The 57,671-nt window shown below is 32.8% G+C and carries 54 protein-coding genes (2 of these 54 cut by a window edge); 27 read left to right on the top strand and 27 right to left on the bottom strand.

Annotated features, from left to right (window positions below; all coding sequences use genetic code 11):
- Positions 1-532: the 5' end (the start) of a DUF3810 domain-containing protein gene (locus RM519_RS02055; protein WP_311591839.1), read on the bottom strand. The gene continues 542 nt to the left of window position 1, outside the view; 532 of the gene's 1,074 nt are visible here — the first part of the coding sequence; it begins with the start codon at positions 530-532; the stop codon falls past the left edge of the window.
- A gap of 140 nt (positions 533-672) precedes the next feature.
- Between RM519_RS02055 and dnaB the strand changes: the two genes are divergently transcribed.
- From dnaB to bshA, 4 genes are all read left to right on the top strand, one after another.
- Entirely contained in the window at positions 673-2,178 is a 1,506-nt protein-coding gene (gene dnaB, locus RM519_RS02050) for a replicative DNA helicase (RefSeq protein ID WP_311591838.1), read from the top strand.
- Positions 2,179-2,358: 180 nt separating this feature from the next.
- Positions 2,359-3,543, top strand: coding sequence for an asparagine synthetase B (locus RM519_RS02045; RefSeq protein WP_311592549.1), 1,185 nt, complete (start codon positions 2,359-2,361; stop codon positions 3,541-3,543).
- A gap of 98 nt (positions 3,544-3,641) precedes the next feature.
- Positions 3,642-4,487 carry a transketolase gene (locus RM519_RS02040; RefSeq protein ID WP_311591837.1) on the top strand — a complete coding sequence of 282 codons (846 nt, stop codon included), beginning with the start codon at positions 3,642-3,644 and terminating at the stop codon, positions 4,485-4,487.
- Positions 4,488-4,605: 118 nt separating this feature from the next.
- Positions 4,606-5,733: an N-acetyl-alpha-D-glucosaminyl L-malate synthase BshA gene (gene bshA, locus RM519_RS02035; RefSeq protein ID WP_311591836.1), complete on the top strand. Its 1,128-nt coding sequence runs from the start codon at positions 4,606-4,608 to the stop codon at positions 5,731-5,733.
- A gap of 1 nt (position 5,734) precedes the next feature.
- On the opposite strand, the gene aroB is transcribed toward bshA, so the two are convergent.
- Entirely contained in the window at positions 5,735-6,802 is a 1,068-nt protein-coding gene (gene aroB / locus RM519_RS02030) for a 3-dehydroquinate synthase (protein ID WP_311591834.1), read from the bottom strand.
- 71 nt (positions 6,803-6,873) lie between these two features.
- On the opposite strand from aroB, the gene RM519_RS02025 reads away from it, so the two are divergent.
- From RM519_RS02025 to RM519_RS02005, 5 genes are all read left to right on the top strand, one after another.
- Complete coding sequence (locus tag RM519_RS02025; protein WP_311591833.1) at positions 6,874-8,037, top strand: proline dehydrogenase family protein; 1,164 nt, start codon at positions 6,874-6,876, stop codon at positions 8,035-8,037.
- A gap of 1 nt (position 8,038) precedes the next feature.
- Complete coding sequence (locus RM519_RS02020; protein ID WP_311591832.1) at positions 8,039-8,581, top strand: DUF1697 domain-containing protein; 543 nt, start codon at positions 8,039-8,041, stop codon at positions 8,579-8,581.
- A gap of 68 nt (positions 8,582-8,649) precedes the next feature.
- The gene (typA, locus tag RM519_RS02015; RefSeq protein WP_311591831.1) at positions 8,650-10,419 is read left to right on the top strand and encodes a translational GTPase TypA; all 1,770 of its coding nucleotides are present in this window, start codon (positions 8,650-8,652) and stop codon (positions 10,417-10,419) included.
- Positions 10,420-11,048: 629 nt separating this feature from the next.
- Positions 11,049-11,501 (top strand): MarR family winged helix-turn-helix transcriptional regulator, encoded by a 453-nt coding sequence (locus RM519_RS02010; protein WP_311591830.1) that lies wholly within the window; start codon positions 11,049-11,051, stop codon positions 11,499-11,501.
- 700 nt (positions 11,502-12,201) lie between these two features.
- Positions 12,202-12,705, top strand: a complete 504-nt coding sequence (locus RM519_RS02005) for a CAP domain-containing protein (protein ID WP_311591829.1) — start codon at positions 12,202-12,204, stop codon at positions 12,703-12,705.
- Positions 12,706-13,468: 763 nt separating this feature from the next.
- Here the strand turns inward: RM519_RS02005 and RM519_RS02000 are convergent.
- Positions 13,469-14,158, bottom strand: a complete 690-nt coding sequence (locus RM519_RS02000) for a DUF2461 domain-containing protein (protein WP_311591828.1) — start codon at positions 14,156-14,158, stop codon at positions 13,469-13,471.
- A 216-nt stretch (positions 14,159-14,374) separates the two neighbouring features.
- Here RM519_RS02000 and gndA point away from each other — a divergent pair, with 216 nt between their 5' ends.
- The 6 genes from gndA (at position 14,375) to RM519_RS01970 (ending at position 21,596) form a co-directional block, all read left to right on the top strand.
- Positions 14,375-16,264 (top strand): NADP-dependent phosphogluconate dehydrogenase, encoded by a 1,890-nt coding sequence (gndA, locus tag RM519_RS01995; protein ID WP_311591827.1) that lies wholly within the window; start codon positions 14,375-14,377, stop codon positions 16,262-16,264.
- 256 nt (positions 16,265-16,520) lie between these two features.
- Positions 16,521-17,915, top strand: a complete 1,395-nt coding sequence (leuC, locus tag RM519_RS01990) for a 3-isopropylmalate dehydratase large subunit (RefSeq protein ID WP_311591826.1) — start codon at positions 16,521-16,523, stop codon at positions 17,913-17,915.
- Between the two features lie 31 nt (positions 17,916-17,946).
- The gene (gene leuD / locus RM519_RS01985; RefSeq protein WP_311591825.1) at positions 17,947-18,543 is read left to right on the top strand and encodes a 3-isopropylmalate dehydratase small subunit; all 597 of its coding nucleotides are present in this window, start codon (positions 17,947-17,949) and stop codon (positions 18,541-18,543) included.
- A gap of 9 nt (positions 18,544-18,552) precedes the next feature.
- The gene (locus RM519_RS01980) at positions 18,553-20,070 is read left to right on the top strand and encodes an alpha-isopropylmalate synthase regulatory domain-containing protein (protein ID WP_311591824.1); all 1,518 of its coding nucleotides are present in this window, start codon (positions 18,553-18,555) and stop codon (positions 20,068-20,070) included.
- A 13-nt stretch (positions 20,071-20,083) separates the two neighbouring features.
- The gene (gene leuB, locus RM519_RS01975) at positions 20,084-21,139 is read left to right on the top strand and encodes a 3-isopropylmalate dehydrogenase (RefSeq protein WP_311591823.1); all 1,056 of its coding nucleotides are present in this window, start codon (positions 20,084-20,086) and stop codon (positions 21,137-21,139) included.
- 133 nt (positions 21,140-21,272) lie between these two features.
- Positions 21,273-21,596, top strand: coding sequence for a Dabb family protein (locus tag RM519_RS01970; RefSeq protein ID WP_311591822.1), 324 nt, complete (start codon positions 21,273-21,275; stop codon positions 21,594-21,596).
- A gap of 64 nt (positions 21,597-21,660) precedes the next feature.
- Here RM519_RS01970 and RM519_RS01965 read toward each other — a convergent pair whose 3' ends face one another.
- The 3 genes from RM519_RS01965 to RM519_RS01955 all read right to left on the bottom strand — a co-directional run bounded on the left by RM519_RS01965 (position 21,661) and on the right by RM519_RS01955 (position 26,519).
- A complete protein-coding gene (locus RM519_RS01965; RefSeq protein ID WP_349254806.1) occupies positions 21,661-22,860 on the bottom strand; it encodes a multidrug effflux MFS transporter in 1,200 nt (399 codons plus the stop codon).
- A 426-nt stretch (positions 22,861-23,286) separates the two neighbouring features.
- The gene (locus tag RM519_RS01960) at positions 23,287-25,782 is read right to left on the bottom strand and encodes an ABC transporter permease (protein ID WP_311592547.1); all 2,496 of its coding nucleotides are present in this window, start codon (positions 25,780-25,782) and stop codon (positions 23,287-23,289) included.
- 47 nt (positions 25,783-25,829) lie between these two features.
- Positions 25,830-26,519, bottom strand: a complete 690-nt coding sequence (locus RM519_RS01955) for an ABC transporter ATP-binding protein (RefSeq protein ID WP_311591821.1) — start codon at positions 26,517-26,519, stop codon at positions 25,830-25,832.
- A 37-nt stretch (positions 26,520-26,556) separates the two neighbouring features.
- Here RM519_RS01955 and RM519_RS01950 point away from each other — a divergent pair, with 37 nt between their 5' ends.
- The 6 genes from RM519_RS01950 to RM519_RS01925 all read left to right on the top strand — a co-directional run bounded on the left by RM519_RS01950 (position 26,557) and on the right by RM519_RS01925 (position 31,595).
- Positions 26,557-27,279: an arylesterase gene (locus tag RM519_RS01950; RefSeq protein WP_311591820.1), complete on the top strand. Its 723-nt coding sequence runs from the start codon at positions 26,557-26,559 to the stop codon at positions 27,277-27,279.
- Between the two features lie 240 nt (positions 27,280-27,519).
- Positions 27,520-28,614, top strand: coding sequence for a helix-turn-helix domain-containing protein (locus RM519_RS01945; RefSeq protein ID WP_311591819.1), 1,095 nt, complete (start codon positions 27,520-27,522; stop codon positions 28,612-28,614).
- A gap of 127 nt (positions 28,615-28,741) precedes the next feature.
- Positions 28,742-29,521: an SDR family NAD(P)-dependent oxidoreductase gene (locus tag RM519_RS01940; protein ID WP_311591818.1), complete on the top strand. Its 780-nt coding sequence runs from the start codon at positions 28,742-28,744 to the stop codon at positions 29,519-29,521.
- 1 nt (position 29,522) lies between these two features.
- The gene (locus tag RM519_RS01935; protein WP_311591817.1) at positions 29,523-30,497 is read left to right on the top strand and encodes an NAD-dependent epimerase/dehydratase family protein; all 975 of its coding nucleotides are present in this window, start codon (positions 29,523-29,525) and stop codon (positions 30,495-30,497) included.
- Positions 30,494-31,159, top strand: coding sequence for an SRPBCC family protein (locus tag RM519_RS01930; RefSeq protein WP_311591816.1), 666 nt, complete (start codon positions 30,494-30,496; stop codon positions 31,157-31,159). The genes RM519_RS01935 and RM519_RS01930 overlap by 4 nt, the downstream gene beginning before the upstream one ends.
- Position 31,160: 1 nt before the next feature.
- Complete coding sequence (locus RM519_RS01925; RefSeq protein WP_311591815.1) at positions 31,161-31,595, top strand: DUF2062 domain-containing protein; 435 nt, start codon at positions 31,161-31,163, stop codon at positions 31,593-31,595.
- A 17-nt stretch (positions 31,596-31,612) separates the two neighbouring features.
- Here the strand turns inward: RM519_RS01925 and RM519_RS01920 are convergent, their stop codons facing one another.
- From RM519_RS01920 to RM519_RS01905, 4 genes are all read right to left on the bottom strand, one after another.
- Complete coding sequence (locus RM519_RS01920; RefSeq protein ID WP_311591814.1) at positions 31,613-31,915, bottom strand: hypothetical protein; 303 nt, start codon at positions 31,913-31,915, stop codon at positions 31,613-31,615.
- Between the two features lie 65 nt (positions 31,916-31,980).
- Entirely contained in the window at positions 31,981-33,444 is a 1,464-nt protein-coding gene (locus tag RM519_RS01915; RefSeq protein WP_311591813.1) for an MltF family protein, read from the bottom strand.
- A gap of 64 nt (positions 33,445-33,508) precedes the next feature.
- A complete protein-coding gene (locus tag RM519_RS01910; RefSeq protein WP_311591812.1) occupies positions 33,509-34,510 on the bottom strand; it encodes a metal-dependent hydrolase in 1,002 nt (333 codons plus the stop codon).
- Positions 34,511-34,543: 33 nt separating this feature from the next.
- Entirely contained in the window at positions 34,544-36,424 is a 1,881-nt protein-coding gene (locus RM519_RS01905) for a CocE/NonD family hydrolase (RefSeq protein WP_311591811.1), read from the bottom strand.
- 107 nt (positions 36,425-36,531) lie between these two features.
- Between RM519_RS01905 and RM519_RS01900 the strand changes: the two genes are divergently transcribed.
- Positions 36,532-36,831, top strand: a complete 300-nt coding sequence (locus tag RM519_RS01900) for a hypothetical protein (protein WP_311591810.1) — start codon at positions 36,532-36,534, stop codon at positions 36,829-36,831.
- A gap of 53 nt (positions 36,832-36,884) precedes the next feature.
- On the opposite strand, the gene RM519_RS01895 is transcribed toward RM519_RS01900, so the two are convergent.
- The 5 genes from RM519_RS01895 to RM519_RS01875 form a co-directional block, all read right to left on the bottom strand.
- On the bottom strand, positions 36,885-37,931 hold the full coding sequence (locus RM519_RS01895; RefSeq protein WP_311591809.1) for an ArsO family NAD(P)H-dependent flavin-containing monooxygenase: 1,047 nt from the start codon (positions 37,929-37,931) through the stop codon (positions 36,885-36,887).
- Positions 37,932-38,009: 78 nt separating this feature from the next.
- On the bottom strand, positions 38,010-39,320 hold the full coding sequence (locus RM519_RS01890) for a DEAD/DEAH box helicase (RefSeq protein ID WP_311591808.1): 1,311 nt from the start codon (positions 39,318-39,320) through the stop codon (positions 38,010-38,012).
- Between the two features lie 135 nt (positions 39,321-39,455).
- Complete coding sequence (locus RM519_RS01885; RefSeq protein WP_311591807.1) at positions 39,456-40,406, bottom strand: tRNA dihydrouridine synthase; 951 nt, start codon at positions 40,404-40,406, stop codon at positions 39,456-39,458.
- A 23-nt stretch (positions 40,407-40,429) separates the two neighbouring features.
- On the bottom strand, positions 40,430-40,876 hold the full coding sequence (locus RM519_RS01880) for a KTSC domain-containing protein (RefSeq protein WP_311591806.1): 447 nt from the start codon (positions 40,874-40,876) through the stop codon (positions 40,430-40,432).
- Positions 40,877-40,978: 102 nt separating this feature from the next.
- On the bottom strand, positions 40,979-42,988 hold the full coding sequence (locus RM519_RS01875) for a M13 family metallopeptidase (RefSeq protein ID WP_311591805.1): 2,010 nt from the start codon (positions 42,986-42,988) through the stop codon (positions 40,979-40,981).
- A gap of 78 nt (positions 42,989-43,066) precedes the next feature.
- On the opposite strand from RM519_RS01875, the gene RM519_RS01870 reads away from it, so the two are divergent.
- Positions 43,067-43,882 (top strand): DUF1853 family protein, encoded by an 816-nt coding sequence (locus RM519_RS01870; protein WP_311591803.1) that lies wholly within the window; start codon positions 43,067-43,069, stop codon positions 43,880-43,882.
- Positions 43,883-43,888: 6 nt separating this feature from the next.
- Here the strand turns inward: RM519_RS01870 and RM519_RS01865 are convergent, their stop codons facing one another.
- From RM519_RS01865 to RM519_RS01830, 8 genes are all read right to left on the bottom strand, one after another.
- Positions 43,889-45,349: an AAA family ATPase gene (locus RM519_RS01865; RefSeq protein WP_311591802.1), complete on the bottom strand. Its 1,461-nt coding sequence runs from the start codon at positions 45,347-45,349 to the stop codon at positions 43,889-43,891.
- A 3-nt stretch (positions 45,350-45,352) separates the two neighbouring features.
- Positions 45,353-46,468, bottom strand: coding sequence for a vWA domain-containing protein (locus tag RM519_RS01860; RefSeq protein ID WP_311591800.1), 1,116 nt, complete (start codon positions 46,466-46,468; stop codon positions 45,353-45,355).
- Positions 46,469-46,494: 26 nt separating this feature from the next.
- Positions 46,495-46,659, bottom strand: a complete 165-nt coding sequence (locus tag RM519_RS01855) for a Lacal_2735 family protein (protein WP_311591799.1) — start codon at positions 46,657-46,659, stop codon at positions 46,495-46,497.
- Between the two features lie 10 nt (positions 46,660-46,669).
- Entirely contained in the window at positions 46,670-47,308 is a 639-nt protein-coding gene (locus tag RM519_RS01850) for a flavin reductase family protein (protein ID WP_311591798.1), read from the bottom strand.
- A gap of 14 nt (positions 47,309-47,322) precedes the next feature.
- Positions 47,323-47,799, bottom strand: a complete 477-nt coding sequence (locus RM519_RS01845) for a glutathione peroxidase (protein WP_311592546.1) — start codon at positions 47,797-47,799, stop codon at positions 47,323-47,325.
- Between the two features lie 95 nt (positions 47,800-47,894).
- Positions 47,895-48,365, bottom strand: coding sequence for a TspO/MBR family protein (locus RM519_RS01840; RefSeq protein WP_311591797.1), 471 nt, complete (start codon positions 48,363-48,365; stop codon positions 47,895-47,897).
- Entirely contained in the window at positions 48,362-49,798 is a 1,437-nt protein-coding gene (locus RM519_RS01835) for an SDR family oxidoreductase (RefSeq protein ID WP_311591796.1), read from the bottom strand. Before RM519_RS01835 ends, RM519_RS01840 begins: the two co-directional genes overlap by 4 nt.
- A complete protein-coding gene (locus tag RM519_RS01830; protein WP_311591795.1) occupies positions 49,799-50,344 on the bottom strand; it encodes a CIA30 family protein in 546 nt (181 codons plus the stop codon). It lies immediately after the preceding gene.
- A 110-nt stretch (positions 50,345-50,454) separates the two neighbouring features.
- On the opposite strand from RM519_RS01830, the gene RM519_RS01825 reads away from it, so the two are divergent.
- Positions 50,455-51,354: an EamA family transporter gene (locus RM519_RS01825; RefSeq protein WP_311592545.1), complete on the top strand. Its 900-nt coding sequence runs from the start codon at positions 50,455-50,457 to the stop codon at positions 51,352-51,354.
- Between the two features lies 1 nt (position 51,355).
- Here the strand turns inward: RM519_RS01825 and RM519_RS01820 are convergent, their stop codons facing one another.
- From RM519_RS01820 to RM519_RS01810, 3 genes are read right to left on the bottom strand one after another with little or no spacing between them, the layout of a single operon-like run.
- Entirely contained in the window at positions 51,356-51,649 is a 294-nt protein-coding gene (locus RM519_RS01820) for a putative quinol monooxygenase (protein ID WP_311591794.1), read from the bottom strand.
- Positions 51,650-52,792 carry a DmpA family aminopeptidase gene (locus RM519_RS01815; RefSeq protein ID WP_311591793.1) on the bottom strand — a complete coding sequence of 381 codons (1,143 nt, stop codon included), beginning with the start codon at positions 52,790-52,792 and terminating at the stop codon, positions 51,650-51,652.
- A 9-nt stretch (positions 52,793-52,801) separates the two neighbouring features.
- Positions 52,802-53,641 (bottom strand): aminotransferase class IV, encoded by an 840-nt coding sequence (locus RM519_RS01810; protein ID WP_311591792.1) that lies wholly within the window; start codon positions 53,639-53,641, stop codon positions 52,802-52,804.
- A 262-nt stretch (positions 53,642-53,903) separates the two neighbouring features.
- On the opposite strand from RM519_RS01810, the gene RM519_RS01805 reads away from it, so the two are divergent.
- The 3 genes from RM519_RS01805 (at position 53,904) to RM519_RS01795 (ending at position 56,698) form a co-directional block, all read left to right on the top strand.
- Complete coding sequence (locus tag RM519_RS01805) at positions 53,904-54,269, top strand: DUF8788 domain-containing protein (RefSeq protein ID WP_311591791.1); 366 nt, start codon at positions 53,904-53,906, stop codon at positions 54,267-54,269.
- Positions 54,270-54,278: 9 nt separating this feature from the next.
- Positions 54,279-56,114: an adenylate/guanylate cyclase domain-containing protein gene (locus RM519_RS01800; protein ID WP_311591790.1), complete on the top strand. Its 1,836-nt coding sequence runs from the start codon at positions 54,279-54,281 to the stop codon at positions 56,112-56,114.
- An 80-nt stretch (positions 56,115-56,194) separates the two neighbouring features.
- The gene (locus RM519_RS01795) at positions 56,195-56,698 is read left to right on the top strand and encodes a Pycsar system effector family protein (RefSeq protein ID WP_311591789.1); all 504 of its coding nucleotides are present in this window, start codon (positions 56,195-56,197) and stop codon (positions 56,696-56,698) included.
- Positions 56,699-56,713: 15 nt separating this feature from the next.
- Here RM519_RS01795 and RM519_RS01790 read toward each other — a convergent pair whose 3' ends face one another.
- Positions 56,714-57,671, bottom strand: partial view of an alpha/beta hydrolase-fold protein gene (locus RM519_RS01790; RefSeq protein ID WP_311591788.1) — the 3' portion only. It continues 254 nt past the right edge of the window; the window shows 958 of its 1,212 coding nt (coding positions 255-1,212); its start codon lies off the right edge, out of view; its stop codon occupies positions 56,714-56,716.

Genomic DNA, 57,671 nt, shown 5'->3' with positions numbered 1-57,671 from the left:
CATAGATATCCATTTTAGTGTAACCGTTATGAGTCATTTTATATAATTCTTTCTTTGAATATGGTATGGTCACTTTTACGCTGTCATTAGAAGTGATTTCTAATTGCAAATCATTGACTTTTAAAGCCAGTTTTGTCGTAAACGCAATTAATTCCTCAGTTGAATATTTTGTTGATTTTAATTGGAGGCTTTCGGAAATTGGAGGTCTTAAATAGTTGAATCCCCAAAAAAGATGAAATGCAAAATAAAAGTGCGATAATATACCTAGTATCTTAAGAAGTCTAACTCTTCTTATTTTAAACGAGACAAATAAAAATTGTACAACTTTATATGTTAAAACCAAATAAAAGAGGTCTCCAAAAGAAAAAGGCAACCCTCCTAAAAGGAACCTAAAAGATTCTGATATATAAAGGTAAATTCCATTTGAATAAAATCGTTCTACAAAAATTGGTTTTGAACTCAAATATTGAACTAGCACCCACTGAACAGGAAGAAATAACACCCAAAACCAATAATATCTTCTGTTTTTCATCGTTTCAAAAATAAGAAATATATCAGTTTGTTCTTTACTAATAAGTTGTTAACAAATATGTTAGTTATGAACAAATTCTGTGTACAAATAAAACTGGTTTTAAACCTCTAAATAAGCACATAAAAATTACATTTGTTGCTATGGAAAATATCAAGCCCTTACGCTCAAATTCTTTTAAAAAATCAAATGTAATAAACCTTGAAAAAGGAAAATTACCACCACAAGCAGTAGAACTAGAAGAAACTGTATTAGGTGCTATGATGATTGATAAAAAAGGGATTGATGATGTAATTGATATTTTGCATCCAGAGGCTTTTTATAAAGAATCTCATCAGGCCATATACAGTGCAATTTACACGCTGTTTCAAAATTCAGAACCAATTGATTTAAAAACAGTTTCTAATCAATTAAGAAAAGATTCTAAATTAGAATTTATTGGTGGAGACTTTTATTTAATTGGATTGACCCAAAAAGTTGCGTCATCAGCGCATATAGAATTTCATGCTCGTATTATTCTTCAAAAATTTATTCAAAGAAAGTTGATTACGATTTCTTCTGAAATTATTGAAGAAGCATATGACGAAACTAAGGATGTTTTTGACTTGTTAGATGATGCTGAGGGTAAATTTTTTGAAGTAACACAAGGGAACCTTAAGAAAGGATCTGAAGATGCGGCAAGTTTGGTGCAGTCTGCTATTAAAAAGATTGAAGAAATTTCACAGAAAGAGGGTATGAGTGGGGTTGCTACTGGTTTTACAAAATTAGATGCATTGACTTCAGGTTGGCAACCTTCAGATTTAATTATTATAGCTGCACGTCCTGGTATGGGAAAAACTGCATTTGTAATTTCTATGGCTAAGAATATGGCCATTCAATTCAATCATGCTGTGGCCGTATTTTCATTAGAAATGTCATCAGTTCAGTTAATTACCCGTATGATATCATCTGAAACCGGAATTTCTTCTGGAAAGTTAAGAACTGGAAGTTTAGAACCGCATGAGTGGGAACAGTTGAATGTTAAAGTGAAAAATTTAACAAAGGCGCCTATTTTTATTGACGACACGCCTTCATTATCTATTTTCGATTTAAGAGCAAAAGCCCGTAGATTAGTTTCACAACATGATGTAAAATTATTGGTTATTGATTATTTGCAATTAATGACTGCAGGTTCTGCTTCTAATGGAAATCGAGAGCAAGAAATCTCGATGATTTCTAGAAATTTAAAAGCCTTGGCTAAGGAGTTGAATATTCCTGTAATTGCACTGTCGCAGTTATCGCGTGCAGTGGAAACAAGAGGAGGAAGCAAAAGACCATTATTGTCAGATTTACGTGAATCTGGTGCCATTGAGCAAGATGCAGATATTGTTTCATTTATTTTTCGCCCAGAATATTATGGGCAAACAGAATGGGATGATGATGAGCATTCGTCATGTGAGGGGCAAGGAGAGTTTATTGTCGCTAAACACAGAAATGGTGGATTGGATAATATTCGATTGAAGTTTACAGGTGCCTTAGCCCAATTTTCAGATTTAGAAGAAGGATTTGGAACGGAGTTTCAATCTAAAATGAATACGATTCCAGAAAGTGCACAACATGTAAACCCAAGTGACGCTTTCGGAGATGACGGTGGCGAAGTGCCCTTTTAATATTCATAAATAATTCTTAACATTTATTTTTTTTACACATCTTCAATTTTTGATGCTTATATTCGTGACTTATAATTGAATCTTTTGAAAATTAATCAGTTTAAATCCTTATCTCAATTTCTAACGACACTTTTTATTTTCGTGTCGAGTTCAGTATTTGCGTCCTTTATTTATATACCTATGGATGCTGATTTGCAAAAGAATCATTTAAAAGCATACGGAATTACCTATTGGACTTTAGAATTAGGTTTTAAAGCACAATGGCTCTTAAACTATGAGGGCGGATCTTTTCTGCTAGAGCATACAAAGGAAATTGAAAATGAATGTAAAATTAGAGGGGTTTCTTTTGAGGTAATATCTGATTTGAAGGCAGAAAGAATTTTAGAAGAAATCGCAAGTCCATCTAAAAACATGGAGGCGGTCGTATTAGAGAAAGCCCCAAAAATTGCTGTGTATTCGCCAAAAAGTAAGAAACCTTGGGATGACGCCGTAACAATGGTTTTGACCAATGCGGAGATACCGTTTGATGTAATTTATGACGAAGAAGTTTTAGAAGACAAGTTGCTGTTGTATGAATGGTTGCATTTGCATCATGAAGATTTTACAGGACAATATGGTAAGTTTTATGGAGCCTATAGAACTGCTCCTTGGTATATCGAAGAAAAGAGATCTTTAGAAGAACTCTCAGGTAAATTAGGATACTCAAAAGTTTCAGAAGAGAAACTGGCAGTATCAAAAAAAATTAGAGATTACGTCATAGGAGGAGGGTTTATGTTTGCGATGTGTTCGGCTACCGATAGTTTTGATATCGCTCTGGCTGCAGATGGTGTTGATATTTGCGAATCTATGTTTGATGGTGATCCATCAGAAAATAATTATCAATCGAAGTTGAACTTTAATAACACCTTTGCATTTACAAATTTTGAACTCGAAAGAAGCCCGACTGTATATGAGTTTTCATCTATTGATATGACTAGAAAGCGGCGTGTAAAGAGAACGAGCGATTACTTTTCATTAATGAACTATTCAGCAAAATGGGACCCGATTCCCACAATGCTCTGTCAAAATCACACCAATTTAGTAAAAGGTTTTATGGGGCAAACGACAAGCTATGATCGGAGCACTATTAAATCAAATATTTTGATAATGGGTGAGAATAAAACGAATGGTGAGGCTAGGTATATTCATGGAACTAAAGGTAAAGGAATGTTCACTTTTTATGGAGGTCATGATCCTGAAGATTACAGTCATAGAGTCGGTGATCCGAAGACAGAGTTAGATTTGCACCCCAATTCACCTGGTTATAGGTTAATTCTGAACAATGTTCTTTTTCCTGCAGCGAAAAAGCAAAAGCAAAAAACATGATTTTTTTGTTAAAACCCTGTGTATAATAATGCAAATTAATCTTTGTGCAATAATACATTTCAATTACTTTTGTCTCATCTATTTAAAACATTTTTAGAATGCCAACAACACAAGAATTACAAGATTTTTCTCAACAAGTTAGAAGAGATATCGTAAGAATGGTACACGCTGTAAGTTCTGGTCACCCAGGAGGTTCATTAGGATGTACAGAGTTTTTTACCGTTTTATATCAGGAAGTGATGGATTATTCAACTGATTTTACCATGGATGGTAAAAATGAAGATTTATTCTTTCTATCAAACGGACATATTTCGCCGGTATTTTATAGTGTTTTAGCAAGAAGTGGATTCTTTCCTGTTTCTGAATTAGCAACGTTTAGATTGATCAATTCACGTTTGCAAGGGCATCCAACAACACATGAAGGTTTACCTGGTATTCGTGTTGCTTCCGGTTCATTAGGACAAGGGATGAGTGTGGCTTTAGGAGCTGCAGAAGCAAAGAAATTAAACGGTGACGATAAAATTGTTTATACTTTGCATGGAGATGGAGAGTTGCAAGAAGGTCAAGTTTGGGAAGCAGCTATGTATGCAGCCGGTAAAAAAGTGGATAATATCATTTCTACAATAGATTATAACGGGCAACAAATTGATGGTTCTACAGATCATGTATTACCTTTAGGTGATTTGAAAGCAAAGTTTGAAGCTTTTGGATGGGATGTGTTAGAAGTGAAGAAAGGAAATGATATTGACAGCGTTAAAGCAGGATTGGCAGAAGCTAAGACAAGAACTGGTAAAGGAAAACCTGTTTGTATTTTAATGTATACCGATATGGGTCATGGCGTTGATTTTATGTCAGGAACACATGCTTGGCATGGTAAAGCACCTAATGATGAGCAACTTGCAAGTGCCTTAGCACAGAATCCGGAAACTCTCGGAGATTATTAAAAATATAAGACTCGCCAATTGGCGAGTTTTTTTTATGATTTTTTTATAATTTCAGTAAATTTGAATTGGAAGTAAAGAAGTACATTTACGTCGGATTCAAATATCAAAAACTAACTAAATGAAAATTGGAATTGTTTGTTACCCAACCTTTGGAGGTAGTGGGGTTATTGCTACGGAACTTGGAATGTCATTGGCAGATAAGGGTCATGAAGTTCACTTTATAACATATAAGCGTCCAGTAAGATTGGATTTATTAGCGAAAAACATTCATTTTCATGAAGTCCATGTAGAAGAATATCCACTATTTCATTTTCAACCATACGAACTAGCACTTTCGACCAAATTGGTAGAAGTGATAACAAGATACAATTTAGAAATTTTGCACTTACATTATGCAATTCCGCATGCTTATGCAGCCTATATGGCAAAGGAGATGCTGAAGGAAAAAGGGATTGATATAAAGTTAGTTACAACTTTGCATGGTACCGATATTACATTGGTAGGTAGCCACCCAACTTATAAAACCGCGGTTGAATTTAGCATTAATAATTCAGATGCCGTTACGGTGGTATCAAATGATTTAAAAGAAGATACACTGCGCCTATTCAATATCAATACCGACATTGATGTAATTTACAATTTCATTGATTTAAAGCAATATCCAAAGGAAACAAGTATAGAATGTGATAGATCGGCGCTTGCAAAGAGTGATGAACGAATAGTTACACATATTAGTAATATGAGGTCCGTGAAAAGACCGTTAGATGTTATTGAAATATTCTATAGAATTCAGAAAAAACTTCCTGCCAAATTATTGTTGGTAGGAGAAGGGCCAGAAATAGAAAAAGTAGAGAATAGAGTAAAAGAATTAGGTATTTATGACAAGGTCTTGTTTCTAGGAAACAGCAATGATGTGAAAAAAGTACTGTGTTATTCTGATTTGTTTTTATTGCCTTCTATGACAGAAAGTTTTGGATTAGCCGCTTTGGAAGCCATGGCCGCTGAAACTCCTGTTATTTCTACAAATACTGGAGGATTACCAGAAGTTAATATTCAAAATAATACGGGTTTTTTAAGTAATTTAGGTGATGTAGATGATATGGCAGAGAAGGCTATTTCAATATTAGAAGACGACAATCGGCTTCTTGAATTTAAGAAAAATGCTTACAAACAAGCATCTAATTTTTCGCTAGAAAAAATATTGCCTCTATACGAATCGATGTATGTGAAAGCAATAAATGGATAAGTTACTTTTTGTAAAATTCTAAACTTTCAATTAACAAGTTTTCAGGAACTACACAATTCAATTTAAATTTCTCTAAATCCTCCAAAAGAACAAAGTTAACTTGTCCGCTATCGTTCTTTTTATCGTGTTTTAACAATTCTAATATAGCACTATATTCATTCGAATTGATCTCTACCTTATCAAAAATTGCAACGATACTGTTTTTTACATTATTCAGGGTTGCTTTGGGAAGTCCTAATAATTTATGAGAAAGATAGGCTTCTGTAATCATTCCAATTGCAATTGCTTCACCATGAGTAAGTGTTTTAAGGTGCTCAGATTCTAAATGATGTGATTCTATAGCATGTCCCAAGGTGTGTCCAAAATTCAATATTTTTCGAAGTCCACCTTCCTTAGGGTCCTCTTTCACAACTTCATTTTTTATTTCAATTGAGCGATATATTATTTCATGTTTGCTGCTGATATTTAAATAGTTACACTGTATTATTTCACCCCATAGCTTAGCGTCATATGTCAGGCCGTACTTTAGAATTTCCGCCATGCCTGAAGTCAATTCTCTGCTAGAAACAGTTTGTAAATATAAGGTGTCAACCAATACCATTTCAGGATTTGAAAAAACACCAATTTGATTTTTTAATACGCCTAAATCTACACCAGTTTTTCCACCAACAGATGCATCGACCATACTTAAAAGTGTTGTTGGAACATTAATAAACGAAATACCTCTTTTAAAAGTAGAAGCAACAAAACCACCCATATCGGTAATTACACCACCCCCAACATTTATCAATAAAGATTTTCTGTCAGCACCTAAATCCGTTAATACATTCCAAAGACTAGTACAGGTATCTAAATTTTTATTTTCTTCTCCAGATTCAATTTCAATCACTTCAATAGCGCTTGTTGTTTCTAGTTTTGCAATAAATAAAGGATAGCAATGCTCTTCCGTGTTCTCATCAACAAGAACAAAAACTTTAGAAGGTTTGTTTTCAGATATATAATTATTTAATTCTGTGTAGCATTTTTCATTAAAATGTACATAATAATTGTCTGAAAAGATAGAATTCATGTGTGTAAATTTGCTTCAAAAATAAGTGTAAATATTGAAAAAATACGATTAAATTTGTGAAAACATTTCTCATGAAAAATCTATTTAACAACACTAAAGTTGCATTCGATATTAAGTCCGATTCTGAATTAGAGCGTGCATATTTTTTGTTTAAAATGATACAGAACGAGCCTTTAGTTCGTATTGGTACTGCGGTTACCAATTTTGCCTTAAATACAAAGTTACCAGTTGAAAAGTTAATTCGATCTACTGTTTTTGATCATTTTTGTGGTGGAGTAACAGAAGAGGATTGCCTACCTACAATTGAGAAAATGTACTCTAAGAAAGTACATTCCGTTTTAGATTATTCTGTGGAAGGGAAGGAAAGTGAAGAACAGTTTGAGAACGCCTTAAACAAAGTTTTAAAAACAATTGAATTTGCTAAGGAAAAAGAGAGTATTCCTTTTGCAGTGTTTAAACCAACGGGATTCGGTCGATTTGCATTATATCAGAAAATTTCAGAAAATAAGGAATTAAATGCTGATGAGAAGGCGGAATGGGAAGTTGTTAAAAATAGATACCACAAAGTGTGTGCATTCGCACTCGAGTTAAGCGTACCGCTATTAATTGATGCTGAAGAAAGTTGGATGCAAGACGCTGCAGATCAGTTGGTTGAAGAGTTAATGGCAGAATATAATAAGGAGAAAGCAATCGTATTCAATACACTTCAAATGTATCGATGGGATAGAATGGATTATTTAAAACGATTGCATAAAACTGCGAAAGAAAAAGATTTTTACATAGGGTTAAAAATTGTACGTGGCGCATATATGGAAAAAGAAAGAGAGCGTGCCGAGGAAAATAATTATGAATCTCCTATTTGTAAAGATAAATTGGCAACGGATAAAAATTACGACGAAGCCCTTGTATATATGGCAACCCATCCAAAAATGGCAATTTTTGCTGGAACCCATAATGAGGAGAGTTCTTACTTATTAATGGAACTAGCTGCTAAAGAAGAGTTAGATAAAAATGATAGCCGCCTTTGGTTTGGGCAGTTGTATGGTATGAGCGATCATATTAGTTTTAATTTATCTGAAAGTGGATATAATGTTGCAAAGTATTTACCGTTTGGACCAGTTAGAGATGTAATGCCATATTTAATAAGACGTGCAGAAGAGAATACATCAGTTGCTGGACAAACAAGTAGAGAACTTAACTTGTTAAAATCAGAGAGAAAACGCAGAAAACTATAGTTTGAGATATATCGCATTATTAAGAGGAATAAACGTTGGAGGCCACAAGAAAATTTTGATGAAAGATTTGCGTGACCTTTTAGAAAAAAGCAAACTATTAAATAATATCGAAACTTATATTCAGTCTGGTAATATCATATTCGAATCAAAAAAATCAGATATAGAGAATTTGCAGAAAGAAATTCACACCTATATATATAATAAGTATCACTTTGAAGTGTCTGTTCAAATTTATAATAAGGAGGAGTGGGATTATTTTTTTAAAAACAACCCATTTTTAGAAGAAAACGAACTTCATATAAATCGCTTATATGGAACTTTTATGGATAAATGTCCGTCTGAGCAAAATATAACGTTGTTAGAAAAAGTTGATTTTTCACCTGACACATATCAGATCGATAACAATTTGATCTATACATATTACGCTAATGGAGCAGGGAGGTCAAAAATGACAAATACTGTTTTTGAAAAAAAATTGGAAGTCTCTTCAACCAGCAGGAATTGGAAAACCATTTCTAAGATTCAAGAATTGCTCAGTAATTAAACTTCACACTTAGAATATCTTATTTATCTAAATAAAAGAAGTACTTTTGCACTTTCAAAAAATAAGATATGCAATCTATTAGAAACATCGCAATTATTGCCCACGTAGATCATGGTAAAACAACCTTGGTCGATAAAATTATTGACCAAGCAAAAATCTTGGACGAACGTAAAGAGCGTACAGATTTATTATTGGATAATAATGATTTAGAACGTGAAAGAGGAATTACTATTTTATCTAAGAATGTTTCGGTAAACTATAAAGGTGTAAAAATTAATGTAATTGATACTCCTGGCCACGCGGACTTTGGTGGAGAAGTAGAGCGTGTTTTGAAAATGGCAGATGGTGTTTTGTTATTGGTTGATGCTTTTGAAGGACCGATGCCACAAACTAGATTTGTTTTAGGTAAAGCATTGGAATTAGGATTAACACCTATAGTTGTTGTTAATAAAGTAGATAAAGAAAACTGTACTCCTGAGTTAGTTCATGAAAAGGTTTTTGACTTGATGTTTGCATTAGATGCTACAGAAGAACAATTAGAATTTGAAACAATATACGGTTCAGCTAAAAATGGTTGGATGAATACAGATTGGCAGCAACCAACTGATAATATCATTCCTTTGTTAGATGCTGTAGTTGAACATATTCCTGAAGCACCATACAGAGAAGGTTCTCCACAAATGCAAATTACATCGTTAGATTTTTCTTCATTTACTGGAAGAATTGCTATTGGTAGAGTTTTTAGAGGAGATTTGGAAGAAGCAAAAGATTACATGCTTTGTAAGGCTGATGGTTCTACTAAAAAAGTAAGAATAAAAGAATTGCATGTTTTTGAGGGAATGGGTAAGGCTAAAGTTTCGAAAGTAAGAAGCGGAGATATTTGCGCAATTACAGGAATTGAAGGATTCGAAATTGGCGATACTATTGCAGATATTGAAAACCCAGAAGCATTACCAAGAATTAAAGTGGATCAACCTACAATGAGTATGTTGTTTACAATTAACAATTCTCCGTTTTTTGGAAAGGAAGGAAAGTTTGTAACATCACGTCATTTACGTGATCGTTTGTTTAAAGAATTAGAGAAAAACTTAGCACTGCGTGTTGACACTACGGATTCTGAAGATAAATTTAATGTCTTTGGTCGTGGAGTTCTTCATTTATCGGTTTTAATTGAAACGATGAGAAGAGAAGGATATGAGTTGCAAGTAGGAAGACCACAGGTTATCATAAAAGATATTGATGGTGTTAAATCGGAACCATATGAAACATTAGTAGTTGATGTTCCGGAAGAATCATCAAGTAAAATTGTAAACTTAGTTTCTTTAAGAAAAGGAGACTTGTTAGTAATGGAGCCTAAAGGAGATTTACAACATTTAGAGTTTTCAATTCCTTCAAGAGGATTAATCGGATTAAGAAATAAAATGTTAACAGCAACATCTGGTGCTGCGATTATAAACCATAACTTTGATAAGTTTGGACCATATAAAGGAGACTTTAACGATGTTGTAAATGGCGCTTTGATTTCTGCGGAAGCTGGTAAAGCCACTGCATACTCAATTGACAAACTTGGTGATAGAGGTGTATTCTTTATTGATGTCAATCAAGAGATTTATAAGGGGCAAGTAGTAGGAGAGAACAACCGCCAGGAAGACATGTCAATAAACTTAATAAAAGGTAAAAAATTGACCAATGTTCGTAAATCTGGAACGGATACAGCCATGAACATTGCTCCAAAAAGAGAATTTTCATTAGAAGAATGTATGGAATTTATCAAAAATGATGAATATTTAGAAGTTACTCCAGAGAGTTTAAGAATGAGAAAGATCAATTTTAGATAGACTTTTATTTAAAAAATATTTAAAAGCACTTCGAAAGAAGTGCTTTTTTTTTGGTCAAAATTAGAGTTTAGGCTCTAATTAACTTCCATAATAAAGCTACAAATGATTCTTTTTACCCATAAAAGTAGAGAAAAACTGGTGTAATATTACATAAATAGGTCCTAAAATAGACGCTTTTTGAGCTTATTTCATGCCTTAACTCTACAGTTTAGGTTCAAATAAGTAACATAATTTGCACTTTTTTGAAGCAAAATAGGTTGATTTTGGAGCACAATACGATGTTTTTTTTGTGATATTTCTGTGCTATAACCCAAAAATAACCCGCATAATAAAAACTATTTTTAAATTTTTTCAACGCTCAAAATAGGGGATATACGTAGCAGTCTATCACTTGTAAGAACATATAATTTAATTATATCTAATAATCATAAAATCAGTTATATAAGTATATTATATGGTTATAATTGTAATGCTATCTAGAGTATATTTTTATTCCTTCAAACTATAACCTTTGGGTTATTCATAAAAATAAAAAGATTAAAAAAGTTTAAAAAATATTTGGAGAACTCAAATTGTATCTTACATTTGTAACCACAATTGATGTATATACAATTGTTGTCCCCACAACAATGAAAGATGAAAAAGAAAATATTGAAAGAAAGAATTTTCCACGTGAAGTAATAAATGATGTATTACGAGCTGGAAACTGGATGCACGAGCGAGAGACCGAACATCTGAAGCAATATGCATTGTCATTAGAACAATATAATGTTCTGGTTCTTTTAAGAAAGTTAGATGGTGAAGTAATAAATATGAGTACGATACAGGCAGGAATGATAAGTGAAATGAGTAACGCTACTAGATTGGTAGAAAAATTAAGAGTAAAAGGATATTTAACAAGAGAGCAGTCTCAAGAGAATAGAAGGAAAGTAGAAATTAAAATCACACAGAAAGGAATGTTATTATTAACTGATATCGATAAGACTCAAAAGAAACATGAAAAGAAGGTGGTTAAGAATTTAACGAGTAGAGAATTACAGACCTTAAGTAGATTGTTAAATAAAATGCAAATAGAAAAATAAAATAGCGACCCCAAAGCTAAAAAGGAGGGTGTTTAATTAACCCCAAATTAGTACTAAACGTCCTCCTTTATATAAAATTTAAGTAAGTAAGTAAGTAAGTAAGTAAGTAAGTAAGTAAGTAAGTAAGTAAGTAAGTAAGTAAGTAAGTAAGTAAGTAAGTAAGTAAGTAAGTAAGTAAGTAAGTAAGTAAGATTAGAGTTTGTGTCAAAAGTTAGTGATTAAAAAATGAGAAGCAATCCGAAAATTAATTTGAATTTTTTACGTAAGAGCTTTAAAAACCTTTTGGCACTTCTTTAAAAGTAAGATGTAAGAAAATTGTAATGATAAAGATCTAGAGGTATGTGTTAAAAGTTGTCGTCAGTGAAATTGAGAAGCAATCCGAAAATTAATTTGATTTTTCTATTGAGTAAGACTTAAAAACCTTTTAACACAGCCTCTTTTAATAAAGAACAAGAATTATGAAACTAATAGTAGTAAGAATTATAGCAACCATATTATTCAGTATAGCCGTACTTAACTATATGTCTAGCAATAGCACTTTCTATAAAAGATTTGTATCAAAAGAATTTAAAATTAATAATCAACCCCAATAATAAATCAGTCGTAATCTTAAAAGAAATCGTTCCCACAGCGAAAATTGCTATGAGAGATTGCGGCTGTATTTATTAAAACAAAGAAAATAATTTAAAACCCCAGAGTCATGAAAACTTTTACTTTAAAATTAACCTACGCATTTTTATTTAGTATGTTATTTATTTCTTGTACGCAAGATGAAGATGGAATTTATGAGGAAGAATCATTAAGTCTTAAAGATATTAGTGTGTCCTATACTGTAATGGAATATCAGATATTTAGCTTGGTAAATGAGCACAGAGAGAGTTTAGGATTGGAAAAACTAAATATTATCAATTTAATTTCTGTAGAGGCGGAGGATCATACTGATTACATGATTCAAACTGGAGTACCGAGTCATGATAATTTTCCTGTGCGTCATCAAAACCTTGTTAAAAGCGTTAAAGCTAAAAAAGTAGGCGAGAATGTAGCTTACGGATATTCTTCAGCTCAAGCTGTGGTTAAAGCATGGATTAAGAGCGATGGTCATAGACAAAACATTGAGAACCCTAATTTTACCGACTTTGGAATTTCAACGAAGAAAAATAAAGAAGGTAGAAATTATTTTACACATATATTTATTAAAAGATAATCTAGATTAGTCCTCACAACGCTAGTTAAATTAAAAAAAGTTCGTCCCCACAGCGATAGTCAAAATGAAAAATATCGTCCCCACAACGATAGTCAGAATATTAGCAGTCCGTCCCCAGGATAGTAGTAAATTATAAGCACAGAAATGGTGAAAAAAAGAACAGCCGCAATAAACAATAATAGATTTTTAAGTCGTCCCCACAACGGTAGTACTATTAATGTTTTAATTATTACGACTGTATTTTGTTATCTTTAAATTCTGTGCTTATAATATTTAAGTCAAAAATCTTCAAGATTATGCTTAATTCTACTTGATTTAAGCATATTACAATAATAGTTATTTCTATCAGAACTTACAATAACTAATTTTATTTTAATTGAATAGTTAATAACATCTAGTTTCTAATCTTTCATTTTTAAATACAGGAATTTGATTTGTAAGGAGTAGATGTGGAAATCAACTAATTACATGTAGGAGTAATAATTTGTATTCCTCAAAAAAAAATCTTAATTTCGTACTGCACGTCATTTTGATGTGCGCCTCCCCACAAATTTATAGCCCCTAGAATGAACAATGTATGTTGTTCTTGATTTAATTTTATTGAATTATGAGTTTTAAAAAAAGTTTAATTTTAGGTTTATTATTTGTAACACTATTCCTCTGTTTAGGTCTTTTAGCTTAATATAAGTTTAAGACATTTTTTTCTGTTACAACCCTTTCGTAAATTACGAATCATAGTTTTTTGTGCCCAATTTTAAATTTTCTATTCTTGATATAATGGCACTCCGTTCTCATCTGTAGTAAGCACTGAACTCATGAAATTAAAGAATGGACGCATTGCTATAAATGTTTCAATTACTTTTTTAGGAAAATCTTTACTTAACACTTCTTTATCGCTAAATTTTTTATGAACAATAAATTGTTTTAATTGCAATAAATCCAAATTTGGATGCTGTCTATCGAATCCTCTTGGCACTGTTTTAAGACGTTCTCCATCAAGTGTTCTAAATGTTTTTATAAAAGACTCAGAATTAATAATTTCTCGTAATTCTATGGCATCATTTGCTAATTCTTTTCTGATTCTTAGAAGGTCTTTTGCGTTAGGTCCCCAAAATCCTCCTCCAATAAATGAGTTGCCAGGTTCTATATGGTAGTAGTATCCACCTCTTAATTGTTCTGTGGCTCTTTTAAAAGATCCACTAAAATGTGTTTTATAGGGTGTTTTGTCTTTTGAAAACCGTACATCTCTGTATATCCTAAAAACACTTTTTTTGCCAGATACCGTTTCTATATTGTCAATTTTATTCATTTCAACTAATAAGTCATCCGCAAAATTGACAAACTTGATTTGCTCTTCTTGAAACGCAGTCTTGTTCTCTGTAAACCAATCTCTATTATTATTCTGGTTTAATTTTTTTAGAAAATCTAAAGTAGATGATTGAATTGCACTCATAATAATTCTGTTTAGTTGATTTACTTCCGTTAGGTTTTTATTAGTGGGGTTTGGATAAAACTAATTTCATGGAACCGAATGTCAAATTTATGGATTCTTAATATACTTTTAAAAAAATATGGAATTATAAATAAAAAGGCTATCTATTGTTAAAACTAAAATGATTTGTCGTAAAGAAATATGTAAATTACATCCCCTTAAAAAAGACAGAATTTTATGATCTATATAGTGTTCGGTGTTTCTGGTATTGGTAAAACAACTGTTGGTAAATTATTAAGTAATTCACTAAATATTCCGTTTTATGATGCAGATGATTTTCATCTACCTGAAAATATTGATAAAATGAGTAGTGGACAGCCGTTAAATGATGAAGATCGGTTACCATGGCTTAAAATACTCAGTAAGAATATCGTAAAATGGAATGCAAATGGTGGGGGAGTTTTAGCCTGTTCAGCTTTAAAGGAATCGTATCGAAAGGAATTGCAATCTTTAAATAAAACCTGTGTAAAATGGGTGTTTTTAAATGCAGAATATGAGGTGGTTTTAGATCGACTTAAAAAAAGAAAAGGGCATTTTTTAAACCACCAATTATTGAAATCTCAATTCGTTGCGTTAGAAATCCCCAATTATGGAATTCATATTGATGCAAGTGAAGATTCGGGACATATTTTAAACGAAATACATAAAAAAATGATGAAGAATTCAGCAGAATTTGGTCTAATAGGGTTAGGAGTAATGGGGAAAAGCTTAGCACTTAATATTGCTGGTAAAGGGACGAAATTGGCCGTTTATAACAGACAAGTTCCGGAAAAAGAGGTTGATATTGCTAAAAATTTTGAAAATAGCAACTCGAATCTGTCGATAAAAGGATATGATGATCTTAATGAGTATGCAAAAGGGCTTCAGAGACCAAGAAGTATTTTATTAATGGTAAATGCAGGGAAACCTGTAGATATGGTAATTGATACCTTAATTCCTTATTTAGAACCTGGTGATTTAATTATAGATGGAGGAAATTCACATTTTAAGAATACCAAAAAAAGGTTAGATAAACTAAAAATACATGGAATTGATTTTATAGGCATGGGTGTTTCAGGTGGTGAAGAAGGTGCTCTAAAAGGGCCATCAATAATGCCAAGTGGTTCTAAAACTGCCTATGAAAGAGTATCGCATATTTTGGAAGCCATTTCAGCAAAAGACAAGGATGGTAAAGATTGCTGTGCCTATATAGGTCCTGAAGGGTCTGGACAGTTTATTAAAATGATTCATAATGGAATTGAGTATGGTGAAATGCAAATTATTGCAGAAGTATATCAATTGTTACGTTTCCATGGAAATAAATCACCTGAAGAAATTGCAACTATTTTTGAGGATTGGAAGCAAAGTGGATTGAGTAGTTATTTGCTTGAAATATCGATAGACATCTTAAAAAAGAAAGAAGGCGAAGATGTACTTTTAGATAAAATATTGGACCAGGCGTCTCAGAAAGGAACAGGGGGATGGAGCACCAATGCTGCACTAGAATTAGGAAAGCCTTTAAATACTATTTCAGATGCTGTTATGGCACGTTATATTTCAGCAATGAAATCGGCACGTGTAAAAGGCTCGAAACAGTACAAGTCGTCCATTAAAGAAACGACAAATGTTAACATTGAAAAACTTAAAGCAGCATATATATCAGTTAGAATTATTAACCATGCCATTGGATTTGATACAATTCAAGAAGCGTCATTACAATACAATTGGAACCTAAATCTTTCTGAAATTGCAAGGATTTGGACCAATGGTTGTATTATCCGATCTGAATTTATGGAAGAGTTAGTTAGCTTATTTAAATCTTCTAATGAACATCTGTTGCTTCATCCTTTAATTGTAGATCGTTTAGAGTCGAATGCGTTGGGGTATAAGGAGACGGTAGCGAATGGATTGTTGTCAGGCTGCTCGATGCCTGTGCTTTCTTCTGGCTTAAATTATATGCTAGGATTCATTTCAGAGCAGTCGTCGGCAAATATGATTCAGGCACAGCGCGATTATTTCGGTGCCCATACTTATAAAAGAATAGATAGGCCATTTGAAGAATCATTTCATACAAATTGGAAAGACTAAATAAACGAGTCTTGATTTATTTTAAAATTGTTGGCTATCGTAAAAATAGAATATTCAAAAACCTACGTTAAAGTCAGTGCTGTATTGATAAAAAGTTGATTTTAGTCGATTCAATTAGCAATCTTGTAAAAATGATGACTATCGTAGCAATACCGCTTGCATATGTGCGTTTTGACACTTGATTTTTTTAAATTTGTTCGCTTGCAATTTAATTTGTTGAGATTTAAATAAACGAATTAGAAATTAAAATATTAATATGAGTAAAACATTGTTTGATAAGGTATGGGATTCTCATGTAGTGAGAAAAATTGAAGATGGACCGGATGTATTTTTCATCGACCGTCATTTAATTCATGAAGTAACAAGTCCTGTAGCATTTTTAGGTTTAAAAACCAGAGGTATAAATGTATTATATCCAGAGCGTACGTTCGCAACTGCAGATCATAATACGCCAACAATAGATCAACATTTACCGGTAAAAGATCCACTTTCAGCGAATCAATTAAAAGCTTTAGAAGACAATTCTAAGGAGCATGGGATTAGCCATTGGGGATTGGGACATAGAAACAACGGTATTGTGCATGTTGTTGGGCCTGAGAACGGAATTACATTGCCTGGAGCAACCATAGTTTGTGGTGATTCACATACATCTACACACGGTGCATTTGGTGCTATTGCTTTTGGTATTGGAACTTCAGAGGTTGAAATGGTGCTTTCTACACAATGTATTATGCAGCCAAAGCCTAAGAAAATGCGTATTAATGTGAATGGTAAGTTAGGTACGGGGGTTTCTCCTAAAGATGTTGGTTTGTATATCATTTCTCAATTAACAACTTCTGGAGCAACAGGTTACTTTGTAGAGTATGCTGGAGATGTATTTGAAGATATGACTATGGAAGGCCGTATGACGGTGTGTAACCTAAGTATTGAAATGGGTGCACGTGGTGGAATGATCGCTCCTGATGATAAGACTTTCAACTATATTCAAGGACGCTCAATGACTCCGAAAGGAGCAGATTGGGATAAAGCAATGGAGTATTGGTCTACATTAAAAACTGATGATGGTGCTGAATTTGATAAAGAATTTAATTTTGAAGCCTCAGACATTGAACCAATGATTACATATGGTACCAATCCTGGAATGGGAATTGGAATCTCAAAAAATATTCCATCTGCAGAAAGTGTAGAAGGAGGGAAAGCGACATACGATAAGTCCTTGGCTTATATGGGCTATGGAGAAAACGAACCTATGATTGGTAAGAAGATTGATTATGTGTTTGTTGGAAGTTGTACAAATGGTAGAATTGAAGATTTTAGAGCATTTGCATCGATTGTTAAAGGAAAGAAAAAAGCAAACAATGTTACCGCATGGTTAGTTCCTGGATCTCACATAGTTGAAGATAAGATTAAAGAAGAAGGAATTTTAGATATTCTAACAGATGCTGGGTTTGCATTGAGACAACCTGGATGTTCTGCTTGTTTGGCTATGAACGACGATAAGGTGCCTGCTGGTAAATATGCGGTGAGTACTTCAAATAGAAACTTTGAAGGGCGACAAGGTCCTGGTTCTAGAACATTGCTAGCAAGTCCTTTAGTTGCTGCAGCAGCCGCTGTAACCGGAGTTGTAACTGACCCAAGAACATTAATTTAATCAATTGTTCACATTTTAATTAGAAAAAATTATGGCTTACGATAAATTTACAACATTAACATCTACAGCAGTTCCATTGCCAATTGAGAACGTAGATACAGATCAAATAATTCCGGCTCGTTTCTTAAAAGCAACAGAGCGTAAGGGATTTGGAGATAATTTATTTAGAGATTGGAGATATAATGGAGACAATACTCCAAAAGAAGATTTTGTCTTAAACAATCCAATTTATAGTGGGAAAATACTAGTAGGAGGGATGAACTTTGGTTCTGGTTCTTCTAGGGAACACGCTGCTTGGTCGGTATATGATTACGGGTTTAGATGTGTAGTTTCGTCATTTTTTGCAGATATCTTTAAAAATAACTGTTTGAATGTTGGTGTGTTACCAGTTCAAGTTTCGCCTGAATTTGCAGATGAAATTTTTAAATCTATTTATGACAATCCAAATACGGAGTTGACAATTGATTTAGAAGCGCAAACAATAACGAATTCCGATACAGGTAACAGTGAATCTTTTGATATTAACGGGTATAAAAAAGAGAATATGTTAAACGGATTTGATGATATTGACTATTTGCAAAATATAAAATCAGATATAGAAGATTTTGCTACAACACGTCCGTTCTAAACTAATTTTATGGGTGTGAAGAGCATAGAAATTATGGATACGACATTGCGCGACGGTGAACAAACCTCGGGTGTGTCGTTTTCTGCTTCAGAAAAGTTAACAATTGCAAAACTTTTATTAGAAGAATTAAAAGTTGATCGGATAGAGATTGCATCTGCAAGAGTATCAGAAGGCGAGTTTCAAGCAGTTAAAAGTGTAACTGATTGGGCTGCTGAAAATGATTTTTTAGAGGCTATTGAAGTATTGACTTTTGTGGATAATGGCATTTCTATTGATTGGATGAAAAGGGCAGGAGCGAAGGTTCAGAACCTGCTTACAAAAGGCTCATTAAATCATTTAACTCATCAACTTAAAAAGACTAAAGAACAGCACTTTAAAGAAATTAAAAAGTCAATTTCAGAGGCCTCAAAAAACGGTATTGAGACCAATGTGTATTTAGAAGATTGGAGTAACGGAATGCGCAATTCAAAGGAATATGTTTTTGATTTTTTAGCTTTCTTAGCAACGCAACCTGTAAAGCGTATAATGTTACCCGATACTTTAGGTGTATTGGCACCGGCGGAATCTTTCGCTTTTGTTACAGAAATCAGAGCAAAGTACCCTGAATTGCATTTCGACTTTCATGCACATAATGATTATGATTTAAGTGTAGCCAATGCGATCAATGCTGTAGAAGCAGGTATAGATGGGTTACACCTAACCATTAACGGCATGGGCGAACGTGCAGGTAACGCGCCATTAGCCAGCGTTGTTGCAGTTTTAAAAGACTTTATGCCAGAAGTTGAGATTGGTGTACACGAAAAGGCGTTAAATACCGTAAGTAAATTGGTAGAGACCTTTTCTGGATTTAGAATACCGGTTAACAAACCCGTAGTTGGCGATAATGTATTTACGCAAACCGCAGGAATACATGCAGATGGAGACAATAAAAACAACCTATATTTTAACGATTTACTTCCAGAGCGATTTGGAAGAAAACGTAAATATGCTTTAGGAAAGTCTTCAGGTAAAGCGAATATTCAAAAAAACTTACAAGAATTAGGACTTCATCTAAATGATGAAGATTTGAAAAAAGTAACACAACGAATCATAGAACTTGGAGATAAAAAACAACTTGTTACCAAAGAAGATTTACCATATATCATTTCTGATGTATTGGATAGTAACCTTATAGAAGAAACGGTTTTTATCAATTCATATGTATTAACCCATTCTAAAGGTTTAAATCCATCAACAACAGTTTCAATGACGATTAAAGGTGAATCATTTGAAGAGCATGCACAAGGAGATGGTCAGTTTGATGCCTTTATGAATGCTATTAAAAAAGTGTATAAGCGCAAAGATTTAGAGTTGCCAAAACTTATAGATTATGCGGTTAGAATTCCTCCAGGTAGTAGTTCTGATGCTTTATGTGAGACGATTATTACTTGGAAAACAAACGAAGAACAATTTAAAACTCGTGGCTTAGATTCTGATCAAACGGTTTCAGCAATAAAGGCTACAGAGAAAATGTTGAACATTATATAATTAAATTTTAAAGATGAAATTAAATATTGCCCTTTTAGCGGGAGACGGAATAGGACCAGAGGTTATTGATCAGGCTGTAAAAGTAAGTGATGCAGTAGCTTCAAAATTTGGACACGAAATTACATGGAAACCTGCTTTAACAGGTGCTGCTGCTATTGATGCAGTAGGAGAGCCATATCCTGATGCCACACATGAAATATGTGCAAATGCAGATGCTGTATTGTTTGGTGCTATTGGACACCCAAAATTTGACAATGATCCTAGTGCACCGGTAAGACCAGAGCAAGGATTGCTTAAAATGCGTAAGAAACTTGGTTTATTTGCCAATGTAAGACCAACATTTACTTTCCCTTCATTATTAGATAAATCTCCTTTAAAAAGAGATCGAATAGAAGGAACGGATTTAGTGTTTTTACGTGAATTAACAGGTGGAATCTACTTTGGAGAAAAGGGGAGAAGAGACGGTGGAGAAACAGCCTTTGACAATTGTGTGTACACAAGAGCAGAAGTTCAGCGTTTGGCTAAAAAAGGATTTGAATTAGCAATGACGCGTTCTAAGAAATTGTGTTGTGTGGATAAAGCAAATGTATTGGAAACTTCAAGATTGTGGAGAGAAACAGTACAAGCAATGGAGAAAGACTATCCAGAAGTGGAAGTATCTTATGAATTTGTAGATGCTGTTGCTATGCGTTTAGTACAATGGCCAAATTCTTATGATGTATTAATCACAGAAAATTTATTTGGAGATATTTTAACGGATGAGGCTTCAGTTATTTCTGGATCAATGGGATTAATGCCATCGGCATCAATGGGTGCTGATATTGCTTTATTTGAGCCTATTCATGGATCTTATCCACAGGCAACAGGATTAAATATTGCAAACCCTATGGCTACAGTACTATCTGCAGCAATGATGTTTGAGAACTTTGGTTTACAAGCAGAAGGAAAAGCAATAAGAGAGGCTGTAAATGCAGCACTTTCAGCTGGACATGTTACAGAAGACCTAGCAGAGGGTGGTAAATCTTATGGTACTTCTGAAGTAGGTGACTGGTTAGCAGGCAATATTTAAAAAAGAAATTAAATTAATTGAAAAAAGGATTTAGTACATTCAAGTTCTAAATCCTTTTCTTAATTTGGACAAACTAATTAATTATAATAATGGTTTATTTAGTAGTTCAAAAAATAAAAACCTTACAAAAAAAATGAAACAAGGCAATTTTGCACATGTCGTTTATTTTTGGTTAAAACAACCAGAGCATCAAGAAGATAGGCAAGCATTTGAAAAATCATTGAGCACATTTATCAACAATTCAGAGTTTATTCAGACAAAACATTTAGGAACTCCAGCGGCTACAGATCGCGGTGTTATTGACAGTTCATACACTTATTGTTTGTTATTGACATTTGAAAATAAAGAGTTACAAGACAAATATCAAGTAGAGGAAGGGCATTTAAAATTTATAGAAGAATCATCAAAACTTTGGGAAAAAGTAGTGGTGTACGACTCTGAAAATATTTTAAAATAATTTTTTTCCAAGAGAGAATTTACAAAATAAAACAAAAAAGCAATCCACAAAGGGTTGCTTTTTTTTATGCAGGTTTTTTAAAGGTTCCTAAATAAAAAAGAATACCAATAGAAATAAGACTAAAAATGAAAAATCCGATAAACAATGGCATTACGGAATCAATTACAAACATGCCTATAAGTGCGCTAATTGGCACCGCCATCATTGTAGATATAAACCCGGTAATTGCCGCCGCAATCCCAGCAATATGACCTACAGGTTGCATTGCTAAAGAACGCAGGTTTCCAAATAAGAAACCTATTGCAAAAAATTGTAAACCGAAGAATGTTAAAACTACTTCAATTGGTGGATTTTGCTTACCGAAGAAAATGATTACATATAACAATGAAATGCCTAAAAAGCCGATCATGGCCCAGTTTACCAGCCTACGCATCCCAAATTTAAGCACCCAAGTACCGTTTAGAAACGTTGCCAAACCAACAGAAATAGCAAGGCCTGCAAAGATGTAAGGAAATTCTTCAGATAAGCCATATTGCAATTCAAACACTTGTTGAGATGTACTTAAATAGACCATAAAAGAGCCCGTTATAAAGCCAGAAATTAGGGTATAGCCAATAGTGGTTTTAAATTTTATCAATTCTTTTGTGCCTTCAACGAATAGCGAAGGTGTAAATCGAATTCTATTGGGTTTGTTTAGTGTTTCTTCCTGCCGTTTATAAAACCAAATTCCGGCAAGCAATGCAAATACAATTTGCACATAGAAAATAGTTTCCCAGTTATAAAGATCAAGAATAAACTTACCAAAAGCAGGTGCAACAATTGGAATTAAAAGAAAAATGACGGTAACAAATGACATGATACGAGCCATATAATCACCTTCATAACTATCTCTAATTATAGCTATACTTACAGTTCTAGGAGCGGAAAGAGCGATGCCTTGTAGAATTCTACCAAAAACCATTGTATTCAAATCTTCTGCATAGATGCAAATGATACTGGCCATGACAAAAAGTCCTAATCCGAGGTATACAATGGGTTTTCGTCCAAGGCTATCAGACAGAGGACCAAAAATTAAGGATCCAACACCTAAACCAAGAAATATCATGGTAATCAATAACTGATTATCACTTAATGAAGTAGTGCCAATATCTTTTCCAATGATGTCTAAAGCGGGTAATAACGCATCAATTGCTAAGGCCACAATAGCCATAAGTGATGCCATTAAAGCAATAAATTCGAATTGAGAACTTTTAGATTTTTGCATACGGCAAAAATAGACTATTGTAAATTGTTGTTGGAGTAGTATGAAATGTATTAATCAATACTTGTATTAAAAAACTCTATTTAACATAATATAAATTATAGTACAAACACATAGTAATTGCTGTATAGCCGTTTAAGGCTATTTATACATAATTGTAGATATAGTGCCTTTAGAATTACCAATAAAATTTGAAATACGCGATTCTCAGCGATTAAGCTTTTCAACTATTTGTACCTATAATTCGCCATTATGTAAAATTGCCGCTACCTTTATATTGACAGAAATTATCGTAAGAGAATAACGGCTTATGAAGTTCAAGTTTATTTGATATCTATAATGTAAATAACATTTGCAATTTGTTCAATTGCTTGTATTTAATTTATAAACATTATAATTCTTTCAAGAAAATAAATAACTTTTAAAAGATTAAACCTCTTTTCTCAGAACTTCTAAAGGTGGACTGCTTAACACACTTCTTATATTAAAGAGTCCAATCATTAATACCAGTAACGTAATTCCTGGTAAAAACACCAAGAATGGTATACCAGAAGGTACAAAAGGTTCATTAAACAGAAAGGTGGCTAATAATTGACTTCCAATAAGTGATAATAAGATACCCATTAGACTGCCTAAAATACCTAAATAGAAATATTCAAGAGCTGAAATTTTAAGAATCTGAGGGCTTTTAGCACCCATGGTTCTAAGCAACACACTCTCTTTAACACGTTGGTATTTGCTGGTACGAACAGAACCAATAAGAACAATGATTCCTGTTAGAATGCTAAAAAATGCCATAAAATTAATAACCCAAGACACCTTGGTTAATACATCTTCTATAACGCTATAAATTTGACGTAAATCAATGACCGAAACATTAGGAAACGAAGCCACCAAATCGCGTTGCAATAAAGCAGAACTTTCTGCATCTGGCACATATGCGGTTATTACATGAAATTGCGGTGCTTTTTCCAAAACACCTGCCGGAAAAACAACCATAAAATTAAGTTGCATACGTGCCCAATCTACTTGGCGTATGCTTCCAACAGTCGTTTCCATAAGTACGCCTTGTACATTAAATACAATTTTATCATTGATGCTTAAATTTGCGTTTTCTGCCAAATCTTCTGAAATAGAAATGATCACATCTTCACCTCTTTCTACCGCAGTTTGCCACTCCCCTTCTACAATTGTTTCCGAGGCAATTAGTGAGTCTCTATACGTGGTTCGAAACTCATGGTTTAAAACCCATTGATTTACAGTTGAAGCTGTATCTTTTCTAATATCATTGGATAATATTCCATTAATGCTCTGTATGCGCATGGTTACCAATGAAAGTTTGTCGATAACCTTTAAATCTTGATTCGCTACAGACTGCACAACCGCCTCCTTTTGCTCTGTTTGTACATCGAGTAGAATAATATTGGCGTTGTTACCTGTACTTGACAATTGGGTTTTAGACAATAGTATATCCTTGGTAAAATACAAAGTGCTTATTAAAAATGTACCTAAACCTACGGATAGCAGCAATACCATTGTCTGATTATTAGGCCTAAATAAATTTAGAAGACTTTGACGAGACGTAAAACCCCATTGTGTTGGGAAAAAGCGTTTGATAATTTTCATTGATAGTATGGCAATACCAGCTAGAATAGAAAATGTAATAACCACAGCCATTACAAAACCTAAGGCTTGTGTAGCATTTCGTAACAATAAAAATGAGAACCCATAAACAAAAACCAATATTGCAGTGAAGGTATATATTCTAGCTCTTTTCGGTTTTTTGGTACCATTATTACTCATACGCAATACTTCTAACGGCGTCACATACCAAGTATTCAATAATGGTAAAAGCGCAAATAAAATAGACATAAGTACACCTAAAAGAACACCGGTAATTAATGGTAGTGCGGTTATACTAACTTCTATATCAAACGGCAGGAATTCCTTTAAAATATACGGAAAGGTTTCCTGTAATAAGACACCTAAAGCAGTACCTATAATGCCTCCCAAAAGCCCCATACCAATAACTTGTGTCAAGAATATGAAGAAGGTTTGTTTTCTTGAAGCACCAATGCATTTTAATACAGCAACTGATGCCAATTTTTCTTTTATGTAAATATGCACAGAACTGGCAATACCTATACAACCAAGCAGTAATGCAATAAAGGCGGCTAGGTTTAAGAATTTACCAAAGTTATCATATCTTCTTCCTAATTGTCTACTTGTACTTTCGTGCGTGTCAATATCAGCATTTTCAGCATCTAAAATAGGATCTACGTTGTCGTCTAGTAGTTTGAGATCTACATCTGGCGCTTTAAAATAATATTGATATTCCTTGCGACTACCCATTTGTAACAATTCTGTTTCTGGAATCAAATCAAAAGGAACAAGTACAGAAGGTGCTACCGCACTTGTTATTGCTGAAGAACCTGGAATTGCTATCAATTTACCTACAATAGGTAAGGTGATTTTTCCAATTTTAATGGAGTCACCAATGTCGATATTAAATTGCAAAAGCATAGTGGCGTCAACCACTGCACCTCCAGAAGATTGATAAGTGCTCCCTGCAGATTCGGGTTCAGTCGTTAAATCACCATATAAAGGGAAACTACCTTGAAGACCTCTAACTCGGACCAATCTTGCGCTCCCATTTTTAGGAAATGCAGCCATAGATGAAAATGTAACCTCCGTGGCATCAGCGCCTCCTAAAGAATCTATAATGGCTTTTACGCGCTCGGTTGGTTTGTCATTTGAATCTATTAAAAAATCGGCACCCATTAAGGACTTAGATTGCCGTTGGATATTATCTTTAAGATTACTGCTGAACAACTGAATGGAAACCACAGCGGCTATACCCAAAATAATAGAGGCCATAAATAAAAGAAGCCTGCCACTACTCGCCTTACCATCTCTCCAGGCCATTTTAAGAATCCAAGTTATTCCTACTTTGGGTTGTGATTTTTTGGATTTCAAACTACTCCGGTTTTTTCATTACTTAATATCTTCCCTCCTTTTAATCGCAAAATCCGTTGTGTTTTATTGGCTAATTCCAAATCATGTGAAATTATGATTAATGTAGTTCCTGCTTCTTTATTCAATTCAAATAGTAATTGAATCACCTTTTCACCGGTTTCTTCGTCTAGATTCCCGGTAGGTTCGTCAGCAAATAAAATATTTGGTTTATTTGAAAATGCTCGGGCCAATGCTACACGTTGTTGTTCACCACCCGATAATTGCGATGGATAATGATCAACACGATCTTTAAGCCCAACTTTTTCTAATAACTCTAGTGACACGTCTTTCGCATTCTTGTCTCCTTGTAATTCCAAAGGTACCATCACATTCTCAAGAGCTGTTAGTGTAGGCAGTAGTTGAAAATTTTGAAAAATAAACCCAACGTGCTCGTTCCGTAAACTAGCGCGCTCATCTTCATTTAAATCCTGTAATTGTTGCCCACAAAGTTCTACGGTTCCTTCACCTGGGTAATCCAAACCTGCACATAGACCTAGTAAGGTCGTTTTACCACTTCCAGAGGGACCGATTATGGCAAAGGTTTCACCTTGCTCCACTTCAAATGAAATATCTTGTAATACCGTAATAGTTTTTGAGCCACTTTTATAAGTTTTTTCTAGCCCATTAATCTTTAATATCTTTGACATGTTATTTTTTGAAATATAAAAGAACCAAATTAAGCAAATGAATTCGATTTTAAAGTATCCTAAGTTCCCAATTATGTTAATGTGTCGTTATTTTTTGATACTTGTATTACTGATCTCTTGTGGTGGTGAAAGCTCCAAAAAGACAGAACCAACTAATTCAGAGACAACTGAAAATAAAACCTCAGTCGAAACAGTAGAGACAAACAAAAACATCTTGTTTTTTGGTGATAGTTTAACCGCAGGTTTTGGCCTTGATGACGCGAATGATGCTTTTCCAGCAATTATTCAATCTAAGATAGATTCTTTAGGATTAAGTTATAAGGTTATTAATTCTGGAGTAAGCGGAGAAACATCATCAGGTGGATTAGGCCGAATTGAATGGGTTTTAAATCAAAAAGTTGATGTTTTTGTACTTGAGTTAGGTGCGAATGATGGTTTAAGAGGAATTCAACTAAAACAGACACGAGAGAATTTACAGACCATTATTAATAAGGTTCGTAAAACCTATCCTAAAGCTTCAATTATTCTGGCAGGGATGCAATTACCGCCTAATTTAGGACAAGAATATACAGAAGAATTCAGAACTATGTTTAATGAATTGGCAGAAACTAATAAAGTCGATTTGATTCCTTTTCTATTGAAAGATGTTGGTGGTATTGCTGAATTAAATCTTGGGGACGGAATACATCCAAATATTGAAGGGCAAAAAATTGTAGCAAATAATGTTTGGGAAATTTTAGAAACGGTTTTAGTTCGTTAAATTTAGATTGCTTTTGAGAATATTTTCCTTTTTCATTGTTAAGTGATTTGACATTCCTAAATAATTGGAACTCTAAATCTTTGCTCACTCCTTTCTAATATAATTTTAGGAGTAGAAAAAACTAGAATGTTTAAGTCATTTCTGAAAAAAGAATATTTGATTAATTCAATAAACTATTATGTTCATCGTTTCTACATAGGTGTATATTCCATTAATGTATATTTGTTAAAATTAGTTTAGATGCTTATTCATTTAATTCAAATCCTTATATTTTCTTCATTTATATTTCTTTCATTTTTAATGATGTCCAATCCTTTAAAAGTGAACAAGAAGGCAAATAAATGGTTTGGCGTGTTTTTATTTTTATGGGCATCATTTTGGGTTGATGAAATTTTAATTCTTACAAAAGCAAATCCGTTAAGTGAAATTTCAACTTTATTAATTTCCTTTTTTCAGTTTTTTACACCAATTATACTTTATCTAAGTATTGTGTTTTTTACAAACCCAAATTACAAGTTTAGAATTAAGGACTTCTTATTTCTTGTATTGCCAATTGCATATTTAATTTTGCTTATTATTAGCATTATAACCCCTGTAAATATTGATTCTATCTTAGTATTTACACTTATTCTTCATGCACTCATATTTACCACCTTGTCTTATTTAAAAATTCGTAAGCACCAGCATCAGATAAATCTATTTTCTTCAAACACAATAGAAATTGACTTAAAGTGGTTAGAGTATATTGTTTTAGGAATTATTTTTATTGCAATAAGTATAACTGTTTTTAATTTCGTGTATTTCGGGCTTCCTTTAAATTTATATATCAATATAATCATGCTTGGCGGGGCATTTTTTGTAGCATATCATGCATTAAGGCAAAAAGAGATCTTTCCATTAAATGAAAAACATAGAGAAGAAATTATTGCCTTAGAAGATGATGAAAGACTTGTTGATATTCCGAAACGTAAAATAATTAAGGACGAAGATCTTGTAGTGTTGAAAACCAAATTAAATGTATTGATTAAAAACAAGGAATTGTATTTAAATCATGAAATAAATTTGGCGTCCTTATCTGAGGAGATGAACATCACTTCACATCAACTTTCTTATATTATCAATAACGGTTTTAATCAAAACTTCTTTCAGTTTATTAATGAATATCGTGTTGAAAAAGCAAAAACCTTGTTAATGGATAAATCTTCAGATAACTTATCAATTTTAGGTATAGCATACGAATCTGGTTTCAGTTCTAAAACTGCATTTAATACTACATTTAAGAAATTTACAAACCAAACTCCTTCTGAATTTAAAAAACATAGTTCTGGTTTATAAATAAGAACACCTTTAAGTTGTAATATGTTGATTATGAGTAACTAACAATTATGTCCTGTTTTATAAATACGAGCATATAAAGTAGTCCTTGTATCTATTTTTGCTTCATAATATTTAGTAAAATACTATGAATTCGAAATTAGAATATGCTGTAATTACTGGAGCGAGTCAGGGTTTAGGAAGAGCCTTTGCTCTTTCACTTGCCGAAAAAGGCCAGAATTTAATTTTAATAAGTCTACCAAATCAAAAGTTAAATCAACTCGCAAAACAAATTGAGGAAGATCATTATGTTAAAACTGTTTATTTTGAATTAGATTTTTGCTCTGACAAGGATGTTATAATTCTTACAAAGTATTTAAATAGCAATTTTAATGTAAATATATTAATTAACAATGCAGGAACTGGAGGCACAAAACGCATAAATGATGCGTCACTTACGTACTTAAACACCATTATTCAAGTAAACATTAAAGCCACTACTGTATTTACACATCAATTACTTCCGAACTTAAAAAAACAGCAAAAATCCTATATTCTAAATGTTTCAAGTATTGCTGCTTTTTCTCCAGTAGGTTATAAAACGGTATATCCGGCCTCAAAGGCATTTATTCATTCTTTTTCAATTGGGCTTTCAGAAGAATTAAAAAGTTCAAATGTTTCGGTTTCTGTAATAAACCCAGGAGCAATGAAAACCAATCCTGAAATAACAGCAAGAATAGAAAAGCAAGGTATAATAGGCAGATTGACCTTATTAGACCCGAAAAGGGTTGCAGACTTTTCTATAAAAAAAATGTTTCAGGGAACAACATTTATTCTAATAAACCCTATCAGTTGGTTTATAGCTTCCCTTTTACCAAATAAAATAAAAGTACCCATGATGACTAATATTGTAAAACGAGAAGCCTAGTATGAAAAGATTTTTTGTTACTGGAGCTAATGGTTTTTTAGGGACTAATCTGTGTCATGATCTTTTAGATAAAGGGTATCATGTAACAGGGTTAGTTAGAGATAAAAACAGTTTTAAAGGCAATCTACATAAAAACTTAAGTTTAATAGAAGGTCAATTGTTTGATGATTTTGCAATGTTGTTTAAGCGGATGGATGTTGTAATTCATGTTGCAGCAACTACAGATCAAAGTTTACTTGATTATGTAACATATTGGAAAATTAATTGTAATGCTACCAAACAAATATTTAATACGGCAATTTTGAGTAATGTAAAGCGCTTCATTTTTGTAAGCACTGCAAACACCATGGGATATGGTACTTTGCAAGAATTGGGGACGGAACAAAATAATGTGAACACATTATTTAAGCAATCCTATTATGCTAGGAGCAAATTAGAAGCAGAAAATTACCTACTAACAAAAAAGCATAAAATAGATACCATCATTGTGAATCCAACTTTTATGCTTGGTGCTTTTGATTCAAAACCAAGTTCAGGAAGAATAATTTTAATGGGTTGGAAAAAACACCTTGTTTTTTACCCACCTGGAGGAAAGAATTTTGTGCATGTAAAAGATGTTACTTCCGGAATTATCAATGCAATTGATAAAGGGATTTCTGGTGAAAAGTATCTGTTAGCGAATAAAAATATGAGTTATAGAGAATTTTTTAAACTACTCAATACTATTACCAATCAAAATCCAATTATGATCCAAATACCTAAACAACTTTTATTAAGCCTAGGTTATTTAGGGGATCTACTAAGAACATTACAATTAAAATCAAACTTAAGTTTAATCAATACCAAAATTTTATGCATTGAAAATTACTTTTCTAATAACAAATCTATTGAGCATTTAAATATGACTTATCAGCCAATTGAAAAAGCAATTTCAGATGCTATAGATTATTTCTCAAACTCAAAAAAACAATTATGATGATTAGATCAGTAGTATTATTAGCAACCATATTTGTTGCATTTATTGAATTGCAAGCGCAAAATGTAACTCTAGAGGGTATTAATACACTCCAGGAATTTGTTTCAAAAACCAAAAAAGGTTCTTGGGAAGAGGTAAAAAACAAAAAGGGCATTAGCATAAATTACAGAGATTTAGTGGTTTCAGAAACAATAGAAACACGAGAACTATCGGTACGGTTTAATATAAAATATAGCAGTATAGACTCACTCATAGCCCATATTAAGATGCCAAAGCATGTAAGGAATTGGAATGATGCTGTAAGGGAAATTAGCCTTCTAATCAATAACAAAAGGAGTTGGATTTCACATACTGTATATGATATTCCATTTCCTTTTAAGCAACAAGATCTGGTCACCTATTCTACATTGAATAAAGATGGTGATGTAATTATTCTTTCTTCTAAATCTATACCAAACTATATTCAACCAAAAAAAGGAGTCCACCGTGAAGGATATAATTTATCCGAATGGCGTTTAACCACATCTAACAATGAAGTTGTTGAAGTAGAATTTTGTGCTATTTCATTAACAAATTCTTCTATCCCAAGATTTTTGAAAGATCCAATTATTCAGCGAAACTTAATAAACTCATTTATTAACTTAAAACAAGGACTTTTATAATATGAAAAATCCAATTAACCTATTTAAAGGCCTCTTCAAAATAGAAGATAGCCCTGAAGTAATAGCAAAAGGATTTGCAATAGGCTCGTTTATAGGCATGATTCCTATTCCTGGATTTCAAATATTTGTTGCTTTTGGGGTCTCCAAGTTTTTAAAAGTTAACTCCAAGGCTGCATGTATTGCTGTATTTAATACTAACCTGTTAACAGGTGCATTTATATTTGCTTTTAATTATTGGTTGGGTAAAACAGTATTAGGTATTTCTTCTACATTTGAAATACCTAAAGTCATCAATATACAATTTGTGAACACCATTTTAAGAGCAGGGTCTGACGTTTATATCTCATTAGTTGTTGGTGGAATCATTACAGGAATTATCTTCGCTATAGTTTCTTATTATCTCTTAAAACAGTTTTTGAAAAAAAGACAGTTATAAAAAAAATTTCAAATTCATTATTGCAATTTTGCAAAAATAACACTCAAGTCATTCTTATATATTTCTAAATTCTGCGATTGTAAACTTTTAATTAGTTGAATAGTCTCTCCAAATCTTGCGACACTCAAAGGTTTTCCATCAATGACAAATACATTCGAAGTCCAATCGTTTAGATCATACTCTTCTTTTTTAACCTCTTGCTTTGCTGCATATTCTTTTACTAAATTGTTATAATGAAACGTACAATCTGTAGATGATTTATGTTTAATAAATTCTACTTTGTAGGTTCTAGAAGCAATATGAATTATTTTGGAAGACATTTTGATCGTATTTTTCTAAAACTAGAAATTAATAAAAAGAGAATCGTTTTAAGGAACTTAGAAAGTTAATCTACGGCTATAAATTGCTTGTATTGTCCATACCTATCCATTATTTGATTTACATAATTTACAGGTTCAGTTCCACGCACATACCCATGCTTTATATACTCTTTTTTATAATTTGATGGATAACTAAGCGCTAACAACATTTCATCTACATTTCCATGCCAAGTATAGGGATCTAAATCATTTGCTTCCGCCAATTTTTGGGCATCCGTAATATGCCCGAAGCCACAATTATAAGCCGCCATCGTTAATTTTATTCTGTTTATAGAATCCGGAATATGCTCAAATTGATCGTATAATTTTTTTAGATATGTAGTACCCGCTCTTAAACTTTCTTCTGGAATGGTTGGATCTTTAACATCTAATGATTCTGCAGTTCTCGGCATTAATTGCATTAAACCCTGTGCGCCAGTCCATGATGTTGCTTTTGGATCGAATTTAGATTCTTGATAGACCTGTGACGCTAACAATCGCCAATCCCAATCCAATTTTTTTGCATGCGATTTAATGTATTTGTCATAAGCACTAATTTGGTTGTTAGCCAGACTATAATAATCACTTTTACTCCTATTCTTGAACGTTCTTTTATTTTTAAAATACTTATTATAAATGACATTAAAATCAGTGGTCTTTCGTTGTGAAAGTATCCAAGAATCAAGAAGCTTTTTAAATTCCGGGGATTTTTTTCGCGTTACCCATGAAATCCGTTGCGAAAACGAAATAGGAACACTGATGTCCAAATTTATTCGATCAGATGCATTTATTCTTGCTAAATTTTCATCTGCTATGGTGTATTTGATTTTTCCATCAGATACCATATGTATTATTTCACCTGTACTTAAAGAACTGTCTAAACTGTCAATAATTATATCTCCTCCAATTTCATTAGAAAGGCTTTGCAAACGCTCATAGTAAGCAGAGTTTTTCCGAATAGAAATGGTATCGTTAATCAATTCTATTGGATCATGAATCAATGAATTTTCTAATTCCTTCCATGAGATTTGCAGAAAATTATCAGGTTTTTTTTGAACGAGTACTTGCTTTGTTAGGTAAAGATATTCCGTAAAATCAACTTCCCATTGGCGTTGTTTTGTTACAGTCATACCATGCGCAATTAAATCTACATCACCTCTATTCAAGACTTCAAATTCTGCATCTAAATCTTTAGAAACGATCAACTCTAGTTCTAAATCTAATTCTTTCGCTAAACGTTTAAGCAACTCATATTCGAAGCCCATTGGCTCACCTTTGTATAGAAAGTAACTGGTGCTGCTGTACACTACCATAGCACGAAGAATCCCATCTTCTCTGATCTCATCCCAATCTCTATCAACAGAATTGGCAACAAATGGATTGTAGGCCTCATCTTTTCCTCCCATATTAGATGATCCTGGTTTTTTACAAGATAAAAGCAATAATAGGGTTGCTAGAAGAACGGGTATATATTTGTTTAGAATTTTCAACTTTCTCAAATATAGCAATATTTCATTAATTAGGATTTCTTATAAATCAGAACTCACATAAAACTTAGCGTCCTTGCATTCTTTTCCAAAGATTGGACATTAAAAATTTGAAATCTGCTTCATCTTTTGGTGTTTCTGTAGCAATGATTCTATTGTTTTCTTGTTTGAGTATATATGAAAAAGTGAAAACTGTAGTTCCATCTTTTTTTGGCATTGTACCAAAACGTAAATCATTAAAAATCCATTCGTTTTCTTTTTGTTCCAAAATATACCATCCTTGACTGATTTCAATCATTCTATTTACATCTGGGTATTTCAGCATTTCATTTGAAAACACTCTGTTTTTTGGAAAATGTTTAAACTGGATTGGTTGTGTGTTTAAAAATGAATAATCGGCAATTAAATAGCCATCTGGGGTATCAATATTTGCATTCCAAAGAATGGTATTAAATGGAGCAGGTCTGGTACTTATTTTAGTATATTGTACATTTTGATCGTCTAGCGCTTTTTTAAATTGCTCTGTTGCCAAGTACTTGATAAATAAAGTTGAAATTAGATATAAGGTTGATATTTTTAAGCCAAATCTATTGATAGACTGTCGCTTAGGAGAGGTTCGTTTATAAAACAATACCAGAATCGTACATGTTAAGAATGGCAATGTGTATAACGGATCAATGACAAATATAGAATTGAAGGCTATTCTAGCATTAAAGGGCCAAAACAATTGTGTACCCCAAGTTGTGAATGCATCTAATAGTGCATGTGTTAATAAGCCCCAAAAGAACAAAGCAGCCCAAGGTTTCCAACCCAGATTTAATTTCCTCTCAAATTGGTTTACTAGCCAACCTAAAATGGGAGCCATAAGAACACTAAAAATTATAGAATGGCTAAAACCTCTATGCCATTCTATAATTGTTATAGTATCTGTAAAATTTCCTAGTATTACATCTAAGTCGGGTATGGTGCCTGCAATGGCACCATAAAGCAACGCTTTATTCCCTACTCTTTTTCCTAGTACGGCTTCTCCTACTGCTGCACCTAAAACTATTTGCGTTAGTGAATCCAAATTAGACTATATGACGTAATAATTATGGATTCATTACTTTATCATTGGTATTTCTATTTTTGATGGATATTTAGAACTATGATGCACTTTGTTATGTGCGGTTACGGCGTCTTTTTCATCATAATTATTTCCACCTGTATTTAAGTTTCTCGCAAATCTTGGAAAGTTACTACTCGAAACTTCAATTCTAATTTTATGACCTTTTTTAAAATAATTACTTGTACTCATTGGTGTTAATTTCACTTCATATACTTCACCATTTTCCATAAACACCTCTTTGTCATAACCTTCTCTATAGCGAACACGTTGAATAGTTTCGTCTAAATTATAAGCTGTACCATCTGGATATACATCAATTAGTTTAACTGTAAAATCAGTGTCCTTTGCATCGGAAGAAACATATAGTGTTGTATTGATAAATCCAGAAACTTCCACACCTTCTTCTAGTGTGTCTGTGGTATAAACTAAAATATCATTTCTCATTTCCATCCCTTGTTGGTCAAAGGCACCCCCTTCAACTGCATTTCCAGTACAACAAACATTCCCTCCATAAGAATCAACCGGATTCAAAGGATCATAAAAGAAACCATCAGGGTTGTCTTGTTTTGCTTTTTTTGATGCTAAAACTCCATCTCCATGCAAAGTATTTGCATTTCCGTTACTGTTTAAATAAAAAGTAGTCATTTCAGTTTCCGCTGGCGGCCAAGATTCTGAAGACTTCCATTCATTTTTTCCCATTAAATAGTATTGAACTCTTGGTGTTTTTTCTTTAAAATTATTTGATTCACCTTTTAGCCATAGATCAAACCAAGCGGTTATTTGTTCGTCATAGTTCAATCTAGCATCTCCAACACTGCGCTCACCTACTATTGTATTCTCCGTTGCTCTTGTGTATCTACAATGCAATGTTGGAGCAATCACTAAATATTGATTGTCTCTAATTTCAGGATCTGAGTGATTTCTCATATGGTTAAACAATGCCAAATTTGGACTGATAGAAACGTCATACCACGATGCGAACCAAAAACTTGGTACATTTATTTCTTTATCATCATGATACAATCCCCCATTAAACCAATCTGGATGATTTGGTTTTCTGCGTACCATTTTGTCGAATACTTCTTTTTTACCATTCATGTTTTTCAACATGTCTTGAATCGGTAAATGTTTCAATGCTTCTGACATATCAACTCTTGGGTTTTCAGGTGCTAAATCGTAAAATCTTGAAATACGGATTAAATCTTCTTGTGTGGCACCTGCAGGTATACGAGGTTTAAACTTATCATGTTCCACACCATATAACCAAGAGAAAAACAACAACTGTTCTGCTCCTCCTCTATACCAATTTCCTTGCTCGTAAAATTCACCTACGCGTCCAACCCCTGCTCCAAATGCTTGAGGAACCATTGCTGCATGAGAAGGATGATCTAGTGCTCCAACAGCCATTTGCCATTCTGCTGTAGAAGAACACCCAATTGTTCCAATCTTACCATTAGACCAATCTTGGTCTTTCATCCAACTAAAAGCGTCGTAACCATCTGTTAAAGGCACTCCTAATATATCCCATTCGCCTTCTGAAAAATAACGTCCACGCTCGTTTTGGACAACATAAGCATAACCCTTAGCAACCCAATCATATGCTCTTTGCATAGTTCTTGTGCGCTCTTCTCCGTCTCCCCAAGAGTTAAAATTATATGGAGTTCTTGAAAAAATTATTGGAACAGGTTTGTCCGTTTTTGGTCTGTAAATATCCGTTGCAAGCCGAATACCGTCTCGCATAGGCATCATTACTTTTTGATCTACAATAGCGATTTCGTTCAATTTTTCATGAATATCAGATTGCGCTTGTAGCGGTATCATAACAAAACATAAAAAAGAAAAGAATAGAAGTTTTAAGAATACATTTTTTTTCATCTGGAAAAGAATTAAGTGGTTAGTTTAAAGTTGCTTAAAAACGTTATAAATATAGTCAATTCACATAAATTAGCATTATAAATTATTAGGATAGATTTTTAGTACTTATGAAGCCTCAAACATTTTTAGAATTTAAAGAAACTTTAAAATTAGAAGCACCAAATGCTAATTGGTCAGAAGCATTGAGGTCTTTATGGTATGAAGCGAATGGAGATTGGAATGCATCACACAATATTGCTCAAGATTTGCATACAGAGTTGGGAAGTTGGATTCACGCCTATTTACACAGAAAAGAAGGCGATGACTGGAATGCTGGATATTGGTATAGGCAAGCTAATAAAAGTTTTCCGAATTCTACTTTAGAAGAAGAATTGAAAGCAATGATCGAGTATGCACTAAATCATTAATAGTTTCAAATTTAGAAACTAATCCATTCACAATTACGGTGGGAATAGATACTTTAATTACTCAATAATTCAGAAATTTCATTGACAGTTTGTCGTGCTGTTTTCCCAACACCATAGATTGTTGCCGAAGCAAACCCTGTCCAACTCCCATAACCTACCAACCATAGATTTGGTTCTTTTATGGCTCGTGTATAATTGGTTTTTATCCTATTATTTTCAATGATATTTAAAGAGGTTAAATGATCCAAGTTTCCTCTAAAACCTGTACACCAAATCACTGCATCAATAGGTTCTTTCGTGCCATCATTCCATATAATACCCGTTTCATAAAAAGATGTGAAAGGACGCTTAGAATGCAAAACGCCTCTACTTCTAGCCTCTTTTACAGAATCAATCATAACAATATTGCTTAAGGAATTTTTAGACCCAGAGTTCGTGCCACTTGTTTTGCCGTAAAATTTTTGCGTCGCAGCATTGAATAAATAACGACCATCTATATCATCGGGCATCATATAGGGTTCTTCTAGTGTAACCCATTGCGTTGCTGCAACCTTTGACACTTCTGCTAAAATTTGTGCACCAGAATTACCACCACCAACAACAAGCACTTTTTTACCTGCTAAATTTGAATTGTTTCGATAATCCACGGAATGTATTTGCAATCCGTTAAAAATTTCTTGTTGTGGATATTTAGGAATAAAAGGTTGTTGCGCAGTTCCCGTAGCACTTACCAAGGTTTTACAATACAATACACCTTGATTGGTTTCCACTTTAAACCGTTCATTTTCTTTTAGAACCGAAATTACACGTGTATTACGTTGTACAGGAATTTCATACCTATCTTCATATTGATTGAGGTAAGAAATAAATTCATCTTTTAAAGGATACTCGTTTTCACTCTTGGGCATTCCCCATCCAGATAAGGAACTGTATTCCGTTGGTGAAAATAACTTTAAACTATCCCATGTTTTTAACCATGCTCCTCCGGGTTTGTCTTGATCATCTAAAACAAGATATTCCAATTTTTTACGACGCAAAAAATAAGCAACCGATAAGCCTGCCTGGCCTCCACCAATTACTAAAGTATCATAGATTTTCATCGATTTCAGTATTAAAGAGTGAATTTGATTTCTTAAATTTCATTAAGTCTTTTTTGCATTAATGACAGCCTATATTATTTAAATAATGTTCAAGCGTACCTTTTTCTTTTTCAATCGGGTATTGTTTAACCTAGACACCAAATCTTGTGCAATGGTTGCGGGTACTGCAACAAAAGCACAATCTTGTTTTAATTCGATCAAGCCTAATTGGTCTTTAGATAGCCCTCCTTGCTTTAAAAACAAACCGGCAATATCACCTTTCGAAATTTTATCTTTCCTTCCTCCCGAAATAAACACCGTTTCCCAAAATATGGATTTACGATTTGCTTGTTTGGAAATATCTTGAACTGGTGCATTTTTTATAAATTCTGGTAATGCTTCATTCTTCCATTTAATAACATAGGCCGTGCCCTCGGCTGCAACTCTAGCAGTTCTACCATTTCTATGAATAAATTCCTCTTGAAACATTGGCAATTCATAATGAATAATGAATTTCATTTCAGGAACATCAATTCCTCTTGCAGCCAAATCTGTTGCAATTAATAATTGATTGGTTCCATTTCTAAATTTTATTAAGGAACGCTCTCTATCTTTTTGCTCCATACCTCCATTGAAGCAACCATGATTTATGCTTTTGCTTGTCAAAAAGTTACTCACACCTTGTATACTATCTTTTAAATTACAAAAGATAATTCCCTGTTCCTGGCCAATATGGCTTAACAATTTCAGCAGGGTTTCTAGTTTATTTCTTGTAGGAGATACAACTGTTCTGACAGCCAACTTCGAAGTAGTTGTTCCTAAATAATTGATTGTTTTCGGGTTGCTCAGTTTGACAAAATCAGGAATTTCAACTCCTTGTGTTGCAGAAGTTAAAATACGTTTACTTAAAGAAGGTAATTGGTTGATAATCCCTCTCATTTCATATTCAAATCCGGTTTCTAAGGATTTATCAAACTCGTCCAAGATCAACGTTTTTATAGCATCTTTAGAAAAACGGTTGTTGCTAAAATGGTCTGCAATTCTACCAGGAGTACCAATTAAAATAGCAGGTTCATGTTTCAACTCAATTTTATCTTTAGACATTGGCCTTCCTCCGTACACGGCATTTACTTTATAACCCGAACCCATAGAACGAATTACTTGTTCTATTTGAATGGCCAATTCGCGCGAAGGCACTAATATCAAGACTTGAATTTCTTTCACATCCCTCTTTAAAATGTTTATTAAAGGAAGTGAAAACGCTAAGGTTTTCCCAGTACCTGTTGGTGATAATAGAATGGTGTCTGCATTGGAACTAATCGTTCTCAAAGCCTCTTCCTGCATAGGATTCAGCGCTTTAATTTTTAACTTTTGAAGTATTTCTTCTTGTCCTTTTTGCTCATTTGCCATATCCATTAGATTATACCAAGATTTTATTACACATGTAATAATGAAGGTAATTAGATGACAAAAATAGACTTAATAATCTGTAATGATTATTGTTTATAAAAAAGAATAGAAGATATGATTCTGAACAAACAACAATTAACTCTGCTCTTTTTTTAGAATCTCAGCAACTACTGCTCTATATTTTTTTGGGTTTCCAGCCTTTTTTATCATTTTAAAAGTTTTTTGCGGGTTGGAAAATGATTGAGAAAAATACTCCCAGAAGCCTTGCATTTTCATTTTAATAGGTGTTGGGCCTGATAAGGCTGCATCGTATTGTTCGTATATGGTGTCATGAAACTCAGAAAAAATTTCCCATCGATTTGTTGGATATACAGTAGTATCGTTCTTAATCATACTTGGTAAAAAAGGGTCAGCAATTAAGCCTCTTCCAATCATAAAATGATCTATTGATGTAAAACGGGCTTGCATCTCTTTATATTTTGCAATACTGGTAATATCTCCATTGTAATACAATTTGTGCTTGGTACTACCTATGCAGCGTTCAAAACCGTCCAAATTTACTCCTCCTTTATACAATTGTTTCCCGATACGTGCATGAATGGCCACATTTTTAAGTGGGTATTTATCTAATATAGAAAAGGTATTCAAGATCTCTTCTGCATGTTCATAACCCAAACGCATTTTCATGGAAACTAGAATGTCAGTTTCGGAATGAACACGATCTAGAATATGGTTTATTTTTTCAGGCTCACAAATCAAGCCAGAACCCATACCTCGTTTCGTAACCATAGGGTATGGACAACCTAAATTCCAGTTCATTTCTTTGTAGCCCAAATCTTGAATGTACTTGACAGCAAATAAAAACTCTTCCGCATCATTGGTCATTATTTGCGGAATCAGTTCTAGTTCGGTATTATTTTCTGGTTTTAAATCTCGTTGATAATTGTTTTTAATCATCAACTTTCCGTTCATACGAATGTACGGGGCATAAAATGTGTCAATTCCACCAAAATACTTATTGATAGCATTTCTGAATCGAAAATCTGTAAACCCTTGTAATGGTGAAGATAAAAGCGTAACCGACATTTAAATTGGTTTGTTGAACTAAATTAAGCTACAATATCAGCTTTCTTAATTTTTCTATAGGTAAACGAATTAAAAATTTTTCTTTTACCAAAGTTGCTTAAAGATTTGCTTCCAGCGAACTTATTAAAAAGTTTCTGGTTTACACCAAAGTATTCATAGGTGTCACCATTTGTAAAAGTAATTTCTAAACGCATACTTTTATGTTGAAAATCGGCTACTTGTGCTTGTGAAATTGTAGTCGCATATTCTTCAGAATTGGCTTCTTTTGTTTCAGGAGCTATACTCACTAAAAAATGATATCCATCAATAATTTCTAAACTTTTAACACCTGCCTTTTCCTTTTCTTCTTCATCTTGAAATTTATCTGGGTGATATTCTTTTACCAAACCTCTGTAAGTTTTCTTCAATTCTTTCAAATCTAAAGTTCCTTCTACCTTAAATAGTTTTTTGTATTGATTGATGCGCTTCATATAACTGTGTTTTTAAATCGGGCGCAAAAGTACTCTTAATCCGTGACTTGTATCACGAAAATTGATTAATATCTAAATATTTTCTTAAATGTTATAAGTGAATTACCAAATCATGATACGCTCTTCCTCTGTTTTATAATTCGCTTCTCCAGGCTTCACATCGAAAGCTTCATAAAAAGGTGTAAAGTTCATTAGCGGACCATTAACACGCCAAATTGGGGGCGAATGAGGATCTGTTGCAACATAGTTGCGTAAATACTCATCACGTGTTTTTACTTTCCAAATATTAGCAACGGATAAAAAGAAACGTTGATTTGGTGTGAATCCGTCTATTTCTTTAAGTCCTTTCCCTTGGTCTGTCATTTTAAAAGCATCAAAGGCAATAGCGATTCCTCCGTTATCAGCGGTGTTCTCTCCAACGGTCAAGGCACCTTTTAAATGGACACTGTCTAATACGGTAAACGAACTGTATTGATCAATTATTTGTTGTGTTTTTTCCTTGAATTTTGTGTAATCAGATTCAGCCCACCAATTACTAACATTTCCATTTTTATCATATTGTGCTCCTTGATCATCAAAAGCATGTGTAAACTCGTGACCAATTACCATTCCAATTCCTCCATAATTTAAGGCATCGTCAGCAGACAAGTCAAAATAAGGAGCTTGTAAAATCCCAGCTGGGAAAACGATCTCATTTAATGATGGATTGTAATATGCCGTAACTGTTGATGGAGTGGTATGCCATTCGTCTCTGTTTGGAACTTTGTTCAATTGATTTAATTCATATTGATACGCATCCTTATTTAAACTCACAATATTTTTAAAGAAATCATCTCTTTCAATAGTTACATTATAAGTTCTCCAAACATCAGGGTATCCAATTTTTTTGTTGATTGCGAACAATTTCTCTTTTGCTTTTACTTTGGTACTATCACTCATCCACTCTAAATTATCAATTCTGACTTCTAAAGCCAATTGAAAATTATTTACCAAATCCAAGGCTCTATTCTTAGCCTCTTCATTGAAATAGCGCTTTACATACAATTGGCCTAATGCGAATCCGATTTGTCTATCAACTCTATGAACCATTTGTTTTGTTCTTGATTGTTGCACGGATTGGCCAGACAATACTTTAGAATATTCAAATGAAACATCTTGAAAAGGAGTGCTCAAAATGCTAGCATAGGTCCCAATTGAGTTTGCTTTTAAATACAATTTCCAGTCATCGATAGATGTTGATTTTAGCATTTTATTTAATGTATCATAATATGCCGGTTGCGCAACGTTTAGTGAATCTATATCTGCTCCAAGTGTTTCAAATACGCTCACCCAATTAATATTATCATGTGATTTATCTAAGTCAAAAACAGCCATTTTATGGTAATTCTCTCTTATAACTCTACGCTGAATTCTAGTTTTATGAGACTGCGCTAATTCCTTTTCTATTTTGTAAACAACCGCTGCTTTTTTAGCAGTTTCTAGTTCTCCGACCAATTCAAAGATGTTTTCTAAATATGTTTTATAGGCTGCTTGAATCTTTGAAACAGATGGGTCTTCCTTAAAGTAATAATCACGATCTGGCAAACCCAACCCAGTTTGGGATAAATGCAAAATATTATTAGTGCTGTTTTTCTGATCTGCAGAAACATAAGCACTTAGCATTGAATAATCTCCTACAGTAATTTGATTCGTTACAAATGCTAATAATTGCTCCGTTGTTTCTATGGCATCAATTCTATTCAATAATGGTTTTATTGGTTCTGCACCTAATTTATTGATTGTTACCGTATCCATTCCAGAAGCATAAAAATCTCCAACCAATTGCTCTACACTTCCATTCGGATGTTCATTTTGAGATACTTCTTCTAAAATATTCTTTAATTTTTCTTGTTGAGGAATGTTTAAAAATCGATACGCTCCTACTCCAACTTGGTCGTCCGCTATTACAGCATTATCCATCCATGTTTTATTTACATGATTAAAGAAATCATCGCCAGGATTTATAGATGGATCTATGTCAGTAAATTTATAGGTCTCATTTTTTGTTTCTCCAACAGTACTGCATGATACAGCAAATAATGATGCAAGAATTATGGTCAAAATATGTTTCATAAGATTTGATTAGGTTAGTTTTCTCAAAGATATGGATTTATAATTCGGATAACAGTATTAAAAGTTATCTTCGCATTTATGGGTGTAAATGAAGATACATTACAATTGCAATACGAAGGGTATAGAGATACACCACCTCTTTGGAAATCTTCTGAATTGTTGGGTTTGTCACAGTTTTCAATTCCCTTTACACCTTCAAATGCGCTCAATAGAGCCATTGAGAGAAGGCTACGCTTAGGAAAATTGGTAGAACAGTTTGTTTTCTTTGAATTGGAACAACTAGATAATTTAAAAGTTCTCGTAGAGAATGAACAAATAAAAAATGAGAAAATTACAATTGGAGAGATCGATGCCTTATTCTTATTTAATGACAGCCCTATTCATTTAGAAATAGTTTACAAGTTTTATTTATACGATCCTTCAATTGGAAATACAGAAATTGAAAAATGGATTGGTCCCAATAGAAATGATTCTCTTCTCAAAAAATTAACCAAATTAAAAGATAAACAACTCCCTCTGCTCTACAAACCTCAAACTGATGTATTGCTAAAAGATTTCAATATAGATAAAAGTGAAATCCAACAGAAAGTGCTGTTTAAAGCCCAATTGTTTATTCCATATGGTGCTACTATGAATACAACTTTCTTAAACAATAACTGTATAGTTGGTTTCTATATCCAGTTTTTCGAAATCGAACAATTTTCTAATTGCAAATTCATAATTCCTAAAAAAACAGATTGGCTTATTAAGCCTTATGCACATGTTAATTGGTTAGATTTTACAGATTTTAAATCTAGAGTTTCTGAATTTATTAAAGTAGAAAGCTCACCTCTTTGCTGGATAAAGTTTCCAAATGGAACTCTTCAAAAGTTCTTTGTGGTTTGGTGGAATTAATTTGTTTTAAATATTAGAAAAAAAAGCACCATACTGATCTTTAAACGAATATCCGTTATCAATACGGTGTCTATCTAATTTGTTATATGATACTAAAGCCCAAAGTATTAATTCCTTTATAAACGGAATATCATTCAATTCAACATTCCCCATGTATATAGCAATTAGGTTGTCTAAGGGTTTAATTTTATTTAAACCGTCATAATATTCTTCTTCTGAACTATCATCTAATAAATCAAATGAAGTTTCATTAAAAAACCAATTTATTAGTTCATCATAAGGCCCAACTTCGTCTTCATTTTCTATTTTCTTAATTTTTGGAAAATACTTATTAAACAATGTTTGAGCCGCATTGTTAATGAGCATTTCCGCAACAAATATTGCGCCCTCCTGTTCCCCTTCATAGACCAACTCAATTTTTCCTGTAATTGAAGGAATCATTCCTAGTATATCCGTAAACCTAATAGATGTCTCTTTTGAATTAGAAATTATACATCGGTGTTCTGTTGTACTTAATAAATTTTCATAGGCCGTAATACTCATTCTTGCGCTGATACCACTTTTTGCATCTACATACTCACTTTTCCTAGCTTCAAATCCGATTTGCTCGACTAAATCCTTAGCCAATTGAGGAATATGAATATCACAAATTCTTGATTCTTGTAATTTTGCCTCTTGATTTGTAATCGTTTGGGCTATTTCAATAGTTTTTGGATAGTGGGTCAGAATTTGAGAACCAATTCTATCTTTTAGAGGTGTAACGATACTTCCTCTATTTGTATAATCTTCAGGATTAGCTGTAAATATGAACTGTAAATCTAAAGGAAGCCTTAATTGAAAACCTCTAATTTGTATATCCCCTTCTTCCAATATATTAAATAGTGCTACCTGAATACGTGCTTGTAAATCTGGTAATTCATTTATTACAAAAATACTTCTATGGGCTCTTGGAATCATTCCAAAATGAATGATACGCTCATTGGAATAATCCAATTTTAAATTCGCTGCTTTTATGGGGTCAATATCTCCTATTAAATCAGAAATAGTTACATCAGGAGTTGCAAGTTTCTCAAAAAATCGCTCATTTCTATGAATCCATTTAATTGGTGTATCGTTACCCAATAGACTTATTTGATTCTTACCATATGAACTAATAGGATTTAAAGGATCATCATTAATATCAGAGCCCTCTATAGCCGGAATGTATTCATCTAATAATTGAACCATCAATCTTGCCAATCTTGTTTTTGCCTGACCACGTAAGCCCAATAGATTTATATTGTGTTGAGATAAAATGGCGCGTTCTAATTGTGGAATTACCGAATCTTCGTAACCATGAATACCTGAAAAAGAGCGCTTCTTATTTCTAATATTTTCGATTAAGTTCTCTCTTAATTCCGTTTTTATACTTCTGGATTTATAGTTTGCCTTAATTAGCTCGCCTAAATTTTTAATTTCTGTATTCATAATTTAGCGTATATTTTTCTTTCTATTTGTTGCGTAATCTTTAAAAATCATTTCTCCAAGTCCCTTAAGCCCTGTATAAAAAGCTTTTCCCTTATTGCATTCTGTAAACTTCTCAACAAATGATTGTAAATATGGGTCTTGAGCAATCATAAATGTTGTGATAGGTATGTGCAATTTTCGGGCATAGGCAGCCATGTTATAACATTTTTCTACGATATATTCATCTAAGCCATTACTGTTTTTATAGTACCTACCATCTGGAAGTTTTATACAACTTGGTTTACCATCTGTTATCATAAATATATTTTTATTCGTATTTCTTTTTCGACGTAATATATCCATAGCTAATTCTAACCCTGCAACAGTATTGGTGTGATAAGGGCCCACTTGCAAATATGGCAGATCTTTAATTTTTATGATCCAAGAATCATTACCAAACACGATGATATCCAAAGAATCTTTTGGGTATCGCGTCTTTATTAATTCAGATAATGCCATTGCAACTTTTTTTGCAGGGGTAATTCTGTCTTCTCCATATAAAATCATACTGTGACTAATATCTATCATTAAAACAGTACTCATTTGTGATTTATGATTGGTGTTTTCTACAACTAGATCATTTTCAGACAGTTTAAATTCTCCTAAACCATTATTAATTTGAGCATTTCTAAGGCTTTGAGTAACCATAATGTTTTCTAATTTATCACCAAATTGATAATCTTTGAATTCTCCTGTCAATTCATCCCCAATTCCATTTTTATTGGTTTTATGATTTCCTAGCCCTTGCTTTTTTAATTTTCCAAAAATCTGAATTAAAGCATTATTTCTAATGGATCGCTCCATCTTTGCGGAGATCTTTGTTTTTGATTTCCCGTTCGTGTCAATTTTTTCTCTTAAATATCCTTTATCTTTTAAATCTTGGACAAAATCATCTAAGGAATAATTATCATCTGTAAGTTGGTATTTTTCATCTAATGTTTTTAGCCAATCCATGGCTTCATCAAAATCACCTGAAGTATGAACAATAAGTTCCTGAAAAATATCAAACAATTTTTCAAATGGAGTCTCTTGCTTTTTATTGTGCAATGTGAATTTAAATCCGCTTCTATTCTTTAGCATCCTAACATGTTTTTATTCAAAATTTTTCAATTTAGGTTTTCAATTCTAACCATTATTGCTTCTGCATCAAATATCTTCTGGTCGCTCAACCTTCTATTTGTTATTGACAATTTATGTGCTTCTTGAAGTAACTTGTTATACTGGTCATATAACTTTTCTCTTTCTGATTTCTTTTTAAATATATTGAACATAATTAATGTTTTAAATGTTTTCTAAATTAAAATTTGGCACTTCATGAACTCTAGCATATGGAAGTCTATCTAATAATTTTAATTCGTAATAACTATTAAGACCAGAAATTCCTACACCATTAATTTCTGACAAATCAATTTCATTGTTGTCAAATTGATCCGGAATATTTATATAGTGTACTTCACCGATCACTAAAATTGTATTATTTTTTTTGATCTCTATGCGCTCCTCAAATTTTAATCCAATTTTAAATGAACTTTCCTTTACAAAAGGTGCTAAAAAATTAGCTTCATACGATTCCGTTAGTCCACAACTGTCAAATTCTGAAATGGATTCTGGAAATTTTGCGGAGGTATAATGTGCATTTCTATAAAAAGATGAATTGACGTGATTGATAGTGAAGTATTCAGTTTTGCAAATATTTGCGTAAGTGTGCCTTGGCGCTTCTGAAGTTGGACGAACAATGAAACCCATTAATGCGGGATTACTTCCTAAATGGAACACAGAACTAAATATTGCTAAATTTGGAATTCCCTTTTCGGAAACTGTCCCTATTAAATTTGCAGGTTTTATACCCGATAGTGCATTGATTAATTTTAATTTTTTTACTCTGGGTAATTCTTCAATTTCATGTTTTAAATACACCATTATTTTATTTTCTATTAAATATTTTTTACAATCTTAGAACTCATGGGTTTTGTAATTGAATAGTAAACATCAATTAAATTTCCTTCTTCATCAATTAAATACTTCTGAAAATTCCATTTTACGGAAGAACTTTTAACTCCATTTAATTCTTTATCAGTTAGCCACTTGTATAAGGGATGTTTGTCTTTTCCTTTCACTTTAATTTTCTCTGTCAATAAAAAAGTGACTCCATAATTAATCTCACAGAACGATTCAATTTCATCTGCGCTTCCCGGCTCTTGACTAGCAAACTGATTACATGGAACACCTATAACAATAAGTTTATCGCCATATTTCTCGTGCAGTTCTTGCAATCCTTTATATTGTTTGGTAAAACCGCATTTAGATGCGGTATTCACAATTAATATTTTCTTGCCTTTAAACTTATTGAAATCAATTTTTTTATTTGATAAACTATTAATTTCGATTGAATAAAGATTTGTTTTTATCATGGTTTGCTTGTTTATAGATTCTATAGAAAATGCTGTTAATAAAAACAGGGAAATAATAATTGCACATATATTAAGTTTCATAATTAAACTTCCTATTAATTATTAATATATATATATGCATTCAAACTAATTGCAACCATCATCCATAGAATATAGGGTGCGATTAAGAATGATTGGTAACTTCCTTTTCTTAAAGAAATTCTTAAAATTATAAAAAGTATTATAATTAACAGCAGCAAAACTACTAGGCCAACAAATATTTCTTGTAAATTAAAAAAGAATAAATTCCAAGATATATTAAGAACCCATTGTATTCCAAAAAGAATTAAAAACGGCTTGCTAGACTTAAATAAGTCATAAAAATGCATCATAAAAAATGAAAAACACAACATGATAGAGAACCATGCTGCACCAAAAACCCAACCAGGCGGCGTCCAAGGTGCTTTATTTAGAGTCAAGTACCATGAATCATTTGGCCCGTTATCCATAAAATAAGTTCCAATACCTAAGGCTCCGAAATTAAGTATTACAAAAAGAATTAATATTCCTATCCGTTTAGTTTTCATTCGTTAAATTTTACAAGATTTGAACCCATTCCATTGAATATAAAATGATGGAAAGGAATTAGAATATACCAATACAACCTTCCAGATAGTCCTCTAGGTCTAAAAGTAGCCTGCTGAATTAATTGGTTGTTTTCAATTTTAAACTCTAGCCATGCTTCTCCAGGTAATTTCATCTCTGCATACAATAATAATCTCTTATGTTCCTTATCAGCAACCAATACTCTCCAAAAATCTAAGGCATCTCCAGCATGTATTGTCGTCTTATTAGTCCGCCCTCTTCTAAGCCCTATTCCGCCGATTAATTTGTCTATTGCTCCTCTAATTTTCCATAACCAAGTTCCATAGTACCATCCTGTTTCACCACCTATAGACCAAATATTTGAAAGTGTAGATTTTTCTTTATCATAAGGTATTGCAAAATTTCTTTTATCAACGTAGCATCCATTTTTCGGAAATTGAATATGTTTTTTCCAATACACTTCTCTATTACTAGAAGATAAGGCATCTTTCCAACTAGAAATCACCATGTTCTGATCTATTTTACCAAAAGCCATGGAAACAGATTCTTTATAAGGAATGAGTGGTTCATCAATTATTTTATGAATATCATTATTTTCACATACAACTTTAATTTTCATACTATTCACTAGGTTTACGGCCAATGCGTAATTAGTAGCGGTAATAAAATATAGCCAATATGACGATAATCTAGGCGTCATTACTGGTATTGTATAAATGCGTCTTTTTAAACCTCTAACTTCTGCAAATTGGAGCATCATTTGTTTATAAGATAAAACATCTGGCCCTCCAATATCATACGTATTATTAAAAGTTTCTTTTTTTAGAATAACACCTTTAAGATAGTTGATTACATTTCCTACTCCAATTGGTTGGCATTTAGTGTTCACCCATTTAGGCGTTACCATTACCGGTAATTTTTCTACTAAATCTCTTATAATTTCAAAAGAGGCGCTTCCGGAGCCAACAATAATCGCAGCTCTTAAAGTTGTTAGGGCATACTTATTACTTTTTAATACATCTTCAACTTTTTTTCGTGATGACAAGTGTTGTGAAAGTTCATTGTCATTGGCAATTCCACCTAAGTAAATAACTTGCTTACATTTTAATTTTTCTGCTAAATATTTAAAATTTGATGCTATTTCAACTTCTTTATTTTCAAATTCAGTCGTTCCACTTTTTAATGAATGAATCAAGAAAAATGCTGCGTCAACATTTAAAGGTTTTATCAAGTCTAAATCTTCCCTACTAGAAAAATCAGTTTCAATAATATTTATCTGATATTTAAATTCATGGAAAAAGTCAAGTCTTTTTTTATCTCTTACACAACAAGTGACATTATGCCCTTCATGTAATAAGGCATTTAATAATCTCTTCCCAATATATCCAGTCGCTCCTGTCAGTAAAATATGCATTTAATCTTCTATTTTAATTAGACTGATTGAATCTATTTCAAGAATAAAAGATTCTTCCACTTTATTCCCAATTAAAATAGCAATTTCAGCTATTGATTCTCCATTATATTCTTTCATATCTAATTTTCTCCCTCTAAATTGAGGTTTGAAATGGTTGAATGGCATGATAATTTCTTCCCAATTATTGTCAGTACTAAATTCATAAACATAAGAGTGTCTATCAAAAGTTTCACTCTTTATTCTAAATTGATAATTTTTACGATCACCTTTCAACTTAACTTTAATAGCATTGTATTTTGAAACATCTCTTTCGTTTACCCTTAGACGCATTGATGAAAAACCTCCATTATTTCTTAACGAAATATTTCCATTATAAACAAGGTTCCTAGATGAATTTGAAGTTATAAAACCTTGTGAAACACCACCCATAACTCCGTCATTTACTATTCTCCACTCATTGATAGAGTTGTCCTGAGACGACTCAAATAGCATTAATTCCTTCATTTGTGACCCCATTATTAGTATATATACAAATAAAAAATACATTTTGTTCAACAATTTAAAGTGTAAAGTTAAACAAAATTATAATATTGAGGAAATATATTTCAAGAAACATCTTAATTCCTTTTTCATTCTTCTGTATATTCGCGCCCATTATGTGGATGTATCTTGGCTTGTTAGCCGCACTATTTTTAGGTTTACACAATTTATGTAAAAAACACGCTGTGCAAGGTAATGCTGTGTTGCCCGTGTTATTAGGCACCTTAATTGCAGGCTTTTTATGTTTCCTACCTTTTTTTATAGGTTCTAGAATTAACCCAATTTATTTTAAAGAGATTGGATTTTATATAAATGAACTTGCATGGAAAACACATGGTTTTATTTTCATTAAATCATGTATCATGGCTGGTTCTTGGATATTGGCCTTTTACGCCTTAAAGTATTTACCTATTACAATTGTAAGTCCAATTAGATCGGCAGGTCCTTTCTTTACTTTTATAGGTGCAATAGCGATTTATAATGAAAAGCCAACGCCATATCAATGGGTTGGGTTTTTCGTTATCATTTTCTCTGTGTTTTTATATGCAAGAATTGGAAAAAAAGAAGGGATAAATTTCAAACGAAATAAATGGATTTATGCCATAATTGCTGCTACATTTTTAGGAGCATCTAGTGGATTGTATGATAAGTTTTTAATTCAGAATTTAACCTTAAACCCACAAACCTTGCAATTTTGGTTTTGTTGGTACGCCATTTTAATTTTATTGACAATCCTTTCAATAATGTGGTTTCCAAAGGTCGAAAAACGGAAATCGTTTCAATGGAGATGGACAATACCGGCGGTTGGAATTTTATTACAAACAGCCGATTATTTTTACTTTAAGGCATTGCAGGATCCAGAGGCTCTAATAATGTTGCTTTCAGCAATAAAAAGAAGTCAATTAATTATTGCCGTGGTAATTGGAGGATTGCTCTTTAAAGAAAAATACAAGCGTAAAAAATTAATTCCCTTAGCAGGAATTTTAATAGGCGTATTCTTGATACTATATTCTTAAACTATTTATTCGGAGTCATTTCGTTTAGCGTAAAATGATCAACCATTCCATCTGTTGTTTTCATGTACGCCTCAATATGCTCAGTTTTCATATGGTCTTGCCATAAATCCCAACTTTCCCAATTTTCATAAAACATAAAGTGATTTGGGTTCTCGTTGTCTTGGTGTAAATCATAATTCATGCACCCCTTTTCTTTAAGTGTTGGAGCAATAAGTTTTATCAATTCACTTTTTACAAATTTTCTATGTGCCTCCTTTACAAATATGTTTGCTACGATGGTTAATTGTGTACTCATTTATTTCGATTTTAATTTGTTGTACCTTTTCATGATTTCGAGGGTTTTCTCGACAGGTAGAGCTTTTAAAGTTCTTCCGTTCTGACCTGTAACATCAGTTGCCATAAACATAGAATTATAAATGGCTTCTTCCGCAGCCTCTACAACTGCTAAAAACAATGGAGATAATTCATCGTTGTTTAGGTCGGGAATGGTTCTAACAGAATCTTCAATATTGTATGGAATTCTTAGGTCCTTATGTGTACTAAATGCTATGCTATAATCTCCACTTCCGTTAGATGAAAATGAGCCAACTCTACCAAATGCTAAAAAAGATCTTTTTGCCAAGCGTTTTAAATTGCGATCAGATAATGGCGCATCAGTTGCTATTACCATCATACAAGATCCATCAACCGTATAAGGCACTTGATTGTTCATATAGAAATTATCTAACTCCTCTCCTACAGGAATGCCATCTATAGTTAGTATTCCTCCAAAGTTTGTTTGAACTAAAACTCCAACGGTGTATCCTCCTTTTTCTTTAGGGATTATCCGTGAAGAAGTTCCTATACCACCTTTAAAACCTAAACAATGTGTTCCAGTACCTGCACCAACAGATCCTTCCTGAACCAAACCTGTTTTTGCATTTGCAATAGCATTTAGAACATCAGTAGTTTTTACATGTCGCCCTTGAATATCATTCAACCATCCATCATTGGTTTCCCCAACTATCGGATTAACAGATCTAATATTTTTATTTTCTGGAATTGACAAGGTATAATCTACCAGTGCATTCGCCACTAAAAAAGAATTCAATGTATTGGTCAAAGCAATAGGAGTTTCCAAATTCCCTAACTCTTGAACTTGTGTAGTTCCAATCATTTTACCAAAACCATTTCCAACAAAAACAGCGGCCGGAACTTTATTTTGAAAAATATTTTCTTGATGCGGTAATACCAGAGTAACTCCTGTTCTAATAGAATCACCAATAATGAGCGTTTTTTGACCTACCGTAACTCCTTTAACATCCGTAATGGCATTAAACTTACCCGGTGTAAGAATTCCTGGCTCAATACCGTAATCTCTAATTCGTTGTCTATCCTGCCCGAAAGAATTCAAAGAAATTAATAATAGGGCAAGTACTAATGAATTTAATTTTGTCATGATGTATTTTTAAAGTAATTCTGAAAATGCCTGCTGCAATCTTTTTGTAATAGGGCCTGCACTTTCTCTATTTGGTAATACCTGATTATCTATTTTACCAATAACACCAACTTGTGTTGTAGTTCCAGTTAAAAAGGCTTCATCAATTTCTTCAATTAAATTAACCGGGTATCCCTCTTCCCTTAATTCAATATTTAAATCATTACACAGCTTAACAACAAGTTGTCGGGTTATTCCGTTAAGAATAAATTCATTTGCCGGATGCGTATAAACAACCCCTTTTTTTACAAAAAACACATTACAATGCGAGGCCTCTGTGAAAATACCTGCTCTTATCAATAAAGTCTCATACGCATCATTTTCCGCTGCGAATTGATTTGCTAAAACATTTCCAAGTAAAGAGGTCATTTTTATATGACATTTCGTCCATCTAAAATCATTCTGTGTTACAACATTATAACTCGAATTGTTAATCTTAGGAAATTCTTTTGGCAAAGCATAAAGCAAACAAGTAGGTTCAATATCTATTGGAAATGAATGCTTTCTAGGCGCTGTACCTCTTGTTATTTGCATATATATAAGACAATCAATTCCAATTAAGTCATTCGCTTTTAGTAACTCTTTAACTTTGTCTTTAAGTTGATTCACGTCATAATTTAAGTCAATTTCTTGAAGACTATATTTCATTCTGTCTAAATGTGCTTGCTCATGAAACAATTTTCCATTTAGTTGAATCATTACTTCATATATACCATCACCAAAAAGAAAACCTCTGTCGAATACGGATATTTTTGCTTCTTGTGTATTTAAAATTTCTCCATTTAGAGAAACTTTTTCAGGGAAATTCATACGTTAAATTTTTGTCGGAATAAAAATAAGTAAAATGAAATATGAATTTCAATAAAGGGCGATTTTTATCTGAAATGGATTCAAAGATTTAGTTTGTAAAGTATTTGTTGATGCAAACTTAAAATTCATATTCTTTTGAAAATCAAAAAAATAACAGTATATTCGTTAACAGATTACTCCAGAAAACACTCCAACTTATTTTTCGACACCCCATTAATTTAGAATGTGACATATCAATATAATCAAACTAAAATTAAAAATTATGGGAACAGAAATCATCACAATTTGTGCAACAACCACAACACCACACCCCTTAACACTGTCTGATAATCAAGGACACAACAGCAATACTAATGCTGGAGACAAAGACTTTACAACGGATGTACAACCAGGAGACAAAGTAAAATGGAAAATTGGCCCAAATTGCGCCGTGCAAAGTATTACCAGTATAACTTGTGTAAATGGAGATAATTTGTTCAGCGAAGGGCCAGATCCAAAACAAAATGGAGATTGGGAAGGTACAATTTCAGACGATGCTACGGGTACAGAAGAATATACCATTGGTTATACTGTAGGCGGGGCACCATACACACAAGATCCAAAACTGAGAATTCCGCCAAGTCAATAATTTTGAATTATGAAGTTTTTAAAGAATCATACAGCCTATTACTTGCTAATAGGCTTACTTTTTTTTTGTTTGCTTTCAACTTTTAGTCAAAATAAGAAGGTTGCAGATAGTCTTATAGCCATATACCAAACCACAGATCTTGAATTAAATCAAAAGCGAGATTTGTTGATGGATATACTCGAGGCCGCTTCTAATCCTGAAACTAGACTTAATTATGCAGACCAACTAATTAAAAGTGCTGCAACAGATTCTTCTTATCTTTATATGTATTCTGGTTTTCTTCATAAAGGGCATGGTCTAAGAGAACAAGGTAACTTTTCAGAAGCGATGCAAGTCTATTTTTTAAGCTTAAATTTAACCGAAAAAGGTGAAATTAAAGTTGGAACTGGTATAGTATTAACTTCTATTGCCGATGCCTACTCCGAATCTGGAAATTCAAAAAACGCACAAATTTACTACGAGAAAGGAATTCAAGTTTTAAGAGAATTGAATGATTCCTTAAAATTAGCTTCTGCTTTATTAAATGCTGGAGACGCCTATTTTTATGATGAAAAATACGATGACGCTTTAAAGAATTTTAGTGAGTCTGGAATTTTATTTAAGGAATTAAATTACCAAGTTGGATCTGCTTATAATTTAGGGAATATTGGAATGGTATATGCAAGAAAAGGAAAACATGAGTTGGCAAAACAAAACATTGAAAAAGCAATTGCTACATTGGAAGAATTGGAGGACTACTACCCTATTTCTGTGTACTTAACTTATATGTCTGATATTTATTTAGAAAGAAATAATTGGAATACCGCAAAGTATTATTCTGAGAGAAGTCTAGAATTAGCAAAAAAATATGGTCTTAAAGATCAAATAAGTGAAGCAAATTTACAGTTGGCAAATCTTTTTGAAAAAAAGGAGTCATATAAAGAATCTTATAAATACTACAAAGAACATATTGTTTATAGAGACAGTGTCATGAACCTAGAATCCATTGAGAAAATGGCAGATTTAAGAACAGAATATGAAGTTTCTCAAAAACAAGTAGAAGTAGATTTATTAGAAAAAAATGCAGAGATATCAGTACTTAAACAACGTCGACAGAAAAACATAATTTATGGAACGGTAATATTTTCGGTGCTAATTTTTCTACTAGCATATGGACTTTTAAAACGGTATAATTACATAAAAAAAACAAACCAAATTATTGAAAGTGAAAAACGGAGGTCCGACAAATTATTATTAAATATTTTACCTGAAGAAACAGCTTTAGAACTTAAAGAAAACGGAAGTGTAAAGGCTCGTAAATTCGATTCAACTACAGTTCTATTTACTGATTTTAAAGGCTTTACGCATTATGCAGAGAATCTACCTCCAGAGCAATTAGTGCAAACCGTGGACTATTATTTTTCAAAATTCGATTCAATTATGGAAAAGTATAATTTAGAGAAAATTAAAACCGTCGGAGACGCATATATGTGTGCGGCCGGAATTCATACACTTAGAAATAATCATGCATCACAAATGGTAGAAGCGGCTTTTGAAATTATTGATTTTGTCCAGAGCACAAAATTAGACAATACAATTAATATAAATTTTGATATACGTATCGGAATTAATACGGGTCCAATAGTTGCAGGTGTAGTGGGCTCTAAAAAATTCGCATATGACATTTGGGGAGATACCGTAAATATTGCTTCAAGAATGGAATCGAATTCTGAAGTTGGTAAGATCAATATTTCACAGAACACATTTAATCTAATAAAAGATGAATTTAATTGTGAGTTCAGAGGAGAAATTGCTATAAAAAACAGAACAGCATTGAACATGTATTTTGTAAAGAATAAAATCTAAGTGACTACTCTTTGTCACATATTAGAAAATCGGGTTAATCTTTTTTTGTAATTTAGTGTAATTAAAACTAATTCAAAGTGATGCAAGATCCAAATAATTATTGGGAACAATTAGAGCGTTTAGAAAAATTAATTCGGGCTTCGGAATTTAAAGCAGGTGTAATTTTTTCATTTCATAGTTTAATTTTAGGACTATTTGTTGATAAACTTTTATTTCTTCAAGAAGCTTTTAAAGGAAGTTTTCTATTTATTGTCCTGGTTTGTTTATGGATTTGTTCCGTTTTAATATCAATCTATTTTTGCTTTAGATGCTTTATGCCAAGAATTGAAATGAATTATAAAGACAATGTGTTTTTCTTTAAAGATGCTGTGTATGCTTTCGGAAACAAGGAGGCATATTCTAAACGTTTATTAGAAATTTGTAACAGTCAAGAAGATTTTTTTGAACAATTAAGTTATCAAATTCATGCTGAAAGTAAAATTATCGATAAGAAATTTGATTGTGTTCAAAAATCAATTCGCTTTTTTGCTGTAAGTTTCTTAATCATATTCGCCTTGCTTATCTACTATTTAGCTATTCTATAAATTACAGTCATTAATTCAGTTTTCAACGGAGCTTAATTTATTGTAAAAAAATGTTGCTTTATCTGTATTTCCGTTTGCCTTATAAGCATCTCCCAATCCATTTAGAATTAAAGTAGATTTAGGAAATTTTTCCAATCCAAGATTAAACAATGAAATGGCCTTGGCATTCATTTGATGTTTTAGATAAAATCGTGCATATCTGTTTATCCATAGATCTCTGGTAATGGTAGGAATGTATGTGTCAAATCGTTTAATAAAGTTTTCAAATACTTCCATATTGTTTTCCTTTTCAGCGCTTAAAATAAGAAAATGCTGAGTTTCTCTATGAATCTCTGTTGATAGCCCGTATCGCTCTCCTCTACTCTTGTAATACTCTTCTAATACCTCTATTCCTCCATAATCTTTTAATGCTTTCAGGGTTCGCAATCGAACTGCATCATAATCATTAAAATAGGTACTTAAACCTTCGTGCATAGTTTTAGTGGGTGTTGAGTAATGATCTTCATTCTCGTAAAAAGCAAAATGACTAGACCTTAATTCTCCTAAATTTGATAGAAAGTCGGAATCTTTATGAATCCAGGTTTCTTCGTTCCCCGCCGAAACAAATAATAATTTATGTAACCCTTTGTTCTGTATTTCACTTAGGGTATTCATTCTTTTGTCAGTTGAATGCGTAGGACTCGCCAACATGTATCCACTAAAAAGTGTTGGGTAATCTGCCAACACTTCAAAACCTAATCCTGCAGCCATTTCCCAACCAAAATACAAACGTTCTTTTTCTTTTGCCGTTCTATAATTTGAATCTACATATGGAATCAACTCCTCTATTAAAAATGCTTTAAAGCGTTCTGATTCCTGATAAAACAATGTCCTTCTTTGTTTTCTATCCGTTTTAATTCCGATGACTATAAACGGTGGAGTCTTATCTTTGAATCGCAGCATATCTTGATATGCAATCCCATGCAAAAAATAC

The organism is Urechidicola vernalis (genome assembly GCF_031846385.1).
GTDB classification, from domain to species: Bacteria; Bacteroidota; Bacteroidia; order Flavobacteriales; family Flavobacteriaceae; genus Urechidicola; species Urechidicola vernalis.
This window is presented reverse-complemented; position numbering and strand designations above follow the sequence as displayed.

Coding starts and splice junctions, on each gene's coding strand:
- dnaB (WP_311591838.1), top strand. CDS start 673: ATGGAAAATATCAAGCCCTTACGCTCAAATTCTTTTAAAAAATCAAAT.
- RM519_RS02045 (WP_311592549.1), top strand. CDS start 2,359: ATGGATGCTGATTTGCAAAAGAATCATTTAAAAGCATACGGAATTACC.
- RM519_RS02040 (WP_311591837.1), top strand. CDS start 3,642: ATGCCAACAACACAAGAATTACAAGATTTTTCTCAACAAGTTAGAAGA.
- bshA (WP_311591836.1), top strand. CDS start 4,606: ATGAAAATTGGAATTGTTTGTTACCCAACCTTTGGAGGTAGTGGGGTT.
- aroB (WP_311591834.1), bottom strand. CDS start 6,802: ATGAATTCTATCTTTTCAGACAATTATTATGTACATTTTAATGAAAAA.
- RM519_RS02025 (WP_311591833.1), top strand. CDS start 6,874: ATGAAAAATCTATTTAACAACACTAAAGTTGCATTCGATATTAAGTCC.
- typA (WP_311591831.1), top strand. CDS start 8,650: ATGCAATCTATTAGAAACATCGCAATTATTGCCCACGTAGATCATGGT.
- RM519_RS02010 (WP_311591830.1), top strand. CDS start 11,049: ATGAAAGATGAAAAAGAAAATATTGAAAGAAAGAATTTTCCACGTGAA.
- RM519_RS02005 (WP_311591829.1), top strand. CDS start 12,202: ATGAAAACTTTTACTTTAAAATTAACCTACGCATTTTTATTTAGTATG.
- RM519_RS02000 (WP_311591828.1), bottom strand. CDS start 14,158: ATGAGTGCAATTCAATCATCTACTTTAGATTTTCTAAAAAAATTAAAC.
- gndA (WP_311591827.1), top strand. CDS start 14,375: ATGATCTATATAGTGTTCGGTGTTTCTGGTATTGGTAAAACAACTGTT.
- leuC (WP_311591826.1), top strand. CDS start 16,521: ATGAGTAAAACATTGTTTGATAAGGTATGGGATTCTCATGTAGTGAGA.
- leuD (WP_311591825.1), top strand. CDS start 17,947: ATGGCTTACGATAAATTTACAACATTAACATCTACAGCAGTTCCATTG.
- RM519_RS01980 (WP_311591824.1), top strand. CDS start 18,553: ATGGGTGTGAAGAGCATAGAAATTATGGATACGACATTGCGCGACGGT.
- leuB (WP_311591823.1), top strand. CDS start 20,084: ATGAAATTAAATATTGCCCTTTTAGCGGGAGACGGAATAGGACCAGAG.
- RM519_RS01970 (WP_311591822.1), top strand. CDS start 21,273: ATGAAACAAGGCAATTTTGCACATGTCGTTTATTTTTGGTTAAAACAA.
- RM519_RS01965 (WP_349254806.1), bottom strand. CDS start 22,860: ATGCAAAAATCTAAAAGTTCTCAATTCGAATTTATTGCTTTAATGGCA.
- RM519_RS01960 (WP_311592547.1), bottom strand. CDS start 25,782: ATGGCCTGGAGAGATGGTAAGGCGAGTAGTGGCAGGCTTCTTTTATTT.
- RM519_RS01955 (WP_311591821.1), bottom strand. CDS start 26,519: ATGTCAAAGATATTAAAGATTAATGGGCTAGAAAAAACTTATAAAAGT.
- RM519_RS01950 (WP_311591820.1), top strand. CDS start 26,557: ATGAATTCGATTTTAAAGTATCCTAAGTTCCCAATTATGTTAATGTGT.
- RM519_RS01945 (WP_311591819.1), top strand. CDS start 27,520: ATGCTTATTCATTTAATTCAAATCCTTATATTTTCTTCATTTATATTT.
- RM519_RS01940 (WP_311591818.1), top strand. CDS start 28,742: ATGAATTCGAAATTAGAATATGCTGTAATTACTGGAGCGAGTCAGGGT.
- RM519_RS01935 (WP_311591817.1), top strand. CDS start 29,523: ATGAAAAGATTTTTTGTTACTGGAGCTAATGGTTTTTTAGGGACTAAT.
- RM519_RS01930 (WP_311591816.1), top strand. CDS start 30,494: ATGATGATTAGATCAGTAGTATTATTAGCAACCATATTTGTTGCATTT.
- RM519_RS01925 (WP_311591815.1), top strand. CDS start 31,161: ATGAAAAATCCAATTAACCTATTTAAAGGCCTCTTCAAAATAGAAGAT.
- RM519_RS01920 (WP_311591814.1), bottom strand. CDS start 31,915: ATGTCTTCCAAAATAATTCATATTGCTTCTAGAACCTACAAAGTAGAA.
- RM519_RS01905 (WP_311591811.1), bottom strand. CDS start 36,424: ATGAAAAAAAATGTATTCTTAAAACTTCTATTCTTTTCTTTTTTATGT.
- RM519_RS01900 (WP_311591810.1), top strand. CDS start 36,532: ATGAAGCCTCAAACATTTTTAGAATTTAAAGAAACTTTAAAATTAGAA.
- RM519_RS01895 (WP_311591809.1), bottom strand. CDS start 37,931: ATGAAAATCTATGATACTTTAGTAATTGGTGGAGGCCAGGCAGGCTTA.
- RM519_RS01890 (WP_311591808.1), bottom strand. CDS start 39,320: ATGGCAAATGAGCAAAAAGGACAAGAAGAAATACTTCAAAAGTTAAAA.
- RM519_RS01885 (WP_311591807.1), bottom strand. CDS start 40,406: ATGTCGGTTACGCTTTTATCTTCACCATTACAAGGGTTTACAGATTTT.
- RM519_RS01880 (WP_311591806.1), bottom strand. CDS start 40,876: ATGAAGCGCATCAATCAATACAAAAAACTATTTAAGGTAGAAGGAACT.
- RM519_RS01875 (WP_311591805.1), bottom strand. CDS start 42,988: ATGAAACATATTTTGACCATAATTCTTGCATCATTATTTGCTGTATCA.
- RM519_RS01870 (WP_311591803.1), top strand. CDS start 43,067: ATGGGTGTAAATGAAGATACATTACAATTGCAATACGAAGGGTATAGA.
- RM519_RS01865 (WP_311591802.1), bottom strand. CDS start 45,349: ATGAATACAGAAATTAAAAATTTAGGCGAGCTAATTAAGGCAAACTAT.
- RM519_RS01860 (WP_311591800.1), bottom strand. CDS start 46,468: ATGCTAAAGAATAGAAGCGGATTTAAATTCACATTGCACAATAAAAAG.
- RM519_RS01855 (WP_311591799.1), bottom strand. CDS start 46,659: ATGTTCAATATATTTAAAAAGAAATCAGAAAGAGAAAAGTTATATGAC.
- RM519_RS01850 (WP_311591798.1), bottom strand. CDS start 47,308: ATGGTGTATTTAAAACATGAAATTGAAGAATTACCCAGAGTAAAAAAA.
- RM519_RS01845 (WP_311592546.1), bottom strand. CDS start 47,799: ATGATAAAAACAAATCTTTATTCAATCGAAATTAATAGTTTATCAAAT.
- RM519_RS01840 (WP_311591797.1), bottom strand. CDS start 48,365: ATGAAAACTAAACGGATAGGAATATTAATTCTTTTTGTAATACTTAAT.
- RM519_RS01835 (WP_311591796.1), bottom strand. CDS start 49,798: ATGCATATTTTACTGACAGGAGCGACTGGATATATTGGGAAGAGATTA.
- RM519_RS01830 (WP_311591795.1), bottom strand. CDS start 50,344: ATGTATTTTTTATTTGTATATATACTAATAATGGGGTCACAAATGAAG.
- RM519_RS01825 (WP_311592545.1), top strand. CDS start 50,455: ATGTGGATGTATCTTGGCTTGTTAGCCGCACTATTTTTAGGTTTACAC.
- RM519_RS01820 (WP_311591794.1), bottom strand. CDS start 51,649: ATGAGTACACAATTAACCATCGTAGCAAACATATTTGTAAAGGAGGCA.
- RM519_RS01815 (WP_311591793.1), bottom strand. CDS start 52,792: ATGACAAAATTAAATTCATTAGTACTTGCCCTATTATTAATTTCTTTG.
- RM519_RS01810 (WP_311591792.1), bottom strand. CDS start 53,641: ATGAATTTCCCTGAAAAAGTTTCTCTAAATGGAGAAATTTTAAATACA.
- RM519_RS01805 (WP_311591791.1), top strand. CDS start 53,904: ATGGGAACAGAAATCATCACAATTTGTGCAACAACCACAACACCACAC.
- RM519_RS01800 (WP_311591790.1), top strand. CDS start 54,279: ATGAAGTTTTTAAAGAATCATACAGCCTATTACTTGCTAATAGGCTTA.
- RM519_RS01795 (WP_311591789.1), top strand. CDS start 56,195: ATGCAAGATCCAAATAATTATTGGGAACAATTAGAGCGTTTAGAAAAA.